General features: G+C 68.4%; 54 protein-coding genes (1 of these 54 only partly in view). 29 read left to right on the top strand and 25 right to left on the bottom strand.

The features are described from left to right. The 3 genes from AC1DK4_RS05035 to AC1DK4_RS05045 form a co-directional block, all read left to right on the top strand. On the top strand, positions 1-172 hold the 3' portion of the coding sequence (locus tag AC1DK4_RS05035) for an LbetaH domain-containing protein (protein WP_441612621.1). The gene continues 389 nt to the left of window position 1, outside the view; 172 of the gene's 561 nt are visible here — the last part of the coding sequence; its start codon lies beyond the left edge, outside the window; its stop codon occupies positions 170-172. Beyond that, entirely contained in the window at positions 159-1,274 is a 1,116-nt protein-coding gene (locus AC1DK4_RS05040; RefSeq protein ID WP_441612622.1) for a glycosyltransferase family 2 protein, read from the top strand. Before AC1DK4_RS05035 ends, AC1DK4_RS05040 begins: the two co-directional genes overlap by 14 nt. 545 nt (positions 1,275-1,819) lie before the next feature. Further along, positions 1,820-2,422, top strand: a complete 603-nt coding sequence (locus AC1DK4_RS05045) for a helix-turn-helix domain-containing protein (RefSeq protein WP_441612623.1) — start codon at positions 1,820-1,822, stop codon at positions 2,420-2,422. 52 nt (positions 2,423-2,474) lie between these two features. Here the strand turns inward: AC1DK4_RS05045 and AC1DK4_RS05050 are convergent, their stop codons facing one another. Together AC1DK4_RS05050 and AC1DK4_RS05055 are read right to left on the bottom strand one after the other, a co-directional pair. Further along, positions 2,475-3,551: an ornithine cyclodeaminase gene (locus AC1DK4_RS05050; RefSeq protein WP_441612624.1), complete on the bottom strand. Its 1,077-nt coding sequence runs from the start codon at positions 3,549-3,551 to the stop codon at positions 2,475-2,477. Positions 3,552-3,612: 61 nt separating this feature from the next. Next, positions 3,613-4,518 carry a dimethylarginine dimethylaminohydrolase family protein gene (locus AC1DK4_RS05055; RefSeq protein WP_441612625.1) on the bottom strand — a complete coding sequence of 302 codons (906 nt, stop codon included), beginning with the start codon at positions 4,516-4,518 and terminating at the stop codon, positions 3,613-3,615. A 192-nt stretch (positions 4,519-4,710) separates the two neighbouring features. Between AC1DK4_RS05055 and AC1DK4_RS05060 the strand changes: the two genes are divergently transcribed. Further along, positions 4,711-5,133 (top strand): Lrp/AsnC family transcriptional regulator, encoded by a 423-nt coding sequence (locus tag AC1DK4_RS05060; RefSeq protein ID WP_441612626.1) that lies wholly within the window; start codon positions 4,711-4,713, stop codon positions 5,131-5,133. A gap of 15 nt (positions 5,134-5,148) precedes the next feature. On the opposite strand, the gene AC1DK4_RS05065 is transcribed toward AC1DK4_RS05060, so the two are convergent. Then, positions 5,149-6,888: a chloride channel protein gene (locus tag AC1DK4_RS05065; protein WP_441612627.1), complete on the bottom strand. Its 1,740-nt coding sequence runs from the start codon at positions 6,886-6,888 to the stop codon at positions 5,149-5,151. 230 nt (positions 6,889-7,118) lie between these two features. Here AC1DK4_RS05065 and AC1DK4_RS05070 point away from each other — a divergent pair, with 230 nt between their 5' ends. The 6 genes from AC1DK4_RS05070 (at position 7,119) to AC1DK4_RS05095 (ending at position 13,341) form a co-directional block, all read left to right on the top strand. Beyond that, on the top strand, positions 7,119-8,279 hold the full coding sequence (locus AC1DK4_RS05070) for an HPP family protein (RefSeq protein ID WP_441612628.1): 1,161 nt from the start codon (positions 7,119-7,121) through the stop codon (positions 8,277-8,279). A gap of 276 nt (positions 8,280-8,555) precedes the next feature. Further along, on the top strand, positions 8,556-9,680 hold the full coding sequence (locus AC1DK4_RS05075) for an AI-2E family transporter (protein WP_441612629.1): 1,125 nt from the start codon (positions 8,556-8,558) through the stop codon (positions 9,678-9,680). Then, positions 9,677-10,348, top strand: coding sequence for a paraquat-inducible protein A (locus AC1DK4_RS05080; protein ID WP_441612630.1), 672 nt, complete (start codon positions 9,677-9,679; stop codon positions 10,346-10,348). The genes AC1DK4_RS05075 and AC1DK4_RS05080 overlap by 4 nt, the downstream gene beginning before the upstream one ends. Beyond that, the gene (locus tag AC1DK4_RS05085) at positions 10,345-11,112 is read left to right on the top strand and encodes a paraquat-inducible protein A (protein WP_441612631.1); all 768 of its coding nucleotides are present in this window, start codon (positions 10,345-10,347) and stop codon (positions 11,110-11,112) included. The genes AC1DK4_RS05080 and AC1DK4_RS05085 overlap by 4 nt, the downstream gene beginning before the upstream one ends. Then, a complete protein-coding gene (locus tag AC1DK4_RS05090; protein WP_441612632.1) occupies positions 11,099-12,739 on the top strand; it encodes a PqiB family protein in 1,641 nt (546 codons plus the stop codon). Before AC1DK4_RS05085 ends, AC1DK4_RS05090 begins: the two co-directional genes overlap by 14 nt. Then, positions 12,736-13,341 carry a PqiC family protein gene (locus tag AC1DK4_RS05095; protein ID WP_441612633.1) on the top strand — a complete coding sequence of 202 codons (606 nt, stop codon included), beginning with the start codon at positions 12,736-12,738 and terminating at the stop codon, positions 13,339-13,341. The genes AC1DK4_RS05090 and AC1DK4_RS05095 overlap by 4 nt, the downstream gene beginning before the upstream one ends. A gap of 25 nt (positions 13,342-13,366) precedes the next feature. Here AC1DK4_RS05095 and AC1DK4_RS05100 read toward each other — a convergent pair whose 3' ends face one another. Next, positions 13,367-13,906, bottom strand: a complete 540-nt coding sequence (locus tag AC1DK4_RS05100; RefSeq protein ID WP_441612634.1) for a nucleoside 2-deoxyribosyltransferase — start codon at positions 13,904-13,906, stop codon at positions 13,367-13,369. A gap of 208 nt (positions 13,907-14,114) precedes the next feature. Between AC1DK4_RS05100 and AC1DK4_RS05105 the strand changes: the two genes are divergently transcribed. From AC1DK4_RS05105 to AC1DK4_RS05120, 4 genes are all read left to right on the top strand, one after another. Continuing rightward, positions 14,115-14,309, top strand: coding sequence for a DUF1059 domain-containing protein (locus tag AC1DK4_RS05105; protein ID WP_441612635.1), 195 nt, complete (start codon positions 14,115-14,117; stop codon positions 14,307-14,309). Between the two features lie 319 nt (positions 14,310-14,628). Continuing rightward, on the top strand, positions 14,629-15,441 hold the full coding sequence (gene modA, locus AC1DK4_RS05110; RefSeq protein WP_441612636.1) for a molybdate ABC transporter substrate-binding protein: 813 nt from the start codon (positions 14,629-14,631) through the stop codon (positions 15,439-15,441). A gap of 88 nt (positions 15,442-15,529) precedes the next feature. Continuing rightward, on the top strand, positions 15,530-16,201 hold the full coding sequence (gene modB / locus AC1DK4_RS05115) for a molybdate ABC transporter permease subunit (RefSeq protein ID WP_441612731.1): 672 nt from the start codon (positions 15,530-15,532) through the stop codon (positions 16,199-16,201). Between the two features lie 7 nt (positions 16,202-16,208). Continuing rightward, positions 16,209-16,928 carry an ATP-binding cassette domain-containing protein gene (locus AC1DK4_RS05120; RefSeq protein WP_441612637.1) on the top strand — a complete coding sequence of 240 codons (720 nt, stop codon included), beginning with the start codon at positions 16,209-16,211 and terminating at the stop codon, positions 16,926-16,928. Between the two features lie 22 nt (positions 16,929-16,950). On the opposite strand, the gene AC1DK4_RS05125 is transcribed toward AC1DK4_RS05120, so the two are convergent. From AC1DK4_RS05125 to AC1DK4_RS05150, 6 genes are all read right to left on the bottom strand, one after another. Further along, positions 16,951-17,463: a class IV adenylate cyclase gene (locus AC1DK4_RS05125; RefSeq protein WP_441612638.1), complete on the bottom strand. Its 513-nt coding sequence runs from the start codon at positions 17,461-17,463 to the stop codon at positions 16,951-16,953. Between the two features lie 62 nt (positions 17,464-17,525). Next, a complete protein-coding gene (locus AC1DK4_RS05130) occupies positions 17,526-18,125 on the bottom strand; it encodes a LysE/ArgO family amino acid transporter (protein ID WP_477131427.1) in 600 nt (199 codons plus the stop codon). A gap of 205 nt (positions 18,126-18,330) precedes the next feature. After that, positions 18,331-19,131, bottom strand: a complete 801-nt coding sequence (locus AC1DK4_RS05135; protein ID WP_441612640.1) for a TOBE domain-containing protein — start codon at positions 19,129-19,131, stop codon at positions 18,331-18,333. 83 nt (positions 19,132-19,214) lie between these two features. Further along, a complete protein-coding gene (locus AC1DK4_RS05140; RefSeq protein WP_441612642.1) occupies positions 19,215-19,457 on the bottom strand; it encodes an RNA recognition motif domain-containing protein in 243 nt (80 codons plus the stop codon). A gap of 92 nt (positions 19,458-19,549) precedes the next feature. Continuing rightward, on the bottom strand, positions 19,550-20,329 hold the full coding sequence (gene fabI / locus AC1DK4_RS05145) for an enoyl-ACP reductase FabI (protein ID WP_441612643.1): 780 nt from the start codon (positions 20,327-20,329) through the stop codon (positions 19,550-19,552). Between the two features lie 16 nt (positions 20,330-20,345). Beyond that, positions 20,346-22,607: a DUF3141 domain-containing protein gene (locus AC1DK4_RS05150; RefSeq protein WP_441612644.1), complete on the bottom strand. Its 2,262-nt coding sequence runs from the start codon at positions 22,605-22,607 to the stop codon at positions 20,346-20,348. A gap of 303 nt (positions 22,608-22,910) precedes the next feature. Between AC1DK4_RS05150 and AC1DK4_RS05155 the strand changes: the two genes are divergently transcribed. After that, on the top strand, positions 22,911-23,852 hold the full coding sequence (locus AC1DK4_RS05155) for a phosphate acetyltransferase (RefSeq protein WP_441612645.1): 942 nt from the start codon (positions 22,911-22,913) through the stop codon (positions 23,850-23,852). Between the two features lie 52 nt (positions 23,853-23,904). Further along, positions 23,905-25,128, top strand: a complete 1,224-nt coding sequence (locus AC1DK4_RS05160) for an acetate/propionate family kinase (RefSeq protein WP_441612646.1) — start codon at positions 23,905-23,907, stop codon at positions 25,126-25,128. Here AC1DK4_RS05160 and AC1DK4_RS05165 read toward each other — a convergent pair. Continuing rightward, on the bottom strand, positions 25,125-25,889 hold the full coding sequence (locus AC1DK4_RS05165) for a tyrosine-protein phosphatase (protein WP_441612647.1): 765 nt from the start codon (positions 25,887-25,889) through the stop codon (positions 25,125-25,127). The genes AC1DK4_RS05160 and AC1DK4_RS05165 overlap by 4 nt on opposite strands. Before the next feature lie 40 nt (positions 25,890-25,929). Next, a complete protein-coding gene (locus AC1DK4_RS05170) occupies positions 25,930-26,184 on the bottom strand; it encodes an RNA-binding protein (RefSeq protein ID WP_441612732.1) in 255 nt (84 codons plus the stop codon). 343 nt (positions 26,185-26,527) lie between these two features. Between AC1DK4_RS05170 and AC1DK4_RS05175 the strand changes: the two genes are divergently transcribed. From AC1DK4_RS05175 to AC1DK4_RS05200, 6 genes are all read left to right on the top strand, one after another. Further along, on the top strand, positions 26,528-27,223 hold the full coding sequence (locus tag AC1DK4_RS05175; RefSeq protein WP_441612648.1) for a transglycosylase domain-containing protein: 696 nt from the start codon (positions 26,528-26,530) through the stop codon (positions 27,221-27,223). A gap of 333 nt (positions 27,224-27,556) precedes the next feature. Further along, on the top strand, positions 27,557-28,501 hold the full coding sequence (locus AC1DK4_RS05180; protein ID WP_441612649.1) for a DUF4123 domain-containing protein: 945 nt from the start codon (positions 27,557-27,559) through the stop codon (positions 28,499-28,501). Continuing rightward, complete coding sequence (locus AC1DK4_RS05185) at positions 28,498-31,362, top strand: toxin VasX (protein ID WP_441612650.1); 2,865 nt, start codon at positions 28,498-28,500, stop codon at positions 31,360-31,362. Before AC1DK4_RS05180 ends, AC1DK4_RS05185 begins: the two co-directional genes overlap by 4 nt. After that, entirely contained in the window at positions 31,359-32,411 is a 1,053-nt protein-coding gene (locus AC1DK4_RS05190; RefSeq protein WP_477131428.1) for a hypothetical protein, read from the top strand. Before AC1DK4_RS05185 ends, AC1DK4_RS05190 begins: the two co-directional genes overlap by 4 nt. Before the next feature lie 17 nt (positions 32,412-32,428). Continuing rightward, positions 32,429-33,478 (top strand): hypothetical protein, encoded by a 1,050-nt coding sequence (locus tag AC1DK4_RS05195; protein WP_441612652.1) that lies wholly within the window; start codon positions 32,429-32,431, stop codon positions 33,476-33,478. A gap of 164 nt (positions 33,479-33,642) precedes the next feature. Further along, positions 33,643-34,116, top strand: coding sequence for an MgtC/SapB family protein (locus AC1DK4_RS05200; RefSeq protein WP_441612653.1), 474 nt, complete (start codon positions 33,643-33,645; stop codon positions 34,114-34,116). On the opposite strand, the gene AC1DK4_RS05205 is transcribed toward AC1DK4_RS05200, so the two are convergent. The 5 genes from AC1DK4_RS05205 to AC1DK4_RS05225 are packed head-to-tail and all read right to left on the bottom strand — an operon-like array spanning position 34,117 to position 40,214. Beyond that, the gene (locus AC1DK4_RS05205; RefSeq protein WP_441612654.1) at positions 34,117-34,380 is read right to left on the bottom strand and encodes a formate dehydrogenase subunit delta; all 264 of its coding nucleotides are present in this window, start codon (positions 34,378-34,380) and stop codon (positions 34,117-34,119) included. Further along, positions 34,377-35,234: a formate dehydrogenase accessory sulfurtransferase FdhD gene (gene fdhD / locus AC1DK4_RS05210; protein ID WP_477131429.1), complete on the bottom strand. Its 858-nt coding sequence runs from the start codon at positions 35,232-35,234 to the stop codon at positions 34,377-34,379. Before fdhD ends, AC1DK4_RS05205 begins: the two co-directional genes overlap by 4 nt. After that, complete coding sequence (fdhF, locus tag AC1DK4_RS05215; RefSeq protein ID WP_441612656.1) at positions 35,231-38,086, bottom strand: formate dehydrogenase subunit alpha; 2,856 nt, start codon at positions 38,084-38,086, stop codon at positions 35,231-35,233. The genes fdhD and fdhF overlap by 4 nt, the downstream gene beginning before the upstream one ends. Positions 38,087-38,133: 47 nt before the next feature. After that, on the bottom strand, positions 38,134-39,711 hold the full coding sequence (locus tag AC1DK4_RS05220; protein ID WP_441612657.1) for a formate dehydrogenase beta subunit: 1,578 nt from the start codon (positions 39,709-39,711) through the stop codon (positions 38,134-38,136). Next, complete coding sequence (locus tag AC1DK4_RS05225) at positions 39,708-40,214, bottom strand: formate dehydrogenase subunit gamma (RefSeq protein ID WP_441612658.1); 507 nt, start codon at positions 40,212-40,214, stop codon at positions 39,708-39,710. The genes AC1DK4_RS05220 and AC1DK4_RS05225 overlap by 4 nt, the downstream gene beginning before the upstream one ends. A gap of 276 nt (positions 40,215-40,490) precedes the next feature. Between AC1DK4_RS05225 and AC1DK4_RS05230 the strand changes: the two genes are divergently transcribed. Next, a complete protein-coding gene (locus tag AC1DK4_RS05230; protein WP_441643354.1) occupies positions 40,491-41,567 on the top strand; it encodes a substrate-binding domain-containing protein in 1,077 nt (358 codons plus the stop codon). Between the two features lie 96 nt (positions 41,568-41,663). On the opposite strand, the gene AC1DK4_RS05235 is transcribed toward AC1DK4_RS05230, so the two are convergent. The 3 genes from AC1DK4_RS05235 to AC1DK4_RS05245 all read right to left on the bottom strand — a co-directional run bounded on the left by AC1DK4_RS05235 (position 41,664) and on the right by AC1DK4_RS05245 (position 45,124). Beyond that, positions 41,664-41,981, bottom strand: a complete 318-nt coding sequence (locus AC1DK4_RS05235; protein ID WP_441612660.1) for a DUF5818 domain-containing protein — start codon at positions 41,979-41,981, stop codon at positions 41,664-41,666. 21 nt (positions 41,982-42,002) lie between these two features. After that, on the bottom strand, positions 42,003-43,682 hold the full coding sequence (locus AC1DK4_RS05240) for a M30 family zinc metallopeptidase (RefSeq protein WP_441612661.1): 1,680 nt from the start codon (positions 43,680-43,682) through the stop codon (positions 42,003-42,005). 128 nt (positions 43,683-43,810) lie between these two features. Continuing rightward, on the bottom strand, positions 43,811-45,124 hold the full coding sequence (locus AC1DK4_RS05245; protein WP_441643355.1) for a cation:proton antiporter: 1,314 nt from the start codon (positions 45,122-45,124) through the stop codon (positions 43,811-43,813). 259 nt (positions 45,125-45,383) lie between these two features. On the opposite strand from AC1DK4_RS05245, the gene AC1DK4_RS05250 reads away from it, so the two are divergent. Together AC1DK4_RS05250 and AC1DK4_RS05255 are read left to right on the top strand one after the other, a co-directional pair. Next, positions 45,384-46,268, top strand: coding sequence for an alpha/beta hydrolase (locus AC1DK4_RS05250; RefSeq protein ID WP_441612663.1), 885 nt, complete (start codon positions 45,384-45,386; stop codon positions 46,266-46,268). After that, positions 46,265-46,453 (top strand): DUF1289 domain-containing protein, encoded by a 189-nt coding sequence (locus AC1DK4_RS05255; protein WP_441612664.1) that lies wholly within the window; start codon positions 46,265-46,267, stop codon positions 46,451-46,453. The genes AC1DK4_RS05250 and AC1DK4_RS05255 overlap by 4 nt, the downstream gene beginning before the upstream one ends. 66 nt (positions 46,454-46,519) lie before the next feature. On the opposite strand, the gene ppk2 is transcribed toward AC1DK4_RS05255, so the two are convergent. The 4 genes from ppk2 to hisN form a co-directional block, all read right to left on the bottom strand. Continuing rightward, positions 46,520-47,437 (bottom strand): polyphosphate kinase 2, encoded by a 918-nt coding sequence (gene ppk2, locus AC1DK4_RS05260; protein ID WP_441612665.1) that lies wholly within the window; start codon positions 47,435-47,437, stop codon positions 46,520-46,522. Positions 47,438-47,523: 86 nt separating this feature from the next. Continuing rightward, entirely contained in the window at positions 47,524-48,543 is a 1,020-nt protein-coding gene (locus tag AC1DK4_RS05265) for a transporter (RefSeq protein ID WP_441612666.1), read from the bottom strand. A gap of 107 nt (positions 48,544-48,650) precedes the next feature. Next, on the bottom strand, positions 48,651-49,904 hold the full coding sequence (locus AC1DK4_RS05270; protein WP_441612667.1) for an Hsp70 family protein: 1,254 nt from the start codon (positions 49,902-49,904) through the stop codon (positions 48,651-48,653). An 89-nt stretch (positions 49,905-49,993) separates the two neighbouring features. Then, positions 49,994-50,785 carry a histidinol-phosphatase gene (hisN, locus tag AC1DK4_RS05275; protein ID WP_441612668.1) on the bottom strand — a complete coding sequence of 264 codons (792 nt, stop codon included), beginning with the start codon at positions 50,783-50,785 and terminating at the stop codon, positions 49,994-49,996. Between the two features lie 436 nt (positions 50,786-51,221). Between hisN and AC1DK4_RS05280 the strand changes: the two genes are divergently transcribed. The 4 genes from AC1DK4_RS05280 (at position 51,222) to AC1DK4_RS05295 (ending at position 54,784) form a co-directional block, all read left to right on the top strand. Then, positions 51,222-51,857 carry a cytochrome b/b6 domain-containing protein gene (locus AC1DK4_RS05280; RefSeq protein ID WP_441612669.1) on the top strand — a complete coding sequence of 212 codons (636 nt, stop codon included), beginning with the start codon at positions 51,222-51,224 and terminating at the stop codon, positions 51,855-51,857. Positions 51,858-51,889: 32 nt separating this feature from the next. After that, positions 51,890-52,663, top strand: coding sequence for a molybdopterin-dependent oxidoreductase (locus tag AC1DK4_RS05285; RefSeq protein ID WP_441612670.1), 774 nt, complete (start codon positions 51,890-51,892; stop codon positions 52,661-52,663). A 73-nt stretch (positions 52,664-52,736) separates the two neighbouring features. Continuing rightward, entirely contained in the window at positions 52,737-53,015 is a 279-nt protein-coding gene (locus tag AC1DK4_RS05290) for a pentapeptide MXKDX repeat protein (protein WP_441612671.1), read from the top strand. A 266-nt stretch (positions 53,016-53,281) separates the two neighbouring features. Beyond that, complete coding sequence (locus tag AC1DK4_RS05295) at positions 53,282-54,784, top strand: tripartite tricarboxylate transporter permease (protein ID WP_441612672.1); 1,503 nt, start codon at positions 53,282-53,284, stop codon at positions 54,782-54,784. Between the two features lie 35 nt (positions 54,785-54,819). Here AC1DK4_RS05295 and AC1DK4_RS05300 read toward each other — a convergent pair whose 3' ends face one another. Then, positions 54,820-55,041 carry a hypothetical protein gene (locus tag AC1DK4_RS05300; RefSeq protein ID WP_441612673.1) on the bottom strand — a complete coding sequence of 74 codons (222 nt, stop codon included), beginning with the start codon at positions 55,039-55,041 and terminating at the stop codon, positions 54,820-54,822. Between the last annotated feature and the right edge of the window lie 14 nt (positions 55,042-55,055).

A 55,055-nucleotide genomic window follows, 5' to 3' on the forward strand; every position in this document is an offset into this window, starting at 1 on the left:
GCATGTGTGGATCTGTGCCGAAGCGTTCGTCTCGCCGGGCGTGTCCGTGGCCGAAGGCGCGGTGGTCGCGCCGCGCTCCGTGGTCACCAGGAGCCTGCGCACGCCGTGGACGGTCTATGCCGGCACGCCGGCCCGGGCCATCGGCACGAGGACGAGACATGGCAAGGCCTAGCAACTTCAGGCAGATGAGCCATCCCGTGCGCATGGGCCGGCCGGGCTCGCCGGCCGCGCCTGGCATCTCGGTGCTGATCCTCACCCGCAACGAAGAGCAGGACCTGCCGGGCTGCCTGCAGAGCGTGGCCTGGTCGGACGACATCCATGTCTACGACTCCATGAGCACCGATGCCACCGTGGAAATCGCCACGCGCTTTGGCGCCCGCGTCACGCAGCGCCCCTTCGACAACTGGGCCAGCCACCAGAACTGGGGCCTGCGCAACATCGCCTTCCGCCATCCCTGGGTGTTCTATATCGACGCCGACGAGCGCATGACACCGGCGCTGGCCGAGCACGCACTGGCCGCCGTGCGCGCCGCGCGCGACGAGGTGGCGTTCCGCGTGCAGCGGCGCGATTTCTTCCTCGGCACCTGGCTGCGCCACGTGCAGACCTCGCCCTTCTACCTGCGCCTGTTCCGGCCGGAGCGCATGCGCTACGAACGGCTGGTCAATCCCGTCTCGATCCCCGACGGCCCGGCCGGCGAGCTGTCCGGCTATCTCGACCACTTTCCCTTCAGCAAGGGCCTGAGCCACTGGATCACGCGCCACAACAGCTACAGCAGCCTGGAAGCGCAGCAGACCATCGACAACCGGCGCGGCAAGGCGGATTTCAGCCTGCGCGAGGCGCTGTTCGCGCCGGACTTCCACCAGCGGCGCGCGCATCAGAAGGAGCTGTTCTACCGCCTGCCGCTACGCCCACTGGCCAAGTTCGTGCTGCTCTACGTCGGCAAGCGCGGCTTCCTCGACGGCCGTGCCGGCCTCACCTACGCCATCCTGCAGTCGATCTACGAATACTTCATCGTGATCAAGACGCACGAACTCAAGACCCGGGGCGCCTCGGCGCCGGCCACGGCGCACGCCGGCATCGCGCGCGTGGATGGCAGCGCGGCAGCGCAGGGCGCCGTTCCATGCAGCGAGCCCGGCGGCCTGCCTGCGGAGGCCGCCAAGGCACCGGCGCCGGGCCTCGCGCAGCCGCCGGCCGCGCTTCCCGGCACGCTTCCCGGTACGATTGGCGGCACGCTTCCCGCCGTCGCGGCAGCCGGCCCCGGCGGGCACGGATAGTTGCCGGCGCCTGCGGATCTGGCCTCGCCGGCGCGGCGATCCGGTGCCAGGAACCCCGCGCGCCGCCGGCGGTCTTCAGTAGCATGCGGCATCGAAACCGCGCGAGTCGGGCATCACCCGGGCATCATCCGGGAGCCGCCTGGATGTCTGCATTGTTTGCAAGAAATCGCGGGCTTCGCGTGTCTGCCAAAACGCGGCAATATGCGTTTAAACACAGAAGTGGGAGCGTTCGAGGCGTTTTCGAAATATTTGCCGGCCCTGGCTGGTGATATATGTTCGATAGCGCATATGATTGGGAACCGGCATTCTTCCGTTGGAAGAAGAAGGCACTTGTGACATAGATCACGCCCTTGCATGGCTGCGGAGCACCTCCGCTTCCGGCGCCCAGGGTAACGGGCAAGTCATGCAAGAGGCTCAGCGGTGCCAGCAAGCCATTGAGTTGTTGCGCTTTTTTTATGCGTGGCCGGGGCCCAAACCAGCGCGGGAGGTACGCGCTGTCACTGCCAGTCTGACCGCAGTGTGATGTTTTCTTAACGGGTGAACGGATGAAACTGGATTCAGAACTGGCTGAGAAGCCTTATTACAGCACGCGTACCGCCGCCAAGTTGCTCAATGTCTCGTTGGGCACCGTACAGAAGATGGTGGAGCGCGGCGAACTCGGGGCCTGGAAGACCAACGGCGGCCACCGCCGTATTCACAAGGAGACCGTGCACCGCCTGCTGGCCACGCGAGTCGGCCAGGAACTGCCGTCGGTGCACGAGCTTGACCTGGTGGTATTCCACCCCAATCACCAGGAAGCCCAGCGCATCCACGCGCAACTGGGCAAATGGGGCCTGCCCCTCAAGAGCGTGGTGGTGGAGGACGTGGTGGATACCATCATTACGTCGGTCAGCTCGCACCCGCGGGTGGTGCTGTACTACGTGGAAGAACTCAGCGACGCCGAATCGGCGACCATCGAGAAGCTGCAGAACTTCTTCACCCGCCAGAATGTCATCTTCGCCGTGATCACCAACCGCCAGGCCTATGACGGCGTGGCCGACGCCCTGCAGCACTGGGGCATCATGGTCTTCCTGAAGACGCCGTCGCTGGAAGAGGTCAAGGGCTTCCTGCGCGCGCAGCTGATGATGACGCGCGGCGCGGCCGGCTGAACCAGCCACCTGGCCGGCCGGCGCGCGCCGGCTTACCGCACGGCGGCCGGCTTCAGGCCAGTTCCGCCACCGCGGCCGGTTCAGGCCGCGGGACCGCCGCCTCCATCATCCAGCCGTAGAGATTGCGCGGGTCCGGTGGCGTGGCCACCAGCTCCACGTGGCTGCCGCGGTGCCGCGCATGGGCCGCGGCATGGATCCAGCGCAGCGCGGCGTAGTCCTCCAGCGCGAAGCCGACCGAATCGAACACCGTCACTTCGTCCGCGCCGCCGCGTCCCGGCGCGCGGCCGCCCAGCACCTCCCACAATTCCGTGACCGGCGCATCCGCCGGCAACTGCTGGATCTCGCCCTCGATGCGGGTCTGCGGTGCGTACTCGACCACGATGCGCGCCGCGCGCAGGATATCCGCGTGCAGTTCGGTCTTGCCCGGGCAATCGCCGCCCACCGCGTTGAGATGCATGCCCGGCGCCACCATGTCGGGCGTGAGGATGGTGGCGCGCGTCTTGTCCGCGGTGACGGTGCTGACGATATCGGCGCCGCGCACCGCGTCGCGTACCGACGCCACCGGCACCACCTTCAATCCCGGCACGGCGGCCAGGTTGCGCGCCAGCCGCGCGCTCGCCGCCGGGTCGATGTCGTAGGCGCGGATCTCGCGGATGCCCAGCATGGCGTGGAAGGCCAGCGCCTGGAACTCCGCCTGCGCGCCGTTGCCGATCAGCGCCATCGTGGCGGAGCCGGGCCGCGCCATGGCCTGCGCGGCCAGCGCCGAGGTGGCGGCGGTGCGCAGCGCGGTGGCCAGCGTCAGATCGCACAGCAGCAGCGGGAAGCCGCTCGCCACCTCGGCCAGCACGCCGAAAGCCATCACCGTGGGCATGCCGACCAGCGCGTTGCGCGGATGGCCATTGACGTACTTGAACGCGTATTGCACGCCGTCGCTCACCGGCATCAACTCGATCACGCCACCGGCCGAATGCGCGGCCAGCCGCGCCGATTTGTCGAACGCATCCCAGCGCATGAAATCCTGGCGGACATGATGCGCGATCTGCGCGATGGCGCTGGCGACGCCCGTCTCGCGCACCAGCGCCGCCACGTCGGCGGCGTCGAGGAAGCGGGTCATGGCGATCTCCTTCATGGTGCTCTCCCTGTCGTGTCTTGTCTTGTTGTCTTGTTGTCGTGTCGTCCTGCCGCCCGGCTCAGGCGGCAACCGCTGCCGCGGCGGTGCGACCGGCACCCGCGGCCTGCCCCGCCGCGCTGGTGCGGTCAAGCCGCAGCGTCATGCAGTAGGCGCCGCCACCGGACAGCATGAACGGCGACAGGTCCACCTCGCGCAGCTGGTAGCCGCGCTGGCCCAGCTCGGCGCGCAGGTGCGGCGTGGTACGTGTCATCACGATCTGGTCGTGCAGGTTGACCGCGTTGACGCTGAAGTGGCGCAGGTCGTCCTCGCTCGCCTCGATGCGCAGGCTGGCCGGCACGCGCTCGCGCAGCGTGCGCAGCGCCTCCTGCGTGAACGCGGGCGGGTAGTAGAGGATCTCGCCGCCGGACAGCGGGCAGAAGCACACGTCGAGGTGATAGCTCTGCTCGGTCGCCAGTTCCAGCGCCACCACCTCGCGGCCGAAACGGCTGCCCATGACATCGGCCGCCGCGCGCGTCGAACGCGGGCCGAAGCCGGCCCAGAAATGACCGCGCACCGCATCCCAGATGCAGTCGCCGGCGCCCTCCTGGTAGCAGCCCTCGGGCAGCACGCTGACCGAATCGATCAGGCCGCGCTCGCGCAGGCCCTCGAAGATCCTGGCGAACGGGACTTCCTCGCCGGCGCGCTCCGGATAGCGAAAGCGCGCCAGCACCGCATGGCCGTCCAGCACCACGGCTGCGTTGGCGGGGAACACCATGTCGGGCAGGCCAGGCGCGCCCGGGGCGGTCTCCACCACGAAGCCGGACGCCTGCAAGGCCGCATGCAGCGCTGCGAAGGAACCCACCGCGTGCTGGTGCATGCCGCGCGGATCACGCGCCCAGAGGCCCGGATCCATCCACGGATTGATGCTGTAGGACACGTCGTAGTGGGTCGGGTCGACAAGCAGGATGGTGGGCTGGTTGGTCACGCTGGCTCCTTGGTGGTTGACGCGCGGTGGACGCGCGGTGACTGGGGATGCCTGCATTCTGGTGCAGTGCGGCGCTAACCAAAAGCCAGCAAACTGCGCAATTCCGCTGCTATGATTTGCAATATGCAAGGTCATATTGGCGAATCGCCAATCGGGGCCGCAAGTGCGCCCCAAGACCCACCAGGAACCGCCATGGACGACACCGACCGCCAGTTGCTAGCCCTGCTGCGCGACAACGCCCGCATGCCCGCCACTGCCCTGGCCAAGGCCCTGCGCGTGTCGCGCGCCACCGTCCAGAACCGCATCGACAAGCTGGAGAGGGAGGGGCTGATCGTCGGCTACACGGTCCGCCTCAAGCCGGAAGCCGAGACCCACCGCATCCGCGCCTGGACGACCATCGCCGTGGAGGGCAACAAGGCTCGCCAGGTGCTCCAGGCCCTGCGCGGCGAGCCCAATGTGCAGACGCTGCACACCACCAACGGGCGCTGGGACATCATTGCCGAACTACGCGCCGACACGCTCGAGGCGTTCGATCGTACGCTCGACCGGATCCGCCTGATCGACGGGATCGGGGCCACCGAGACCAGCATCCTGCTGTCGAGCTACAAGCTCTGAACACCGTTGCGGCGTTCAGCCCGCCGCCACGCCTCGCAGCCGTTCGCGCTGCGTCTCTTCATGCAGGACCTGCCCGCTGGGCCGCAGCAGGTCGCGCAGCGATACCACGCCGACCAGGCGCATCGATTCCAGATCCGCCACCACCGGCAGGCGCCCCACGCTCAGTTCCGCCATGCGCCCGGCCGCGACGCGCGCGGTCTGGGCAGGCAGCAGCACCTGATCCGGGCGCAGCGGCGTCATCAGCTCGCGTCCGCTCATCGATGCGCCTTCGCGCCCGCGCAAGGCATTGCGCTCCAGCATGCCGGCCACGCGCCCGCCGCACAGCACCGGATAAGCGCGATGCGGCGCGTGCTCGCCGAAATACCGCGGCCACAGGGCGCTGACGGGCTGGTCGCCATCCACGCTCACCACCGCGGTGGTCATCAGGTCCGCCACATGCTGGCGCTCAAGCGGGTCGACCCCGTATTCGCGATAGATATGCAGCCCGCGGCGGGCGATCTTCTCGGTCATGATCGACCGCTTCATGGTCAGCACGGTGAAGCCGTGCGCGACGGCGGTGGTCAGCAGCAGCGGCAGCAGCGCGTTGCTGTCATGCGTCAGCCCGAAAGCGAAGACGATGGCGGTCAGCGGCGCGCCGAGCACGCTGCCCAGCACGCCCGCCATGCACACCAGCGCCCAGAGCTCGGGCGAGCCACCGGGCAGGACTGCGCCAAGCGCCACGCCGAGCCCGGCACCGAGCATCAGCAGCGGGGCCAGCACCCCGCCCGAGGTACCGGAGCCGAGCGCGACGACCCAGATCACCGCCTTGACCGCCAGCAGGGCCAGCGCGACCTCCAGCGCCAGGCGGTTATGCAGCAGGTCGGCGATCACGTCATAGCCCACGCCGAGCGCGCGCGGTTCGAAGTAGCCACCGATGCCGACCACCAGGCCGCCGATGGCGGGCCACCACATCCAGTGCAGCTTGAGCCGCGAGAACTGGTCTTCGGTGCGGTACAGGGCCAGCGTCAGCGCCGCGCCGAGCACGCCGCACAGCAGGCCCGCGACCACGCAGGAGCCAAGGGCGGCGGTGGATACCGGCGCCGTCTGCATGGCAAACAGCGGGCCGGACTCGAATACCAGCGGGCGCAGGAAGCCAGCCATCGCGCAGGCCAGCGCCACCGGCAGCAGGCTGCGCGGGCGCAGCTCGAACAGCAGCAGCTCCACCGCCAGCAGCACCGCCGCCACCGGCGTGCCGAAGATCGCCGTCATGCCGGCGCAGGCCCCGGCCACCAGCAGCGTCTTGCGCTCGGCGGCGGTCAGGTGCAGGTATTGCGCGAGCAGCGAGGCGATCGAGCCGCCGGTCATGATGATCGGGCCTTCGGCCCCGAATGGCCCGCCGCTGCCGATCACGATGCCGGAAGACAAGGGCTTGAGCACCGCCACGCGCGGCGACATCTTGCTCTTGCCGAACAGCACCGCCTCGATGGCCTCGGGGATGCCATGGCCGCGGATCTTGTCGCTGCCGTAGCGCGCCATCAGCCCCACCAGCAGGCCTCCGGCCACCGGCACCAGGATCACCCACGCGCCCAGCGCGTGCTGCGCCGGCGAGCGCTCCGCCAGCGACAGCGTCTGGTAGAAGAAAAGGTTGGTGAAGAAGCGAATCAGGTTCAGCAGCAGCACGGCAGCCGCCGTGCTGATGGCGCCGATCACCGGCGCCAGCGCGGCAAGCAGCAGCAGGCGCCGGCTGACGGCGTAGTCGCGTTTTTCAAAGTGCATGATGAGGCTCGCGCGGGGCGTGTAAGAGGCTTATGTGGGGCACGCGGGGCTTGCAGCATCGCAAGCGCCGAGACAGCGCAATGTATCACGTCATGATATATTTGCGGACCGGTTTGCTGCAGCGCAGCCAAGGTGACGACGCGCTACGCATGATGCGTAGCCGCCAGCCGCCTGCCCGCGCCGCCCGCTTTCGTCCCGCCGCTTCCAGAACCGCAGAACCAGGCCCGTCCATGCCACCATCCCAGGCCCCCTCCCTAGCCGAACTCACGCCAGCGCGGGCGCGCGCATGGCTGCGAGCCTTCGTTCCCACGCCCATTGCCGGCAGCAAGCGCGAGCGCTTCAAGAGCTGCCTGGGCGCGCTGCTCGGCCTGCTGGTCACCGAATGGATCAGCCGCCGCTTGCTGGGCGGGGTCAACCCGTGGTTCGTGGCGCCGATGGGGGCCTCGGCGGTGCTGCTGTTCGCGGTGCCGGCCAGCCCGCTGGCGCAGCCGTGGTCCATCATCGGCGGCAACCTGGTGGCGGCCCTGATCGGCGTGGCCTGCGCGCGCTGGATTCCGGACCCTGGCCTGGCCGCCGCCGTGGCGGTGGCGCTGGCCATCGTCATGATGTTCCAGCTGCACTGCGTGCATCCGCCCAGCGGCGCGGTGGCGATCACCGCAGTGTTCGGCGGCCCGGCCGTCGCCAAGCTCGGTTTCGGCTTCGTGGCGTTCCCGGTGCTGCTCAACTCGATGCTGCTCCTGCTGATCGCGCTGCTGTTCAACAACGCGCTGCGCCGGCGCTATCCGCACCGCCCGGCCGACCACGCCAACCCGCACCGCACCGCCGATCCGCTGCCCAGCGAGCGCGTGGGCTTCAATCGCGCCGACCTCGACGAGGTGCTCAAGACGCGCGGCGAATTCCTCGACATCGAAGAAGACGACCTGGAAGAAATCCTGGTGGCGGCGCAGATGCGCGCCTATCGCCGCCGCTTCGGCGACGTGCGCTGCGAGCACATCATGTCGCGCGACGTCGTCACGGTGCAGCCTGGCCACAGCGGCGTGCAGGCCCGCGCCCTGCTCAACCGGCACGGCCTGCGCACGCTGCCGGTGGTGGACGAAGCACACCGCCTGGTCGGCATGCTCAACCTGGTCGACCTGCTCGCCGTGCGCGCCGGCGCCAGCCAGCCACGCGCGGGCAACGCGGGTGACCTGATGCACACCGGCGTGGCCACCGCCCGGCCCGAGCAGCCCATGGTGGAACTGGCGCGCGCCTTCTCCGACGGCGGCCTGCACGAGATGCCGGTGGTGGATGCGCAGCGGCGCCTGCTGGGCATCGTCACCCAGTCGGACCTGATCGCCGCGCTGCTCGAACAGGGACCGCCGGCGCAGGCCGAGGCACCGGCCCCGCGCTGAAGCGTGTAAAGCGGCCCGGCGGGCGGCGCGGAGCGCCGCGGGCGTTACCCGGCGGCCTCCCGCCCTGCCCGGGGGTGCCACGCAGCGGCGGCATCCCCGCACCGATCGGCGCAGGCCCGCGCGCGCCACGCGGAACGCGCGGGCCGCAGTGCGGCATCCGCACTGCAGCATTTTTTCCCGCGCGCGCCGGCGCACGCGTTATCGGCCGGAAGGGTCTATGTTTTCCTATATATTGTCGGCGTTCCCGTCACGCCGGCATGTCCGGACATACGCCCGATGAGCTCCAGCCAACTGATTGAAAAACTCGCCGCCGTGCTTGCGCTGGTCGTCCTGATCGGCGGCTCGCTGCTGGTGCTGGCGCCCTTCACCACCGCCCTGCTGTGGGCCGCCATCCTCGCCTTCAGCTCCTGGTACCCGTATTCGGTGCTGTCGCGCTGGCTGGGCAACCGGCGCAGCCTGGCCGCGGTGATCTGCGTGCTGCTGGCCGCCGTGATCGTGCTGGGCCCCTTCGTCTACGCGGGCGCCAGCTTCTCCGCCCATATCGACGAGTTGTCCGGCCTGGTCGACCGTTTCGTGGACAACGGCCTGCCGGCGCTGCCGGACTGGCTGACCGGCCTGCCCTACGTGGGCAACTACCTGCAGAACAGCTGGGACAAGGTGATCCACGCCGACTCCGACATGGTGGCCAACCTGCGCAAGCTGATCGCGCCGGTGGGCCACGCGGTGCTGGGCGCGGGGCTTTCGATCGGCGCCGGGCTCGGGCAGCTGGCATTGTCCATCGTGCTGGCGTTCTTTTTCTATACCGGCGGCGAATTCGCGGTGGCGTGGCTGCGCGCGGGCATGCGCCGCATCGCCGGCGAGCGCGCCGACCACCTGCTGGCGCTGGCCGGCAATACCGTCAAGGGCGTGGTCTACGGCGTGCTCGGCACCGCCTTCGTGCAGGCGGTGCTGGCCGGCATCGGCTTCTGGATCGCCGGCGTGCCCGGCGCGGCCATCCTTGGCTTCGTCACCTTCTTCCTCTCGGTGATCCCGGTGGGCCCGCCGCTGGTGTGGATCCCGGCCGCGCTGTGGCTGTACCACACCGGCTCGCTGGGCTGGGCCATCTTCATGGTGGTGTGGGGCGTGGGCGTGGTCAGCATGGCCGACAACATCATCAAGCCGCTGCTGATCAGCAAGGGCACCGACATGCCGCTGATCTGGGTCATGCTGGGCGTGTTCGGCGGCGCGCTGGCCTTCGGCTTCCTCGGCGTGTTCATCGGGCCCACGCTGCTGGCGGTGGCCTACGCGCTGCTGCGCGACTGGACCATCGGCTCGCAGCACCCGGCCGATCCGCCGCGCGTGCTCGCACAAGGCAAACCCGTCACCACGGCCGAGGACGTGGCGGGCTCCGGCAAGGCATGAGCGAAGCCGGCCGCGGCGAGACCAGTCCGGGCGCGCCCGGCACGCCAGTCGCGCCGGCGGCGCTGGCGCATCTGGTGGCCTGCGAATACTGCGACGCGGTCTACCAGCGCGAGCGCCTTGGCACCGGCGAGCGGGCGCTGTGCCTGCGCTGCGGTGGCCAGCTCTACCGCGAAAGCTCGCGCGCCTATGCGCGGCTGCTGCCGCTGGTGCTGGCCGCGCTGATCCTGTTCGCGGTGTCCAACGCCTACCCGATCGTCGAGATGGATCTCAAGGGCGTGCGCACCGAGACCACGCTGTGGGGCGCGGTGCTGGCGCTCCATGCCGACAATATGTCGCTGGTGGCGATCCTGGTGTTCGCCACCACCATCCTGTTTCCGCTGACCGAGATGCTGATGATGCTGTACCTGCTGGTGCCGATGGCGCGCCACCGCATGCCGGCCGGCTTCGAGCGCATCGTGCGCGGCATCCGCCAGACCCGTCCCTGGGGCATGATCGAGGTCTTCATGATCGGGGTGCTGGTCACGCTGGTGAAGCTTTCCACCATGGCCCAGGTGCTGCCCGGCGTGGCGCTGTGGTCGTTCGGCGCGCTGGTGGTGGTGCTGGCGGCGATGCTGTCGTTCGACCCGCGCGACTTGTGGCAGTACCTGGACGAGGAGCCGCCGCGATGAGCGCCGCGCCCGACCACACCCCGCCCGGCAGCGACCAGCACGGGGGCAAGCGCGGCAACGGCGCCCTGGCCCGCTCGCGGCGCATAGCCGCCGGCGTGGTGGCGGAACTGACCGACGACGACGAGGCAAAGCCGCTGCCGCAGGTGCCCACCGCCACCTCGATGGGGCTGGTGTCCTGCCACGCCTGCGACGCGCTCAGCCCGCGCGCGCTGGCGGGCGAGCCCTGCCCGCGCTGCGGCGCCACCCTGCACCACCGCAAGCCGCAGAGCCTCACGCGCACCTGGGCCTTCCTGCTGTCGGCCTTCATCCTCTATATCCCCGCCAACCTGCTGCCGGTGATGGTGACCCAGTCCATCCTCGGCACGCAGCGCGACACCATCTTCTCCGGCGTGGTCTACCTGTGGCTGTCGGGATCGAACCTGCTGGCCATCGTGGTGCTGATCGCCAGCATCGTGGTGCCGCTGCTGAAGATGATGATCCTCACGCTGCTGCTGCTGTCCGTGCACTTTCGCTCGCGCTGGCGCATCCGCCAGCAGACCAGGCTGTACGGCCTGGTGGAAGTCATCGGCCGCTGGTCGATGCTCGATATCTTCGTGGTAGCGCTGCTGGCCTCGCTGGTGCGCGCGGGCGCGCTCGCCACCATCATCCCCGGCGCCGGTGCCATGGCCTTCGGCTCCGTGGTGGTGCTGACCATGCTGGCCTCACTCAGTTTCGATCCCCGCCTGCTGTGGGATTCGCTGGATACAAACGATGCCCGACCTTGACAACCCCTCTGCTCCGCCGCCACCTCCGCCGCTGCCGCCCGCGCCCGAGCGCCGCAGGCGCGCACGCTGGCTGCCCTCGCTGGTATGGCTGATTCCGATCGTGGCCGCCGTGGTCGGGCTCTCGCTGCTGATCCACACGCTGGCCGAGCGCGGCCCCGGGATCACGGTCACCTTCCGCACCGCCGAAGGCCTCACGCCTGGCAAGACGCCGGTGCGCTACAAGGACGTGGACATCGGCCTGGTCAAGTCGGTGCGCCTGGCGCCTGACCGCTCGCACGTGATCGCCAAGATCGACCTGACCCAGGACGCGGCCAGCTTTTCCGCCAAGGACACACGCTTCTGGGTGGTGCGCCCGCGCTTCGCCACCAGCGGCATCTCGGGGCTGGAGACGCTGCTGTCGGGTGCCTATATCGGCGTGGACGCCGGCAAGTCCGAGGAGCGCGTGCGCGACTTCACCGGGCTCGAAGTGCCGCCCGCGGTCACCACCGATGCCTCGGGCAAGCAGTTCCTGCTGCGCGCCGCCGATCTCGGCTCGCTCGACATAGGCTCGCCGGTCTACTACCGCCGCGTGCAGGTGGGGCAGGTGGTGGCCTACCAGCTCGAGCCCAACGGGCGCGATCTCTCGCTGCGCGTGTTCATCAACAAGCCCTACGATAACCTGGTCACGGCCGATACCCGCTTCTGGCACGCCAGCGGCGTGGACATCAAGCTCGACGCCGGCGGCTTCAAGCTCAATACGCAGTCGCTGGTGACGGTATTGCTGGGCGGCGTGGCCTTCCAGGCGCCGGACGACAGCAGAGTGACCGCGGCCGCCAACGAGAACACCCAGTTCCTGCTCTCCAGCGACCAGACCGAAGCGATGAAGGAGCCCGAGGAACTGATACCATCGCTCGCCGTGCTGAACTTCGACCAGTCGGTGCGCGGGCTCTCGCCCGGCGCGCCGGTCGACTTCCGCGGCGTGGTGGTGGGCCAGGTGCGCTCGATCGGCATCGAGTACCTGAGCGACAAGAAGGCCTTCCGGCTACCGGTGGTGGTGGAACTCTATCCCTCGCGCATGGGCTTCCGCGCGCGCGACATGGAAGACGTCAATCGTGCCCGCAACATCGTCCAGACCCTGATCAAGCGCGGCATGCGCGCGCAATTGCGCACCGGCAACCTGCTGACCGGGCAGCTCTACGTGGCGCTGGACTTCTTCCCCAAGGCGCCACCGGTCAACGTGGACCTCAACGCCGCGATGCCCGAACTGGCCACCACGCCGGGCACCTTCGACGAACTCCAGGCCAAGCTGGGCGACATCGTCAACAAGATCGACAAGGTGCCGTTCGAGCAGATCGGCCAGGACGTGCGTACCTCCATGGCCTCGCTCAACACCATGCTCGCCGGCGCCGACAAGCTGGTCAGCCAGCTCAACGGCGACGTGGCCCCGCAGGTGGTGGCCGCGCTGCAGGACGCCCGCAAGACGCTCAGCGCCGCCAGCGGCACGCTGGCCTCCGACGCGCCGCTGCAGCAAGACACGCGCCGCATGATGCAGGAGCTCACGCGCACCGCGGCGTCGCTGCGCGCGCTGACCGACTACCTGGAACGCCACCCCGAAGCGCTGGTGCGCGGCAAGCCGGAGAAACAATGATGACCCGCAAGATGATGTCTGCCGTGCTGCTCGCCCTGCCGCTCGCGGCCGCGCTGCTGCCCGGCTGCGCCTCGCCCGATCCGCGCTATTACACGCTGGCGCAGGGCGCCGGCGGCGCCGACGCAGCCGCTCCCGCCGCCGCCGCACAGCCGATGTGGATCGAGGTGGCGCCGGTGCGCGTGCCGGAGCGGTTGAACCGCCCCCAACTGGTGGTACGCGACGGCCAGGACGGCGAGCTCAGGCTGCTCGACCTGTCGCGCTGGTCCGCGCCGCTGCCCGACGAACTTCGCGATGCGCTTTCGCAGCAGCTGCAGGCCCGGCTCGGCGCGGTCGACACCTACCAGCAGGGCCTGTCGGACGTGGCGCCGGTGTACCGCATCACGACCGAAGTGGTGCGCCTGGAGGCCAGCGTCGGCCAGCGCGCCAGCGCCACCATCAACTGGACCGTGCGCCGCCTGCCCGATGGCAAGATCAGCGCCGGCCGCACCCAGGCCGAACTGCCGGCGCCGGGCGCGGTGGACGGCGTGGTGGCCGCCTACCGCCAGATCGTGGCCAACACGGCCGACGACATCGCCGCCGGCATGGACGCATTGCGGCGCTGACCGCAGGGGTAGCCCCCGCCGCTGTTCAGTCTTCGGCCTGCGTACCGTTGCCGCGGCAACTGCGCCGCCGCTCGGCTTCCGCCATCGCCGCCAGGCACTGCGCCGGCCCGCCGTCCACCAGCTTCACGGAGCAGGCCAGCATCAGGTTCTTGCCCAGGCCGAAATCCTCCACCACGAAGCCGCGCGCATCGAGCATCTCGCCCGATGCGGCCTTCGCCACGCCCACCCGCTCGAGCAAGGTGCCGGCGTCGCTGCTGTAGCCCCACACCGGCTTCTGCAATGCCACCGCGAAGCCGACCTCGAACACCGTCCCCGAATCCGGCTCGCCGGGCCCGCGGAAGTCGTCGAGATTGGCCATCACCATATCGGCGCGGCGCAGCAGGTTGATATTGGCCTCGTAGATCCAGCGTGCGGTATCGGGCCCCGGCAGGCCCGCCGGGGCGGCCTTGTCGAGCGGATACAGGCCCGCAAAGCCGTGCTGGGCGCACAGCGCTTTCAGGCGTTCGCCGTAGGCGACGGCGTTGGCACGGAAGACGTCGAAACCGGCTAGGTAGATCGATTTCATCTTGGCTTTGGTGTCGGGGGTTGGGTGTCGGCTGGTGCCATGGACTAAGTGACGCTCGAGGATAGCCGATCTGACGGCGAGGGCGGGTTTTTGCGGCGGCCGCCCTATACTGAACACGCGGCCCGGCGGCACGCAGCGGGACGCTGCCACCGGGACACGGCAGCTGCCCCGGCCGATACACAACCCTCACCCGCGTCAGGAGTCACCCATGGGACGCAAATACATCGATTGCCGCGATTTCCCCAGCGAGTCCAAGTGCACGGTCGCCCTCAGCGCCGACACCGAGGACGAACTGCTCCAGGTCGCCGTGCAGCATGCGGTGCAGGTCCACCAGCACGAGGATGGACCGGAGCTGCGCCAGATGCTCAAGAGCGCCTTCAAGGACATCAACCCGCCGGCATGAGCGCGGGCCCCTCATTCGCAAGGCGTGATGCCGGCCACCCGCCGGCATTTTTTTTGCGTGGCGCCCGGCGCCGGACATTGTCGCGGGCGTCAATGGCAGCAGGGTGACGCACCGGTTACACGGCCGTGACGGCGCAGATGGCATGCATGCGCGCCCCGGTCATCGCGCGCAAGGCATGCCGAAGCTGGCGAATGTGCCATTGACGCCGCGTTATATACCGTCATATATTGCGCATTTGGCAGGCTTGCGGGCCCGTCCTGCCTGCTAAGTCCGCTACTCCAGCTACCCCAGCTACGCCAACCTGCGCACCGCCATGCCCATGCAACCGATCCCCGCTTCGCCCGCCCTGCCCCGTCGATCGCGCGGCACCCGCCGGACCGCTTCGTTCGCGGCCGGCCTGCTGCTGTCCGCCACGCTGGCGCTGTCCGCGCCGGCCGCCTTCGGCGCCGACCTGGTGGTATCGGCCGCAGCCAGCCTGACCAACGCCTTCAAGTCGCTGGCGGAGTCCTATGAGCGCGCGCATCCGCAGACCAAGGTGATCCTGAACTTCGGCGCCTCGGACGTGCTGATGCAGCAGATCGTCAACGGCGCGCCGGCCGACGTGTTCGCCTCCGCCGACCAGGATGCGATGACCAAGGCCGAGGCCGCGCGCGTGGTGAACGCCTCGACGCGCCGCGACTTCGCCGCCAACCAGCTCGCGCTGATCCTGCCGGCCGACAGCAAGCAGGAAGTGGGCAAGCTGCAGGATCTGGCCAAGCCCGAGTTCAAGCGCATTGCCTTCGGCAACCCGGCCTCGGTGCCGGTGGGCCGCTATACCAAGGGCGCGCTGGAAGCCGCGGGCGTGTGGGACGCCGTGTCGGCCAAGGGCGTGATGGCGCAGAACGTGCGCCAGAGCCTGGATTACGTGGCGCGCGGCGAAGTCGAGGCCGGCTTCGTCTTCGCCACCGACGCGGCCATCATGCCGGACAAGGTCAAGGTGGCGCTGCGCGTGCCGACCCGCCAGCCGGTCACCTACCCGATCGCCGTCACCGCCATCGCCAGGCAGCCGGCCGAGGCCTCCGCCTTCGTCAGCTATGTGCTGTCGGCCGAAGGCCAGGCCGTACTGGCCAAGTATGGCTTCCTGAAGCCCTGACCCTCACGCGCGAGCCGGGTGCGGGAACCGGGCCCGGCTCCTCCCGCCGCCGGCCCGCCTGGTCCGGCCGGCCATCCTTATGAATTCCCTGCAATCCGTCTGGGTCCCGCTGGCGCTGTCGCTCAAGGTAGCGGGCTGGGCCACCGTGCTCAACACTGTGCTCGGCGTGGCCGCGGCTTATGCCTTGTCGCGCTGGCGCTCCGGCGCGCGCGACGTGGTCGACGCCATCCTCACGCTGCCGCTGGTGCTGCCGCCCACCGTGATGGGCTATTACCTGCTGGTCATGGTGGGGCGCCGCGGCGTGCTGGGCGAATGGCTGGGCCGCGCCGGCATCGAGCTGGTCTTCACCTGGCAGGGCGCGGTGCTGGCGTCCACCATCGTCGCCTTCCCGCTGGTGCTCAAGTCCGCGCGCGCCGCCTTCGAGGGTGTGAACACCCAGTACGAGGACGCCGCGCGCGTGCTCGGCACGCCGGAGGCCGGCATCTTCTTCCGCGTCACGCTGCCGCTGGCCGCGCGCGGCATCATCGCCGGCGTGCTGCTGGCCTTCGCGCGGGCCCTGGGCGAGTTCGGCGCCACCCTGATGGTGGCCGGCAACCTGCCGGGCCGCACGCAAACCTTGTCGGTCGCCATCTACGAGGCCGTGCAGGCCGGCGACGACAATACCGCCAACCTGCTGGTGCTGGTGACCTCGGTCACCTGCGTGGTGCTGCTGGTGGCGGCAGGCCGGCTGGTGCCATCCAGCCGCAAGGCCTTAGGGTAGATCCGCCATGAGCATGCATGTGACAGTCCGCAAGGATCTCGGCTCCGACGACCGCCGCTTCTCGCTGGACATCGCCTTCGACTCCACGAGCCGCCGCATCGCGCTGTTCGGCCCCTCGGGCGCGGGCAAGAGCCTCACGCTGCGGGCCATCGCCGGCCTGCTGCGGCCCGACAGCGGCCGCATCGTGCTGAACGACCGCACCCTGTTCGACAGCCAGGCCCATGTCAACGTACGCCCGCAGGAGCGCCGCGTGGCCTACCTGTTCCAGGACTACGCGCTGTTTCCCCACCTGACGGTGGCGCAGAACATCGCCTTCGGGCTCGAGCGCGGCTGGCGCAACCCGCGCCGCAAGGCCAGCCACCCCGAAGCACGGCGCTGGATCGATGCCTTTGGCCTGGGCGCGATCACCGGCAACTATCCCGGCGAGATCTCCGGCGGCCAGAAGCAGCGCACGGCGCTGGCGCGCGCGCTGGTTGCACAGCCGGACATCGTGCTGCTCGACGAGCCGTTCTCCGCGCTGGACCCCGCGCTGCGCGTACGCATGCGCACCGAGCTGAAGGCCTTGCAGGCCGATCTCGAGGTGCCGATGCTGGTGATTTCGCATGACCCCGATGATGTGGAAGCGCTCGGGGATCATGTGCTGGAGGTGCGCGACGGGCGCATCCACGGGGGCGGGCCGGTGAAAGGCCATCCGCAGGTCTATGCGCCGGCATCGGCGCGGGTGTAGCCACCCGCGCCCCGCTCCTGCCTTACCCCGCGCGCAGCAGGTCCACGTAGGCGGTTTCCACCAGCTGCTCCTGCGCCACCCCGAGCCTGGCCAGCAAGGCGTGCGCTTCGGCCACGCCCGCCGCGGCCGGCTCGCCTTCGGCCAGCACCACTTCCAGCTCGAGGAAATCTCCCAGCCCTTCCACCCGGTCCAGGTGCACGCGCGTGCGGCCCGCCAGGTAGAGCACGCGCGTCTTGCGCACACGTCCGTCCTCGCCCCAGGCCGCCGCCAGCGCGGCACGCAATGAATCGGGTGCCGCCGTCGGCGAGATGATGTAGTGGCTCTCCCTGGGCCCGGCCTGGTCGGCGCGCGCGTAGAAGATCAGTTGCCCCTCGCCCGAGGCAAACGCGCGCAGCTTCAGCCGGCCGCTGGCGCAGCGGAAGAAGGTATCGTCCTGCTCGATCCGTTCCGGCCCGTGATCGGCCAGCGGGGCCACCAGCGGGACCAGCGCATCGATGCTGGCGATGCGGGCCTTGATTTCCACGTTTCTAGGCATGTCGTGTTTCCGTGTTTCCGTGTTTCCGTGTTTCCGTGCTGGTTGCGCGGTGTCGCGGCATCTCAGTCCAGCAGCAGCCGCGCGGCGATGACCCACATGGTGATGCCGATCACGATCTCCAGCACGCGCCACGCCGTGGGCCTGGCGAACACCGGCCGCAGCAGCGCGSCGCCGTAGCCCAGCGCGAAAAAGAATACGAACGAGGCCACCATCGCCCCGGCCGCGAAAGCGCTCGCGCGTCCGGCGAACTGGGTGGAAACCGAGCCGATCAGCATCACCGTATCGAGGTACACATGCGGGTTGAGCCAGGTCAGCGCCAGGCACACCGCCAGCGTGGCCGCCAGCGGACGCGGCTGCGCATCGCTCGGCGCGAGTACGCCCGAGGTGCGCCACGCGGCCCAGAAACTGCGCGCGCCGTACCACAGCAGGAAGGCCGCGCCGCCGTAGCGCATGGCGTCGCCAAGCCACGGGAGCTTGCGCATCAGCACGGCGAAGCCCGACACGCCCATCAGGATCAGCGCGGCGTCGGACAGCGCGCACACCAGGCAGACCCAGAACACGTGCTCGCGCCGCAGGCCCTGGCGCAGCACGAAGGCATTCTGCGAGCCGATGGCGAGGATCAGCGACAGCCCCAGGCTGAAGCCGGCAATGGCGGCGTCCATGCTCAGCGCCCTCCCGCCGGCAGGCCGGCGCGCGCCGTGCAATGGCCGTGCGGCCAGCAAAAAATGGTCAGGCGGGAGCGATGCCCGGGCGTTTTCTTCATTCGGTTCTTGTTGTTCTGCTCATTGCCGCCGCTGCAGCCGCCACCGCCGCTTCTGCCGCCGCGGCGCGGAGGCCGGATTCTAGCGCGGCCGGGCGCCGCGCCGCTCACAGGGTGCCGAGGATCACGCTCGAAGCCTTGAACACGGCCAGCGCACGGCTGCCTTGCACGAGCCCCAGCGCCGCCACGCTGTCGCTGGTGACGACGGACACCACGGTGCCGCCGCCATCGAGTTCGAGCGCCACTTCGGTGCTGACCGCGCCGGGCAGCACGCGCGCCACGCTGCCGGGCAACTGGTTGCGTGCCGACAGCCGCAGGCCCGAGTCCGGCAGGCCAAGCAGTACCGAGGACGCCTTGACCAGGGCAAAGGCCTCCACGCCCGGCGCCAGGCCCAGCGTCTGCACGCTTTCATGGGTGATCGTGGCGATGACCTGCTGGCCGCCCGCCAGCGCCAGCGCGACCTCGTCGTTGACGGCGCCGGCGCGGATCGCCGCCACCGTGCCGAACAGCTTGTTGCGCGCGCTGGTCCGGACCATGAAGCGGCGGATCAGGTCGAGGTCATCCTGCGCGGGCTCGGCAAGGTTGCCCAGGCTGGCAAGGTGGGCGATGAAGCGCTGGTGTTCCAGCTCGAGCGCGCGATAGGTACGGATCAGGCTCTGGCCGCGCGCGGTCAGCACCGTGCCGCCGCCGCCCTTGCCGCCGGTGGCGCGCACCACCAGGGGCTCGCCAGCGCTGTTGTTCATCGCGTCGATGGCGTCCCAGGCGGCCTTGTAGCTCAGGCCCACGGCCTTGGCCGCGGCGGTGATCGAGCCGTGCTCGCCGATCGCCGCCAGCAGGGCGATGCGCTCGCGGCCGCCCCAGTCCCGGCTGCCGGAGCGAAACCAGATCGCACCGTCGAGTTCTAGCATGCGTGGAGGGGCGCTGCGCCAGGGCAGCGCCGCAAAGTGGCACAGCCAGCTATGGTAATGCCAATCCGGACATGCCGGCGCGCCTAGCCCTGGTGGGCGGGGATATACCAGCGCATCATGCTGCCGGCGAAATACTGGCGGTCGAACTGGCGCAGCAGGCGCCACGCCGTAAACGGGTCGACGGCCAGGTCGACCCAGGCCCACGGGTGCTCCGGGTCACCCTCGCGCACCATTTCCACCGAGATGACAGGCGCGTAGGGCGCCAGCTTTTCGCGCAGCATCGGTTCGGTCACATCGCGGTGCAGGCCCCGGATGAGTACCTTCATGTCGTGCTCCCGATAGGAGGGGCGCGCGTACGCGTGGACGGCACCGGCCCTTGTTGTTTCAACCATTGTAGGCGGCGCGGGCCGGCAAGGCGCTACCCCATGATGTGCACGCCGCCATCCACGTAGACGGTGTTGCCGGAAATGCGGCGCGCGTACGGCGTGGCCAGGTAGGCGGTGGCGAAGCCCACGTCCATGATGTCCACCAGCTCGCCGAGCGGCGCGCGCCCGGCAGCGTCGGCCAGCAGCCGCTCGAAATCCTTCAGGCCGGAGGCGGCACGGGTCTTGAGCGGGCCGGGCGAGATCGCGTGCACGCGGATGCCGCGCGGGCCCAGCTCGTGCGCCAGGTAGCGGCAGGTGGCCTCGAGCGCAGCCTTGACCGGACCCATCAGGTCATAGTTCGGCACCACCCGGACGGCGCCCTCGTAGCTCATCGCGAACAGGCTGCCGCCGTCGCTCATCAGCGGCACCGCGCGCCGCGCCAGGCGCACGAAGGAATGGCAGGACACATCCATGGCGCGCGCGAAGCCGGACGCCGACGAATTGAGCAGGCCACCGTGCAGGTCCTCCCTCGGCGCGAACGCCACCGAGTGGACCAGCGCGTCGAGCTTGCCCCATTGCTGCGCGATGCGCTCGAACAGCGCCTGCTCCTGCGCGGGATCTTCCACGTCGAGCGGCATCAGGATGGTCGCGCCTACCGCCTCGGCCAGCGGCGCCACATGCGGGTAGGCCTTGTCGTTGAGATAGGTCAGCGCGATCTCGGCGCCAAGCTCGCGGAAGGCGCGCGCGCAGCCCCATGCGATGGATTCCGCATTGGCCACGCCGACCACCAGCACGCGAGCGCCCAGCAAGGGGGGATTCGGAACTTGCGTCATGAGAAGCCTCGTTCGTTCAGGAGTTGGATTCGGCCGCATCGGTGGCGCCGGCTGCCGGCACGGGCGCGCCGACCGGCGCCGGCCGTGCCGTGTGATCGGTACCCAGCACGCGCGCAACCTCGCGGTAGCGCGCCAGCCTCGCGCCTTCGAGCGGCGCGCGCACGGTAAGGATGCGGTGGATCGCCACCATCACGCGGTGGCGCTGCGCGCCGTCCGGCAACAGCTGTGGCAACGCGGCCACCGCGCGCGCGGGATCGAGCCCGACGATAAAACTCTGGCGCTTGACCGTGGCCTTGACGGTCGCAATGTCCGGTTGCTGCGCCAGGTGCTCCTTCGCCATCTTGCGCATCAGGTTGAAGGGACGCTCCTCGATCCCCGCGCTCTCGTCGGCGACATAGGCAAGGATTCGCATGAAGGCATCCAGCGGCGTGCCCTGGTCGATCTGCTGCCGCGCATCGTGGATGCGACGGGCGGTCAGCTCCTCGCGCAGCGCCACGCTTTGCGGCGGCGGCCCGCGCCGCTGCGCGCCGGGCGCGAAGCCCACCAGCGCAGACAGCCAGGGCGACTGGTACAGCGCCTCGAACAGCTGCTCGCAGCCAGCGTCGCGCTGGTCGCGCCAGGCATCCAGCATGCGCACGATGCCGTCCGACGCAGCGCGCTCCAGCGCCAGGAAAGGATTGTCCTGCGCCACGGGCTGGCGCGCCTCGCGCACCGCGGGCGCCAGCGCTGCAATCCACGCCATCCACGGATTCGCGTCGGACGCCAGCGAGCGCTCCAGCCGCGCGGGATGCATCTGCCGCATTGCGTAGGCGCCCGCTTCGGAGGTCACGGCCTGCAGCGCCGGCGAGACAAAGGTGTCATACAGGCGCTGATTGACCTGCGCCACGCGCCGCACCACCTCGAAGGCCTGCTCGTCTTCGCGGCCGTCGTCGAGCGCGAGGATATCGGCGATGGTCCGGCGCTCGAAGCGCACCAGGTAGCGGCCGTCGATCAGCTCCAGGTGCGAAGTATCAGGTGCGATGTCCTCGATGCGCGCCTCGTACAGGCCGGGCGGCAGCACGTCGATCAGGTCCAGCGCGGAGATCAGCTCGGTGTGCTCTCGGTTGGCCACGCTGGCCGAGACAAAGATGCCGAGGTGCCCTACTTTCTCGTGCAGGCAGTAGACGATGACCTGTTCGTTGGCGACGATCTCGTCGACGCTGGCGTAGAGATCGGGGATCCAGTCCAGCGCCTGCTGCGGCGGCGTGATGTTGTCGCCCCAGGAAGCAAAGACCACGATCGGCGAGCGCACGTTGCGCAGGTCCACCGTGACGTTGCCGTCGGCGCTGCGCACCTCGCCGGCCGTGAGATGGTTGCCGACGAACAGGTTCTGCACGATCCAGTCGATCTCGGCGCGGTTGAGCAGGAAGTGGCCGCCCCACCAGCGCTCGAACGCGAGGAAACGCTCGCGCTCGGTGTCGGCGTTCGCGTACACGTCGTAGAGCTTCTTCCACAAGGTGTTGGCGGGATTGAGCTGCTCGAAGTTCTGCACCAGCCAGGCGCCGTCGAAGCGGCCGTTGCCGAGATCGGCCGCGAGCGACGCCAGCCAAGAGCCGCCCAGCAGGCCACCGCTGTAGCGCATCGGATTGCGCCCGCGCACGCCGGCCCAGTACGACAGCGGCGAGCCAGCGAGCAGGAGCGGCCCGGGCAGATCGGGCGCGGCCGCGGCCAGCATCATCAGCGCCCAGCCACCCTGGCAATTGCCGATCACGAAGGGCTTGCCCTGCGCATGCGGGTGCCGCTCGACCACGGCCTGGAGGAACACGGCTTCGGCGCGCGCCACGCTCTCGATGGTCTGCCCCGGGCACGGCACGGGGAAGAAGGTGACGAAGTAGCAGGGATGGCCGCGCCGCAGCGCGATGCCGATCTCGCTGTCGATCTTGAAGCCGCCGATGCCGGGGCCGTGCCCGGCGCGCGGATCGATGACCACGAAGGGCCGACTGGTGTCGTCGCTGTCTTCGCAGCCCGGCGGCGGCAGCACGCGCAGCAGCGCATAGTTGGCGGGCTGCGCGAGCGTGCGGCCGTCGACCACGATCTCGTGGCTGAACGCCAGCACCGGCGGCATGCCTTCGCGCTCGTGCTCCAAGGTCTGGTTGCCGCGCTCGCGCAGGATGTCCAGCAACAGGATGCCGCGCTGCCAGGCATCGATGGCGTAGGACCACGCGGGGGGCATCGGCAGCCCGGATCCCCGGCCCCCGTATTCGCTGCCAGACTGGATGACGGGTACACGTGCGTTCACTCGGCTTCCTCCTGCATGTGGCGTTGGAGGCAGGGGCAGGCACCGGGTCGTTGCCGGATTGTTGCCCTGCAGCACAGCAAATCTACCAGCGGTCCCGACGCTTGACAAGCGCCCTCCGGCGCCGCGCGGGCGCCACTCGGCCACGGACGCGCCAAGCCATGCCGCGCTTGCGCGGTGTCATCTTGGCGCCCGCAACATGACCTATACTTGGCTTTGCTTTTTTTGCGCGACGCAGCACGCCCCCGCGCGCCGACGCTGGATCGACTCACCCGGATCGACTCACCCGGACGCACTGGAAAGCCGATGACCCAGAATCTCGACAAGTATTCCGTCCTGCTCGCGCGCTGCGCCGACCTGCCCGCCATTCCGACCGCCGTGGCGCACCCCTGCGATGCATCCTCGCTCGGCGGCGCGCTGCAGGCGGCCAGCCTCGGCCTGATCGTGCCGCTGCTGATCGGGCCCGCCGCGCGCATCCGCCAGGTCGCCGAGGCCAATGCGCTGGCGCTGGGCGACGCCGTACTGATCGACGTGCCACACAGCCACGCCGCCGCCGCGCGCGCGGTGGCGGCGATACGCGCCGGCGAGGCCGAGTTGCTGATGAAGGGCAGCCTGCACACCGACGAGCTGATGCACGAGGTCACCGCCTCCGCGACCGGCCTGCGCACCGCGCGCCGCCTCTCGCACGTGTTCGCCATGGACGTGCCCAGCTATCACAAGCCGCTGTTCATCACCGATGCCGCGGTCAACATCTTCCCCACCCTCAACGACAAGGCCGATATCTGCCGCAACGCGATCGACCTGCTGCGCGTGCTCGGCATCGCAAGCCCCAAGGTGGCCATCCTCTCGGCGGTGGAGACGGTCACCGACAAGATCCCCTCCACCATCGACGCCGCGGCGCTGTGCATGATGAGCCGGCGCGGGCAGATCGAAGGCGGCATCCTCGACGGCCCGCTGGCATTCGACAACGCCATCAGCCGCGAGGCCGCCGTCACCAAGGGCATCGTCTCCGAGGTGGCGGGCGACCCCGACATCCTGCTGGTGCCGGACCTCGAATCCGGCAATATGCTGGCCAAGCAACTCACCTTCCTGGCCGGCGCCGAAGCCGCCGGCATCGTGCTGGGCGCACGCGTGCCCATCATCCTCACCAGCCGCGCCGACAGCGTGCGCGCGCGCATCGGCAGCTGCGCCATCACCGTGCTGCTGGCGCATGCGCGGCGCACCGCCCAGGCGAGCGCCGCGGTCTGAATCGCCGCATCCGGTCGTTCCCATCGATGTTGTTGCAAGGAGGCATGCCAGCGTGAGCGCCACCCATCCCACCATTCTCGTCGTCAATGCCGGCTCGTCCAGCGTCAAGGTCTCGGTCTACACCGTACCCGAGGCCGCGCACGCCAGCCCCGACATCAACCCGGTGCTCAGCGCGCACGGCCAGATCGAGGGCATCGGCGTGGCGCCGCGCCTGACCGCGAGCATGGCCGACGGCCGCGTGGTCGCCGACGAACGCTTCCCGGTGGCACAGGTGGCCGATCACGACGCCGCCTTCCGACTGATCCGCCTGGTGCTCAGCATCGGCCTGCGCGATGCGCCGCCGGTGGCGATCGGCCATCGCGTGGTGCATGGCGGCGCCGATTTTTCCGCGGCGGTGAAGATCGACGACGAGGTGATCGCCAGGCTCGAGGCACTGGTGCCGCTGGCGCCGCTGCACCAGCCGCACAACCTCACCGCGATCCGCGCGGTGCGCACGGCGGCGCCGGCGCTGCTGCAGGTGGCCTGTTTCGATACCGCCTTCCACGCCGGGCACGACGAGATGGCGCAGCTGCTGGCGCTGCCCTACGAATACTTCGAGCGCGGYATCCGCCGCTACGGCTTCCACGGCCTGTCCTACGAGTACATCGCGCGCCGGCTGCAGCAGGTGGCGCCCGATCTCTCCGCCGGCCGCGTCATCGTGGCGCACCTCGGCAACGGCGCCAGCCTGTGCGCCATGCGCGAGGGCCGCAGCATCGAATCCACCATGGGCCTCACCGCGCTCGACGGCCTGCCGATGGGCACGCGCTGCGGCGCCATCGACGCCGGCGCCGTCCTGTGGCTGTCGCAGCAAGGCATGAGCACCAAAGACATCGAGACCATGCTGTACCAGGAATCGGGGCTCAAGGGCTTGTCCGGCGTGAGCAGCGACATGCGCGCCCTGCTGGCCAGCGACGCGCCGCGCGCGCGCCTGGCGATCGATTTCTACGCCTACCGCGCCGCGCAGGAAATCGGCAAGCTGGCCACCACGCTGGGCGGGCTCGACGCGCTGGTGTTCACGGCCGGCATCGGCGCCAATTCGCCGCCCGTGCGCGAGCGGATCTGCGCGCGCCTGGCCGACCTGTTCGGCATCAGCCTGGACGCCGCCGCCAACGGCGAGAACCGCCAGCGCATCAGCCGCAACGGCAGCCGCGTGCCAGTGCTGGTGCTGCCCACGGACGAGGAGGGCATGATCGCGCTGAATACCGCGCGCATCATGCTGGCGGAGAAAGCGGCCTAGGACGCCAGATAGGCCTGCCGCAGGCGCCGCACATCCACCGCGAGCACCTCGCCGAGGTAAGCCGCCATGCCGCCGTAGTCCCGCTCGATGGCCTGCATCGACGCCTCCAGGTAGGACGCCCGCACTTCCAGCAGCGGCCGCATCACTTCGGGATCGACGCCGCCCTGCGCGGCCCGCGCGCTCATCTGCGCGTTGAAGCCCTGGTTCCAGTGATTGGACTCCAGGTAGTTGGCCATGATGGCTTCCCGGCCGACACCCAGGCCGGCGAGCAGCAACAACGACGCGAATCCGGTGCGGTCCTTGCCTGCGGTGCAGTGGTACAGCAGGTTGCCGCCCGCTTCCGCGGTCTTGAGGAAGCCGCCGAAGGCAGCCTGGTACTTGCGCGGAAAATCGCCGTAGACCTCCAGCATGAAGGCCTCCATCTGCGCGGGGCTGCCGTCACGCATGCGCGGCATCAGCTCCGCCATCGACATGCTGCCTTCGAGCACCGGCGTGGCGACCCAGCGGAAGGCCTGGCCGAACGCACCCTCTTCGGGCGATTTCTCGCCGGAAGAGCGGAAGTCGATCACCATGTCGAGTTGCAGCGCGCGCAGGCGCGCCATGTCGGCCACGCTGGCGAAGGCCGGATTGCCGCTGCGGAACAGCTTGCCGCTGCGCACGCGGCGACCGTCCTGCGTGCCGAGGCCGCCGAGGTCGCGCAGATTGACCACGTTGTCCAGCATCAGCGCCGTGGCTTGCGCTTCGTTCTCTCCAGCATGCATTGCTTGCCTCGGTCCTTATCCTGAATATGATCCGCGCGCATCAGCGCGCGCGGTGCGCGGGCACATGCCAGCGCGTATGGCAGCCAGCAATATAACGGTGATCGAGCCTTGCCACCAGTTTCCACACACTCATGGGATCGACATCGTCGAGATCCAGGTCGACCCAGGCCCACGGATGGGCGCGATCGCCGTCGCAGATCAGCTCCACATCCCTGACGCGCACATGGGCAGCCAGGGCTTCGCGCAGCCGGCCCGCGTCAACGCCAGCACGCAGGCCCATCACTAAAATCTTCATCATGCGCTCCAATATCTTCAGATCGCCGCGTGCGGTGTGCCGCGGCATGCATTGCGGCGCGCGACGCACTGGCCCGCGGCATGTGACGCCCGCCAGCCCATTGCCGCGCAATGGTCACAAGTTGTGACACCGAAATGCACGCGGGAAATCCACGCGCGAACCGACTCTTTGACCAGCGTCATGGACGCATCGGACCGGCCTCGACAGGCGGCGCCGGGCAGCGGGATAATTCCCAAGGCCATCCTCGCGCTGCCGCTGCCGGACGACCTGGCTCACGCGGCCGACACGGCCGATGGACCGCGCGCACGGCTGCAATGCGCCGCGTGCTGGCACAATACGGCCCATGAATCGTCTCTGGTCAAACTTCATCAAGCTGGTGCTGCTGCTGGTGCTCGGCGCAGCCCTGCTGGGCACGCTGGCGGTACTGGTGGCCCAGCGCCAGCTTCCCACGCTGGATGCGCTTGCCGCGTTCCGGCAGTCGCCCGGCTACGTCCCCATCGGCCAGTTGCCGCCCGCGCTGACGCAGGCGGTGGTCGCCATCGAGGACGAGCGCTTCTACCTGCACGACGGCATCGACTATGTCGGCGTGATCCGCGCCGGCGTGGCTAACCTGTCCGACGAGCTCTCGCAAGGCGCCTCCACCATCACCATGCAGGTGGCGCGCAACTTTTTCCTGTCGCGCCAGAAGACCTATACCCGCAAGCTATACGAGGTGCTGCTGTCCTACCGCATCGAACATGCGATGCGCAAGGACGAGATCCTCGAGCTGTACATGAACAAGATCTACCTCGGCCAGGGCGCCTATGGCTTCGCCGAGGCGGCCGAGGTGTATTTCGGCAAGCCTGTGGGGCAACTGACGCTGGCCGAGTGCGCGATGCTGGCGGGGCTGCCGAAGGCGCCCTCGGCCAACAACCCGGTGGTCAACCCGCGGCGCGCGCGGCAGCGGCAGGCTTATATCCTGCTGCGGATGTTCGAACTCGGCCGCATCGATCGCGGGCAGTACGACGCGGCGCTGCTGGAGCCGTTGAGGTTGAAGTAGGACCGCCGGCGCCGCGGCCTTGGGGCATGCCGCGGCCTGCGCACCGAGGCAAGAGCCGCCTTGCGGCATGTCACATCGGCACCGGGAAACATCCCCATCGATAAGCGGATTCGTCTGACACCCAGGCAAAGAGATCTCCACCAACATGCAATGTCGCCGCATTGCACGGAGGTCTCCCATGCCACGCCAATCCGATCCGCGCTTCGCTGTCGCCGCTGGCGACGAAGCTGACTTCGCATTCACCGCGCCCGCGCCTCGCAGCCTGCCCTGCCGCATGCTGCACCGCCGGGGACACGGCCACGGCGACATCCGGCCACGGAACGAGGAGCGGGCGTGACCGCCGGCGGCCAAACGCTGGCGGGCTGGCCGCGCCAGCGAGTACGGGGCGTGCAGGAACCCGCCTGGCACGACATGCCGGACATGCCGCGCCGCTGGCTATGGCTCGACGGCGCGGAGAATGCGGACCTGGAAGCCGAAGTCCGCGCCATCACCGGACGCTTCGATCATCAATGGATATGGCGCGAGACGGAACGCGAATACCAGCCACCCGGCTATCGTCACGGGCCCCTGCTGGTACCGCTGGACAAAGCGCTACTGGAACACTTTCTGGCGCACTGGGCACCCCGCCAGGCAGGCTTGCTGCTATTCAGCCGGGACGATGACGCCGGCTTGCTCGGCCACCTGCAGCAACTGCATCAGCTGATCGCTGCCGATGGCCTGCCTCTCTTCTACAGCCTCGGCGCCCCGCGCGCGCTGGAAGAACTCTGCGAGGGCCTGCCGGCCCCGCGCCTGGCCGAGACACTGGGCCCGATCCAGACCCTCGTGTGGCGCACGCCAGAGGAACAAGGCGGCCAATGGCTGTGCGCCGACAACCCCGACGCGCACGCCCCCGCACTGTCGCCCCGCCACCACGTCGCGCTGACATCCGAAGACGAGGCCGCGCTCGGYCACGCCAGCCACGCCTGGTTCATGCGCGACAACGTGCGCCATTTCACCCGGCTCCACGCCGCCTTCGCCGATCCCGCAAACCAACAGGAATTGTGTCGCCAGCTCACGGCGTTCGCCACGGAAGCGGAAAAACTCGCGCTGACCCTGGAGCGCGACGTGCGCCACTACATGGCGCTGCGCCTGGCCTATCCGCAAGCGCCCTTCGCGACCGACGCCGAACTGCGCGCCGGCCTGACACAGCGACACATGGCAGGCCTGCAGCGCCTGCATGCCCTGGAAGACCGCCTGCGCCGGATCTCACCCATCCCGGAAAAGGGACCATCGACATGACCGCCGCCACCGCGCGATGCCCCAGGGCATTGCAGCCTCCCCACGCCAGCGCCAAGCGCGTAGGCAAGGCTATCTCGCCGCCATCGTGCGAGCACGGTATCCCGCTCTACCCGCTGCGTTACGGCGTAGCCGGCAAGGTCCTCGACCCCGCCGGGAAGGAAACCCCGTTCATCGGAGAAGGCCTCGCCACGCTCAGCCTGGCCGGCTATCCCGCGCTGGTGGGCGGCAAAGGCTACGGCCTGCGCGTCCTGCGTCCGCGCAGCTACGTCTACCTGTGCTTCTTCCGGGACGGGCGCATGTGGACCCGGCACTACCAGGTCACCGACGACATCCGTTTCGCGCACATCTGGTGGACCCAGGCCGACTACGACGGCGATGCCCCCGGCCGCGCCGCACGGCCCGACGAATCGGGCGCCGTGCGCTACCTGCTGGCGCCGCACGACGCCAGGGACGGCACGGCCTTTGTGCTGGTCAGCGACACCATCCTCACCCATGCCGCCCTGTGGCGGATCGAGAAGGACGAGGGCGGGCTGCGCTCGATGCTGGCCACCGGCATCAAGGCCGCGCAGGGCGCAGGCCAGCGGCATGCCTTCGATGCCGCCTGGCTGACCCAGGTGCACGAATTGCAACCCCGCCTGCAAGGCAAGCCCAGCGTCTTCGCCTGGAGCGAGACCCGGCCCGATGCCGGCGAATGCCAGTCCATCCTCAATGCCATGTACGTGGCACGCATGCCGCGCACGGACATCGTGCCGCTGGCGGTGGTCGTGCACGACCTCGCCGGCATGCTCAGCGAACTGAACTTCCTCGTCAACGCGCGGCTGGACGAACTCAACGCCTACTCGGCCGAAGCCGGGCGCAAGCTGCGCGTGTCCAGCCTGGTCGACCAACTGGGCGCGCAGGCCGCCCGACAGGCCGAACTGAAGGCACTGCGGGACGACCCCGTCGGCAGCGCCATGCCGCCCGGCAGCGGCGGCGGCGCGGCCAATGCCGCGCGCGATCGCGCCTACCAGGCCGGCCTGGCCGCCAGGGCCGGGCGGCTCGCGTTTGCCAGGGAAGACGAACGCCTGCGTTTCGCTAAGGACCATCCCGGGCAGCGCGACCAGTTCGTCAGGCAGGTCACGGTTGCCGCAACGGACCTGTGGTCGGTGTACCAGGCGCAGAAGGCCCGCTTCGACCTGATCGTGGCAACGCACGATGCCGGCGACGACACCGCCGCGCTGGACCTGCGCTGCCTGGTCGGGCAAATCCTGCCCGGCCTGATCCAGTGCAAGCCCGGCAATGACCATCTCGCCGCGCAAGTCACCCCGGACGGTCCCGCCGGCCTGCTCAAGTACGCCATCATGGGCCACCCCGACATGGCCAAGTACGTGGGCAAGGCGGCGGGACAGGTGCGCCGCCTCGCCATCGACCCGATGCTCAAACCGTTGCAGGAACTGCTGGGCAGGCTGCCGCCCGATGGCGCCTCCCAGCAACTCAGCCTGATGATCGGCGCGCTCGTCTCCGCCGGCAGGCTGAAATCCCCGCATGCCTACTGGACCAGTGTCTACCGCCCCATCATGGAAGTACTCGATGGCGAAGTGGCCCGGCTCCACGAGATACCGCTGGACGGCATCGGCGAATGGTTGCGCAAGCAGACCGGACAGCACGGCATCAACGGCTTCCGGCCCCAGACAGCGGCGCAGGCCGCGCATGCGCTCATCGACGTCTATGACACACAGGGCGTGGCGGCGCAACAGCACGCCATCGGAAAACTTGGCGGGCGCCTGCGCTTCTGGCACAACGCCAGGATCGGGCTGAGCGGCGTGGCGCTGTTTGCTTCCGCCTATAGCGCAGGCGCTGCATTCAAGGCCTTGGGCAAGGAAGACGGCCTCACTTTTGCCCATGCGCTCGATGCCGGCGGCAAGCTGCTGGGCATCGGCGCCGGGCAAGCCGGCCTGAGCCGCGCGTATTACGAAAAGCTGCGCGATCAGGCACGGTTGCGTGGGGATACCAGGGCGGCCGAAGCGTTGGATGCTATTGCCAGGGGATTCGAGCGGTGGGCGATCGGGATTGCGGCGGGGGCGGCGGCAGTGATGGCGATCAAGGATGGGGTCGTTGGTGCAGCTGCCACCGAGCAAGGGGATGCCGCAGCAATTAGCGCTGCCACAGGTATTTTGCAGGCGGTTATCGCCGGTGTTGGTGGCCTGCAACTACTGGGCAAGTTAGATCTGATGGTAGATACGCTTGTGTACATGCAGGCCTCTCGCTTTGCTACCGTGCGAGGCCCGGTCGCTGTTGCTCGCGCCGGAAGCGGCCCCATCGGCTGGTTCCTGCTCGCAGCGGAAGCCATCTATATGGTCGGCCGCTCCTGGCACGATCACGTGGCCGACGAAGCCAAGATCACCGCGTGGATCGCCCGCAGTACCTGGGGCAACCGCAAGAACAACGCGTATTTCAGCACCACGCCCGCTCCGCCCTTCGCCGACGACGTGGAAGAACTGCGCGAGTACTACCGCCTGTTCCTGCAACCGCATATCGAAACCGACATCGCCGTGCTCAAGGTACTTGGCGCCGCCACGCCGATAGGGCAGATCATCCACGGCCCCGGGCTGCCCGCCGATGCGCGCACCATCACCGTCGCCCTGCCGGGCTGGCGCCCGCAGATCAGCCACTACAAGGTCACGCAGCAGCACGCTGCCGACTTGCAGCACCCCGCCGGCCGCATGGTCACGCACGAAGACCCGGGACAGATCAAGCTGGTCGACGGCGTGGGCTACCTGACCATCACCTCGGACACCGTGCTAGGCAAGACGGCCGTGGAATACCGGCCGAACGGCTTTACCGATCCCGACTTCATCCTGGCGGAGAGCAACTGGCTGTGAACAACCACGAAACGCCGGAAATCACGTTTCCCCCTGCCGACCCCAAGGCGGATTTCGAGCGGCAATGCGCCCTGCTCGACGAGCGCAGCGATTTCAGCCGGCTGCCGGATATCCGCTACGCAATGTATCCCGGCGATCTCTGGTTCAGCGATGACCTGTCCGACGGCGCCCTCTTCAACGAGCGCTATCTGGAGCCCGACATGCGGGGAGAAGTCAATTTCTACATGTACCTGGCGACGGGAATATTCAACTTTGCTCTGTTCACAGTGCTGGTAATGCTTCCGCTTTCGGGGGAAATAGAGAGTGGCCTGGAGTTATTGTTCGCACTCCTGAACTGCATCCCGTTCGGCCTGTTCACGTGGGGATTTCTGTGGATGGGGAGTGGCCCTGGTACGAGAGTGAGATTCAATCGCCAAGCCCAATTGGTTCATGTTACGACTTACGACAAAGGCGTCGTGTCTCTACGATGGCGTGATGTCAGACCTTATGTTCTGTTTGGCAATGACTATCGACTTCGCCTATGTTTCCCCGTCCCCTATGGCCAACTGTCACATTGGACACCCATTACCTTCAGACGCCTATTTCTGAAATGGCCTCAGATGATCGGCGGCCATTTCGATGATTCCGATGCAGCCAGCTTCGGCAGTTGCATCGAACGCCTCGAATTCATCCGCCGCTACATGGAGCATGGCTTCGACGCGGTGCAACCGCATCCCGAGGCCGTCGCGTCGGGGCTGGCGCGCAAGCCAAGCGGCTTCCCGCCCGAGCGCAATAGGCTCCTGCCCAAATGGCTCTCCCCGAGCCGATGGGCTTACTGGTTCGCCGCCGGCCCGCTGGTGGACCGCTGGCTAGCCCGCGAGGCCCGCCAGTTCCAGTGGCCCGAGGAGGTAGAACAGCTCTGCGCACCCGGTGCAGACCTGTYCGACTACGACACCACGCCGGTCAAGTCACGCACCACGGTCTACTACCGTTATGCCGGCATGGGCAAAGGCATCGTCTTCGTCGACCGCAATGGCAAGGAGATCCGTCTCGCCGGGCGGTCATCATGATGGAGGAGTCATTGCCCGTGAGCCAGACTCAGAACACGTCTTTTCCGCCGGGCGATCCCAAAGCCGATTTCGAGCGGCGATGCGGAGTGCTTGACGAGCGCAACGATTTCAGCCGGCTGCCGGATATCCGCTACGCCATGTACCCCGGCGATCTCTGGTTCAGCGATGATCTGTCGGACAGCGAGTTGTTCAATGCGCGCTATCTGGAACCGGATATGGAAGGCGAAATCAACTTCGTCGTGTACTTGCCAATGGGCGGGTTCACCTTCGCGCTGTTTTCCGTCCTCGTGCTTGCCCCTTTGTTCGGCGAAGTCAAGAGCGCGACGGACTTGCTGCTGGGACTTCTGGCCTGCATCCCTTTCGGGCTGATCGCATGGTTCTTCCTTTGGGCTGGCGGCGTCAGCGCTAACAGCAGGCAGCGATTCAATCACCAAGCACAATTGGTCCACGTCGTAACACATGACCATCGCGTCGTGCATTTGCCTTGGCGCGAGGTAGCTCCCTTCGTCGAACTCGGCACCGACTACCGACTTCGCCTCTGCTTCCCTGTGCCCTACGACCAACTGACGCACTGGGACCCCATCACCTTCCAGCGCGCGCTACGGGATCGGCCTTACACGGTCGGTGGCGCTTTCGATGTCGTGGACTCCGCCACCTTCGGCCGTTGCCTGGAACGCCTCGAATTCATACGCCGCTACATGGAGCTTGGCTTTGACGCCGTCCAGCCGCACCCCGAAGCCATCGCCGCAGGGCAAGTGCGCAAGCCGAGTGGCTTCATGCCCGACCGTAAAGGGCCGTTGGCCAAATGGTTCTCCCCCAGCCGATGGGCTTACTGGTTCGCGGCCGGCCCGCTGGTCGACCGCTGGATCGCCCACAAGGCCCGCCAGTTCCAGTGGCCCGAGGAGGTCGAACGGCTCTGCGCACCTGGTGCAGACCTGTCCGGCTACGACACCACGCCGGTCAAGTCACGCACCACGGTCTACTACCGTTATGCCGGCATGGGCAAGGGCATCGTCTTCGTCGACTGCAAGGGCAAGGAGATCCCCATGGGCAGGCAGTCGTCGTGATGGCATGCGCCGCGCGGGCCATGCAGCTCGACCGCGCGAGTCCGTGCTTACGCTGCAGCACCCCGCCCGCCCCCTCCGAGCCGCGATGTCAGCCAAACTCCGATCCCGCCCGCCCGCGGCGCCTGCTACGCTGGAATGACTCCCGGCCCGCCAGGCAGCAGAAAATGGAATCCCTCTGGACCGACATCTACGGCACCTTCCGCGCGGAATTCGCCGACGTGCCCGACATCAAGGAAGCCACGCGGATCCTGATCCGGCTCTCGGTGGCGGTGATCCTCGGCGGCCTGATCGGCTACGAGCGGGAGACGTCCGGCAAGGCCGCAGGCCTGCGCACGCATATGCTGGTGTCGCTCGGTTCGGCGCTGTTCGTGCTGGTGCCGCTGCAGGCGGGCGTGCCACTGGCCGACATGAGCCGGGTGCTCCAGGGCCTGGCCTCGGGCATCGGCTTCCTGGGCGCGGGCGCCATCATCAAGCTCAATGACGAGGGCAGCATCAAGGGCCTGACTACGGCGGCCAGCATCTGGATGGTGGCCGCCATCGGCGTGGCGGCGGGGCTGGGGCGCGACGCCACGGCCGTATTCGCCACCTTGTTCACGCTGGCGATCCTGGAAATCCTGCAGCGCTGGAAGCGCGGCTGATCACTGGTGCTCGGCCTGCTGCTCCGACTTCCGCAGCGTCACCGCAAGCAAGGCGCGGTGGCGCGTCACGGCCTGCACGACAATGTCGTCCAGGCCGGTGGCGCCGCCGCCATCCAGCAGCTCCAGCAGCGCACGCCGCATGCGCGGCTCCCAGAAACGCTTGATATGCGAGGCGATGTCCGCGAGCGCTTCTTCCCGGTCYGGCATGGCTTCGAAGAAGCTGCCGATCTGGTTCGCCATCTTGACGAGGTTGTCCGTGTTCATGCCTGTTCCGTCCTGTCCTGCAGGCGTTGGGGATGGGTATAGACCACGTGGCGGCCGTCGCGCACGAAGCCTGCCAGGGTGACGCCGGCTTCCTGCGCCAGGCGCACCGCGAGCGCGGTGGGGCCGGACACCGCGGCGAGCAGGCCGACGCCGGCGCTGGCGGTCTTGAGCACCATTTCATAGCTGGCGCGGCTGGTCACGAGCACGGCGCCGCGCGCGATGTCCTCGCCGCCGCGCGCCAGCGCGCCGATCAGCTTGTCCAGCGCGTTGTGGCGGCCCACGTCTTCGCGCACCAGGCCGACCTGCCCGTCGGGGCGCAGCCAGGCGGCGGCGTGGGTGGAGCCGGTGTGGCGCAGCAGTTCCTGGCGCGTCTGCAGCTGCGCGAAGGCGGCATACAACGCGGCGCCGCTGAAGCTGGCGCTGCTGCTGACCGGCGCCGGCGCGCGCATGACTTCCTGCAGCGATTCGGTGCCGCACAGGCCGCAGCCGGTACGGCCGGTCATGGCGCGGCGCCGCTCCCTGAAGGCCGCGAACGCTTCGGCGGCGATGCGCAGGCGCACGGTGATGCCGTCGCAGCCCACCTCGGTGTCGATCTCGTAGATGTCGCGCGGGCTGGCCACCAGGCCTTCGCTCAGGCTGAAGCCAAGCGCGAAGTCATCCAGGTCGGCCGGGGACGCCAGCATCACCGCGTGCGAGATACCGTTGTACTCGAGCRCGACCGGCACTTCCTCGGCCAGTTCGTCGGCCTCCAGCGCAACCAGGCCCAGGCGGCTGCGCCCGACCTCGAAGGTGCTATGGGTGGGCGGCTCGGCATCGCCGGGCGCCCATCCCGCGCCGGAGCGGATCGCGGTCATGCCGGGCCAGCCTCCGCGCTGGCCGCCTGCAGCAGGCGCAACTGCTGCGCGTTGAAATCCTGGTACTGGCGCTGCCATTCGGACGGCTGCGCCACCGGCATCACCTGCACCGCCGTGACCTTGTACTCGGGGCAGTTGGTGGCCCAGTCCGAGTTGTCGGTGGTGATCACGTTGGCGCCCGACTCGGGAAAGTGGAAGGTGGTGTAGACCACGCCCGGCTGCATGCGCTCGCTGACGATGGCGCGCAGCACGGTCTCGCCAGCGCGGCTTTGCACGCCGACCCAGTCACCGTCCTTGATGCCGCGCTCCTCGGCATCGTGCGGATGGATCTCCAGGCGGTCCTCGTCGTGCCACATCACGTTCTCGGTGCGGCGCGTCTGCGCGCCCACGTTGTATTGCGAGAGGATGCGCCCGGTGGTGAGGATCAGCGGGAAGGCGCGGTTGACGCGCTCGGTGGTGGGCACGTAGCGCGTGATGATGAACTTGCCCTTGCCGCGCACGAAGCTGCCGATGTGCATGGTGGGCGTGCCGTCTGGCGCGGCCTCGTTGCACGGCCACTGGATGCTGCCGAGCTCGTCCAGGCGCGCATAGCTGACGCCATGGAAGGACGGCGTGAGCCGCGCGATCTCGTCCATGATCTGCGACGGGTGGGTGTACTCCATCGGGTAGCCCAGCGCATTGGACAGCAGCACGGTGGCTTCCCAGTCGGCGTAGCGCGCCTTGGGCGGCATCACCTTGCGCACGCGCGAGATGCGGCGCTCGGCGTTGGTGAAGGTGCCGTCCTTCTCGAGGAAGGACGAGCCCGGCAGGAACACGTGCGCGTACTTGGCGGTCTCGTTGAGGAAGATGTCCTGCACCACGATGCATTCCATCGCCGACAGCGCCGCCGCCACGTGCTGCGTGTTCGGGTCGGACTGCACGATGTCCTCGCCCTGGCAGTACAGGCCCTTGAAGCTGCCCGACAGCGCGGCCTCGAACATATTGGGGATGCGCAGGCCCGGCTCCGGATTGATCTCCACGTTCCAGGCCGCCTCGAACTGGCCGCGCGTGGTCGAGTCCGACACATGGCGGTAGCCCGGCAGCTCGTGCGGGAAGGAGCCGATGTCGCACGAGCCCTGCACGTTGTTCTGCCCGCGCAGGGGATTCACGCCCACGCCTTCGCGGCCGATGTTGCCGGTGCACATGGCCAGGTTGGCGATGCCCATCACGGTGGTGGAGCCCTGCGCATGCTCGGTCACGCCCAGGCCGTAGTAGATCGCGGCGTTGCCGCCGGTGGCGTACAGGCGCGCGGCGCCGCGCAGTTGCCCGGCCGGGATGCCGGTGACCTCCGCCATGGCTTCGGGCGAGTTCTCCGGCAGGCTGACGAAGTCGCGCCATTGCTGGAACGCTCGGTCCTCGCAACGCTCGGCGATAAAGGCGTCGTCCGCCAGCCCTTCGGTGATGATCACGTGGGCCAGCGCGGTGACCACGGCGACGTTGGTGCCCGGGCGCAGCTGCAGGTGGTAGTCGGCGCGCACGTGCGGCGAATCGACCAGGTCGATGCGGCGCGGGTCGATCACGATCAATTTCGCGCCGGCGCGCAGGCGCTTCTTCATGCGCGAGGCGAACACCGGGTGGCCGTCGGTCGGGTTGGCGCCCATCACCAGGATGACGTCGGACTTCTCGACCGAACGGAAGGTCTGCGTGCCGGCCGATTCGCCGAGCGTCTGCTTGAGGCCGTAGCCGGTGGGCGAGTGGCAGACCCGCGCGCAGGTATCGACGTTGTTGTTGCCGAAGGCGGCGCGCACCAGCTTCTGCACCAGGTAGCCTTCTTCATTGGTGCAGCGCGACGAGACGATGCCGCCGATGGAGTCGCGGCCATGCTCGGCCTGGATGCGCTTGAACTGCGAAGCGGCGTAGGCGATGGCCTCTTCCCACGAGACTTCGCGCCACGGGTCGGTGATCTTCGCGCGGATCATCGGGTTGAGGATGCGGTCCTTGTGGGTGGCGTAGCCCCAGGCGAAACGCCCCTTCACGCACGAGTGGCCTTCGTTGGCCTGGCCGTCCTTGTACGGCACCATGCGCACCACTTCATTGCCCTTCATCTCGGCCTTGAAGGCGCAGCCCACGCCGCAGTACGCGCAAGTGGTGACCACGCTGTGCTCGGGCTGGCCCATGCGGATGATGGAGGTCTCGGCCAGCGTGGCGGTGGGGCAGGCCTGCACGCAGGCCCCGCACGACACGCAGTCCGACTCCATGAAGCTGCCGCCCTGCCCCGCCGTCACGCGCGAGTCGAAGCCGCGCCCGCTGATGGTGAGCGCGAAGGTGCCCTGCGTTTCCTCGCAGGCGCGCACGCAGCGGTTGCACACGATGCACTTGGAAGGATCGTAGGTGAAATACGGGTTGGATTCGTCCTTGGCCTCGGCGCGGTGGTTGGCGCCGTCGTAGCCATAGCGCACTTCGCGCAGGCCCACTACGCCGGCCATGTCCTGCAACTCGCAGTTGCCGTTGGTGGGACAGGTCAGGCAGTCCAGCGGGTGGTCGGAGATGTACAGCTCCATCACGCCGCGGCGCAGGTCGGCCAGCTTGTCGCTCTGCGTGCGCACCTTCATGCCGGCTTCGGCCGGCGTGGTGCATGAGGCCGGATAGCCGCGCCGGCCTTCGATCTCGACCAGGCACAGGCGGCACGAGCCGAAGGACTCGAGGCTGTCGGTGGCGCACAGCTTGGGCACGTTGACGCCGGCCTGCACGGCGGCGCGCATCAGCGAGGTGCCGGCCGGCACCGTGATGTCGACCCCGTCGATCTGCAGCGTGACCTGCTCCTGCGCCTCGCTGGGGGGCGTACCAAAGTCGATTTCGTTGCGTGTGTTCAAGGCGGGCTCCCGCATTTCTTCGCTGGTATCTTGCTGGTTCAGTGGCATCAGGCAGCCTTGGCGGGCACGGCCACGCCAAAGTCTTCCGGGAAGGCGTCGAGCGCCGACAGCACGGGGTACGGCGTCATGCCGCCCATGGCGCAGAGCGAGCCGCCCAGCATGGTGTCGCACAGGTCGCGCACCAGCTTCACATGCTTGACCGGCTGGTCGCCGGCGATGATCTTGTCGATCACCTCCACGCCGCGCGTGGAGCCGATCCGGCACGGCGTGCACTTGCCGCAGGATTCGATGGCGCAGAATTCCATCGCATAGCGCGCCTGCTTCGCCATGTCCACGGTGTCGTCGAACACCACGATGCCGCCGTGCCCGAGCACCGCGCCGAAGGCGGCGAACGCCTCATAGTCCATCGGCGTGTCCAGGCGCGACACCGGCAGGTAGGCGCCGAGCGGCCCGCCCACCTGCACCGCGCGGATGGCACGGCCGCTGCGCGTGCCCTGGCCGTAGTCTTCCAGCAGCTCGCGCAGGGTCACGCCGAAGGCCTTCTCCACCAGGCCGCCCTGGCGCACGTTCCCGGCCAGCTGGAACGGCAGCGTGCCGCGCGAGCGCCCCATGCCGTAGTCGCGGTAGAACTGCGCGCCGCGCGCCAGGATCAGCGGCACGGTGGCCAGCGAGATCACGTTGTTGATGATGGTGGGCTGGCCGAACAGGCCTTCGAGCGCCGGCAGCGGCGGCTTGGCGCGCACCACGCCGCGCTTGCCCTCGAGGCTTTCCAGCAGCGCGGTTTCTTCGCCGCACACGTAGGCGCCGGCGCCCTTGCGCACTTCCAGGCAGAAGCGCCGCCCGCTGCCGCGGATATCTTCGCCGAGCCAGCGGGCCGCCTGCGCGATGTCGATGGCGGCCTCCAGCATGGCGATGGCGTGCGGATACTCCGAACGCACGTAGATATAGCCGTGCTCTGCCCCGACCGCCAGGCCGGCGATGGTCATGCCTTCGATCAGCATGAAGGGATCGCCTTCCATCACCATGCGGTCCGAGAAGGTGCCGGAATCGCCCTCGTCGGCGTTGCAGACCACATACTTGACGGGCGAGTTCGCGTTCAGCACGGTCTGCCACTTGATGCCGGTGGGGAAGGCTGCGCCGCCGCGCCCGCGCAGGCCGGAATCGGTGACCTCGCGCACGATCTGCGCGCCGTCCAGCGCCAGCGCGCGTGTCAGGCCGGCAAAGCCATCGTGTGCGAGGTAGTCGGCCAGGGAGAGCGGATCGGTGATGCCCACGCGGGCGAAAGTCAGGCGCTCCTGCTTCTTGAGGAAGGCAATCTCGTCGGTGAGCCCGAGCGCCAGCGCATGCGCGCCGCCGGCGAGCAAGCCCGCGTCGAACAGCGCCGGCACGTCTTCCGGCGTAACCGGGCCATAGGCCACGCGGCCCGCCGCGGTCTGCACCTCCACCAGCGGCTCCAGCCAGAACATGCCGCGCGAGCCGTTGCGCACCAGCGTCACGGCGGCGCCGCGCGCCGCGGCCTCGCGCGCGATGGCGTTCGCGACTTCGTCGGCGCCCATGGCGAGCGCGCTGGAATCGCAGGGGACGAATACGGTAGTGGTAGTCGTAGCGGTCGCGGTGGCGCTCATGCTGGCACCTCCGCGCTGCGCTCGCAAGCGGCGAGCAGCGCGTCGAAGCGCTGCGGCGTGACGCGCCCGGCCAGCTTGCCGTCGATCATCACGGCCGGGCCGCAGGCGCACTGCCCCAGGCAATAGACCGCCTCGAGCGTGAATTCGCCATTGGCGGTGGTCTCGTGGAACGCGCAGCCGACGGCGCGCTCGGCGTGCGCGGCCAGCGCCTCGCCGCCCACCGACTGGCACGCCTCGGCGCGGCATACGCGCACCACGTGGCGGCCGGCCTTGCGCTCGCGGAAGTCGTGATAGTAGGTGACCACGCCGTGGACTTCGGCACGCGACAGGTTCAGCGCGCGCGCGATCTCGGGCAGGACCTCGGACGGCACATAGCCAACCGCGTCCTGGATCTCGTGGAGGATGGGCAGCAAGGCGCCTGGCATGTCGCGGCGCGCCGCGATGATGCCGGCGATCTGCGCGCGAGCCGGCTCGCGCAAGGCGTCAGCGGCGGGTAGGGACATCGGATCTCCTGGTGAAGCAGCACGGGCCGGCGCGTTAGGGCCGGCGGCAGACGGTGCGGCGCATTGGCTTGCGCGTCTTGCCAGGATCTGCTGCGGGGTGCGGCGACCGTCGTGCAGCCACCGCTTTATATGCTATTTTTTTCATATCTGGAGGCCGTCCGGCGGGCTTCAGCCATGCTGCACTGCCACTTCGAGCGACATCCTCCCGCTTTCAGTGCCTCTTTGAGCGGACTATAGGCAGTTGGATGCATTCGAGCAATATGCTATTTTTCACATATGATCCGCATTTCCATAGAGCCCCACCTGCAGGTCCGCGACGACGATTCCGGCGCCGGCCCGGCGCTGGACGTTTCGCGCCTGGTGACCTTGCTTGGCCTGATCGAAAGCACCGGCAGCATCAGCCAGTCGGCGCAGGCCGCCGGCCTGTCCTACCGCTATGCCTGGGGCATCCTGCGCGACGCGGAAGCCCTGTTCGGCGGCGCGCTGATCGCCAAGAGCCGCGGCCGCGGCACTGCGCTGTCGCCGCTGGCGCAGCAACTGGTGTGGGCCAGCAAGCGCATTGCGGCGCGGCTCTCGCCCACGCTGGAAAGCCTGGCATCGGAGCTGGAGATCGAGCTCAAGAAGCTGGTGAACCGCGCCGAGCCTGCGTTGCGCCTGCACGCCAGCCATGGCTTCGCCGTAGCCGCCCTGCATGATTTCCTCGATGCGCACCAGGTGCGCCACGACCTGAAATATTGCGGCAGCCTCGAGGCGGTGGCCGCGCTCGCCCAGGGTGGCTGCGACATCGCCGGCTTCCATGTGCCGATCGGCGAGTTCGAGCAAAGAACACTGGCCCGCTTCGCCACCTGGATCCGGCCCGAGACGCATCTGCTGATCCATCTGGCGGTGCGCTCGCAGGGCATCTTCGTGCGGCCAGGCAATCCGCAGCGGATCACCAGCCTGGGCGACCTGTGCCGGCCCGACGTGCGCTTCGTGAATCGCCAGACCGGCTCGGGCACGCGGCTGCTGCTGGACCTGATCCTGGAGGCGCGCGGCATCGACAGCAGCCGCATCGAGGGCTACAGCAACGGCGAATTCACCCATGCGGCGGTGGCGGCCTATATCGGCAGCGGCATGGCGGATGCGGGTTTCGGCGTGGAGACCGCCGCGCGGCGATTCGGCCTGGATTTCGTGCCGGTGCTCAAGGAGCGCTATTTCTTCGCCATCGAGCGCGAGCGGCTGCAAAGCCCGGCGCTGGCCGGCGCCGTGGCGGCACTGCGCAGCGGCAGCTTCCGCCAGGTGGTGGATGCCCTGCCCGGCTACGACGCTACCCTCACGGGTACGGTGCTGACGCTGGAAGAGGCGTTCCCCTGAGGCGGTGCAAGGCGCTCGCCGGCGACCGCCGCCGGGCGGCTATCGGGCGACCACCGGACTGCCGCCGCGCCACCATTGGGGGCCGCTTCTGCCCTGCTAGCGCAAAGCCCCGGAAGTGTCTTCCAGGCGCTCGACACGGATGGCCGGCGCCCAGGTGCCCGGCTGGTTTGGGCGCACTACCACGCCGGTGACCGTCACCTCGCGGCTGCCCAGCGCCCGGGCCTGCTCCACGGGAAGCGCGTCCAGCACCCAGACCGCGCCGTCTGCCGTGACCAGCATCGGCTGCTGGAACAGGGCGCTTCCCTTGACCATTACCTTACCGGTGAGCGCGATCACGCCCCCGGCCGGCACCGCGTGCACGCAGGCCGCCAGTACGGCGCAGAGCGCGGCGATCAGGATCAGGATGCGGTGCATGGCGTGGTCGGTGCGGGCCTGTCAGTACACCACCACCGACAACGTCGCGCCGGCCGGAATGCGCACGGTCTCGCTGAACGTGGCGCCGGTGTTGGTGCGCACCACCGGGAAGCTGCCGTAGGGCTGCAGCGTGGGGGCTACCGAGCCTGGCAGCTTGCGCGTGGCGCGGTACTTGTCCGGATCGATCAGCGGCAAGGTGAAGCCGCCTTCGACGCGGGCCGGGTAGCCAAAGCGCGCCGGCGAGGACGCCGCCGGCATCAGCGAATTGCTGGTCACGCTCCAGCGCAGCAGTTCCTGCTCGAAGCCGGAATCCGCGCGCGCAGTCTTGATGGACTGGTCGAGCACGGTCTTCGAATCGGTGCTGCTGGTGCGCGAGAGCAGGTCCTTGTAGAAGGCCAGGCCGAGCTGCCGGTCGAGGAAGCCGCCGAAGCTGCCCGATACCGAGTAGCTCTCGCAGGTTGCGCCGAAGCCGGTGAAGCTCATCAGATTGCAATTGAAATTGCCGTTGCCGTAGCTCACGTAGTCGCGAAAGCGCACGTCGCGGATCGCGTTGAAGGTGGCGTCGACGGTATAGCTGGCGAAGTCCTCCATCATCATCGCCGACATCTCCTCCAGCCAGGTATCGAACGCGTACTGCGGGCCGGCCTTGACGCCGCGGCGATAGAAATTCTGCATGTGCATGCCTTCATGCGCCATGGTCATCTTCATCGACTTCAGGCCCTCGGCGCCGCCCAGGTAGAGCGTCTCGGAATCGAGGTAGAGCGACAGCGATTCGTTGCTGCGCGCATCTGATGTGTTCTTCAGGTTGTGCAGGCCCCAGAAGTAGCCCACCGTGCCGTACGGCGTGTTGTTGTTGTCGAAGTTGAGGATGACGATATCGACCGGCTGGCCGGTGCCGGAAATCAGGTTGCTGTAGCTGTGCGGCCCCCACATCGGACCGCCCACCGAGGTCAGCATGTCATAGATGCCGCCGGCGCCGGCGAAGCCCGACGCAAGCGAATCGACGATGGTGTTGCTGATCTTGCTGCCGGTCGGGGTCCATTCCGTGGTCTCCACCCAGAAGTTGACGATGGTGCCGTCCTGGCCGGGAACGCTGCGTTCGAGCGTGGCCGAATGCCGCGTGCCGTCCGTGTGGTACCAGCTCTTCACGTCACCGATCACGGAGGCCTGCGGCGGCGGCGGCGCCATCCCGGAGAAGCTGGCGGTGTGCTTGGTACCCGCCAGCGCGGCCCAGCCCGAACGGTTGAACTCGGATATGTCGCGCAGGGTCTGCTCGTCTTGCGACGAACCCGTGGCCTGCGCGGATTGAATCGAGAGGTTGCCCACCACCGGCTGGATCACCGACAGCGACAACGCCGGCATGGGCTGGGCCGTGGCGCCATTGGTGTAGAGCAGCGTGACAGCCTTGCCGTTCACTCCGCCGATGGCCACCGACAGGTCGGCCGCGGTGCCGGCGGTGTTGGACGCCTCCCAGATTCCCGTGCCGCTGCCCGCGTAGTTGCTGCCGTCGACCGCGCCACAGCCGCTGCACGCAGGGGCCAATGCCGGCGCCGGCACCGAGGGAACCGGGACGACGGGCGGGCTGGCCGTCGCCTGGGTAGCTGGCGCATCGCCCCCGCCACCTCCACAAGCCGCCAGCATCGCGGCGGCCAGGAGTGATGCGATCACGCTGGCGCGCGCGCGGATTCCGGTGTCCGACATTCTCTTCTTGCTCCGTTTCTGGGATGGCAGCGCAGCCTCGGCGTGCGCATTGACAACGCCAATATCGGCATCCGCCGATCGGAGCTTTAGTACCGGATGTGCCTCATGTGGCGCTGGGCGCCGGCGTGTCAGCCGCCGCCGCCACCGCGCCAGCGCCGGTACATGGCCATGAGCGGCGTGGCCGAGGAGCCGTGCAGCGCCACCGAGAGCACCACCACGCACAGCGTGGCGTCGGCCAGCAGCAGGGCATGGCGTGGATCGGCACCATGCGCGAGGGCGTATGCCAGGTAATAGACCGAGCCGATGCCCCGCACGCCGAACCATGCCACCAGGCGGCGCTGGGCGGGCTGCAGCGCCGCCCCGGCGGTGCTGAGATACACGGCCAGCGGGCGTACCAGCAGGATCAGCGCCAGCCCCAGGCCGAGGTATTCCCAGCGCAGCAGCCGCGCCGACAGCAGCGCGCCCACCAGCACCATCACGCTCAGTTCGGCAAGCCGCTCGAGATCCAGCGAGAACTCGCCGACGATATGCGCCAGGTAGGCCGCAGCCTTGTCGTGCTGCACCGCCGTGCTTTCCTGGCCGACCAGCGCGGCCGACTCCAGCACTTCGCTGGGCTCTGTGTCCACGTTCTCGGCATGCTCCACATGCCGCATCGCCAGGCCGGCGGCGAACACGGCAAGGAAGCCATAGCTGTGTGCAGCCAGCGCCGCACCGTAGGCCGTCCCGATCAGGCCGATGGTGAAGAAGCTCTCCATGCCGAGCGCGCCACCGTGACGCTTGCGCAAGGCCAGCACCGCGCGGCTGCACAGCCAGCCCATGCCCCAGCCCAGCGCCAGGCCGGCCAGCGTGGCCCACAGCAGCTCGGCCCACAACCAGTGCTGCCAGGTGCCGCCCGCCCCGCGCGCGCCCATCAGCCCGAGCGCGAGCATGACGAAGGGAAAGGCGGCGCCATCGTTCAGCCCGCCCTCCCCGCTCAGGCTGAAGCGCATGCGATCGCGGTCCTGCGGGTCAGCCACCTGCACATCGGAGGCCAGCACCGGATCGGTCGGCGCCAGGATGGCGGCCAGCAGCAGCGCCACGCCGGCCGGCAGCCCCATGAGCAGCGTGCCGATCGCATACAGCATGGCAATGGTCAGCAGCATGCCCAGCGTGGCCAGCCGCAGGGGAATGCGCCAGATCCGCTCGCGCGGATGCACGCGCAGCCGCAGCCCCACCGCGAACAGCGAGACCAGCAGCGCGATCTCGGTGATCGTTTCCAGCACCACGGCATGCCCGCGGTCGGCCAGGTCGGCCCGGATCAGGCCCATCCCCGACGGCCCGAGCGCGATACCGGACACGAGGTACAGCGCGGAAGCCGAGACCGGCAGGCGCTTCATCATCGAGCCGATCAGCCCCATGGTGATCAGCAGCGCGCCGATGACCCATGCCCAGGTGCCAAGCAAGCGGGTACCTCCGGAGGCTTCTGCGGGATCGCCAGGATTCAGGATCCGCAGGATTGGTCGGACGGATGCGCGTTGCCGGCTCGCGGGCGGGCATCCAGCGGGCATCCATATTGCGGCGCACCGCGCAGACCAATACGCAAGCGCGCCATTGCACGCGGCCATGGCCGCGCCGCAGCATGCCAGGCAATGCACGGCGCCCGCCGTCATGCAAGAATGGCCGGCGGCATTTGAAAAAATTACCGGCGCAAAGGGCAGGCCCATGTCACCAACACGTTTTCTTGCACCGATGCTCGCGCTGCCGCTGGCCGGTCTGGGCGCGTGCTCCACCGCGGATGTGCTCAATGGATTAACCCAAAGCAAGGCGTATGCCCTGAGCGCCGGCGTCCCCTTTGCCAGCGGCGCACGGGGCAAGCTCGACGTCTACGCGCCGCGCGAGCCGGCATGCGGCGGCAAGGCGCCGGTGGTGGTGTTCTTCTACGGCGGCACCTGGAGCAGTGGCGAGAAGGCCGACTATGCCTACGTCGCCGCCGCGCTGGCCGCGCGGGGCATCCTTACCGTGATTCCCGACTACCGCCTCTATCCCGAGGTCGGCTACCCCGATTTCCTGGCCGACAACGCGCGCGCGGTCGCCTGGACGCGGCGCGAGATCGCCAGCTATGGCGGCGACCCGCAGCGCCTGTTCGTGATGGGCCATAGTGCCGGCGCCTACAACGCCGCCATGCTGGCGCTCGATCCGCGCTGGCTGGAAGGCGTCGACATGAGCCCGGCACAATTGCGCGGCTGGATCGGCCTGGCCGGGCCCTACGATTTCCTGCCCATCGAGAACCCGCAGGCCAGGCCCGTGTTCCACCATCCCGACTACCCCGCCGGCTCGCAGCCGATCGACTATGCGCGGGCGGGCACGCCCGCCGCCTTCATCGGCGTGGATGAAGGCGACCGCCTGGTCAACCCGCAGCGCAACTCGGCGCAGATGGCGGCCAGGCTGGAACAGCGCGGCGTGCCCACGCAGTACCGCAGCTACGCGCGGCTCTCGCACACCTTGCTGATCGGCGCCTTCTCCGATCCCCTGCACTGGCTGTCGCCGGTGCGCGACGATGTGGCCGATTTCGTGCTGCGCCGTGCCGAATGCGGGAGCGCGCCATGAGCGTGCCGTCGCCCTGCATCAAGATCTGCAAGTTCGACGAGGCCACCGGCTACTGCAAGGGGTGCCTGCGCACGCGCAAGGAATGCAAGGCGTGGAAGGAACTGAAAAAGAAGAAGCGCAGGAAGATCATCGCCGCGAGGCCGGAGCGCGAGGTGGCGCTGCGCGATGCCAGGAAGAAGGGCTGAGGCAGGGAAAGCGCGGCGCCACGGACGTGGTGGCGCCGGTCGGCACCGCCGCGGCCGTGGCGGCGATCAGTAGATCTCCGGCACCACCATGGCCTGTGGCACCGGCTGCCGCGTGTAGTCCTCGTGCCGCTCGCGCTGCGGCAGCACCACCGGCGGCTGCACGCGCTCGACGTAGGGCATCTGCTGCAGCAGGTGATGGATGCAGTTCAGGCGCGCCTTCTTCTTGTCGACCGCCTGCACCACCCACCACGGCGCCTCGGCGATATGGGTGCGCTCCAGCATGATCTCCTTGGCGCGCGTGTAGTCCTCCCAGCGGCGGCGCGACTCGAGATCCATCGGGCTGAGCTTCCACTGCTTGAGCGGGTCATGGATGCGGCTGAGGAAGCGCAGGTTCTGTTCGTCGTCGGAGATCGAGAACCAGTACTTGATGACCTGGATGCCCGAGCGCACCAGCATGCGCTCGAACTCCGGCACGGAGCGGAAGAACTCCTCGTACTGGTCGTCGGTGCAGAAACCCATCACGCGCTCGACCCCGGCGCGGTTGTACCAGCTGCGGTCGAACAGCACGATCTCGCCGGCGGCCGGCAGGTGCGAGACATAGCGCTGGAAATACCATTGCGTGCGCTCGCGGTCGTTGGGCGCGGGCAGCGCCGCCACGCGGGCCACGCGCGGATTGAGCCGCTGCGTGATGCGCTTGATCACGCCGCCCTTGCCGGCGGCGTCGCGCCCTTCAAACAGGATCACGACCTTGTGGCCGCTCTCCACCACCCAGCTCTGCAGCTTGACCAGCTCGCCCTGCAGGCGGAACAGCTCGCGGAAATACTCGCGGCGCGCAGCGCGCTCCTCTTCGTCCAGGCCGCCGCCGCCTTCGCCGAACAGCGTGTCGACGTGGTGGTCTTCCAGCTCCAGTTCGAGTTCTTCGTCATAGTGATCGGCCACCTCGCGGTGGATACGCCGGATCAGCTCGCTCTCGTCTGGTCTCATCGCACACTCCTCTTCGCATCAGCACGCCAGCCTAGCAGCAGCATGTGACGGCGGTATGAACGGGCGCCACTGCCGTCCGGTGGCGTTCAGTAGTCTTCCTGCTTGCGGAACGCCCAGCGCCCGGCCAGCACGGTGAAGCTGGCCACCAGCACCACCAGCACCCAGAAGCCGTGCGGGTGGTCCGCCAGCGGAATGCCGCCCACGTTCATGCCGAAGAAGCCGGCCACGATATTGATGGGCAGCGCCAGCACCGTCACCAGGGTCAGTGTAAACAGCGTGCGGTTGGTCTGCTCGTTTAGCTTGGCGGCGATTTCTTCCTGCAGCAGCTTGATGCGCTCGACCAGCGCCGCCAGGTCGCTGAGCACCAGCGAGAACTCTTCGGTGGATTCGCGCAGGTCCTGGCTGTCCTCCTCGCGCAGCCAGTCCGGCGGCCGGTTCAGCAGCCGGAACAGCGCGCCGGGCTCGGGCGCCAGCAGCCGCTGCAGCCGCACCAGCCCGCGCCGCATCGAGCCCAGCTCCACACGGTTGCCCTGCAGCCGCTGCGACAGCAGGCGGTCTTCGATCAGGTCCACGTTGGCACTGGTTTCGCGCACGATGCGTACCAGCACGTCGGCCTGGTCGCGCAGCAAGTGCACCAGCAGCGACAGCGGCGAACTGAACAGCTCGCCCTGCTTGACCGAGGCGCGCAACTGGTCCACCGAGCGCAGCGGCTTGAGGCGGGCCGTCACCAGCAGGCGGCGGTCGGCGCAGGCCCACAGCGTGGAGATATCGGTGGAAGTGACGCCGAAGTTATAAATGACGTCGTTGACCACGGCCAGCAGCGCCGCGTCGAGGCGTTCGATACGCGTGGAACGGGAGCCCTCGCGCAGCGCCTCGAAAAACCCTTCAGGCAGGTCCATCTGCCCTTTGAGCCAGCGCTCGCAGGCGCTATGGGCGAGGTTGAAGTGCAGCCAGATGAATTCGTCGCCAGGCGGCGGCGCCTTGAGCCAGGCGGATGCGCTGGCCGAGTCGATGGGCTGGCCCGGCTTTCCCGGCGGGAAGCGGAAGCCGCTTACCAGGCCGACCGGATCGGAGCCGTAGCCGGCTTCGACGATAGCCGCTTGCATGTATTGCCTCTTCGATTGCGCGAAAACGGCACATTAGCATGACGGCATGACACGGGGCAGAGGTCTGCCGGGCGGCGCCGGAGACCGGCGCACGCGGCCCCGTGGGTTCAGCCGAACTTGCGCCGCGCGTCCAGCGCCAGGCCCGAGCCGATGCCGCCGAACAGGTCGCCCTCGATGCGCTGCGCGCCCGGGATCAGTTCGGAAAGCCGCTCGCGCAGCAGCGGCACGCTGCTGGAGCCGCCTGTGAACAGCACGGTATCGATGCCATCGGCCTGCACGCCGGCGTCGCGCAGCAGGGCCTGCACGGTCTGCTCGGTCTTGCCGACCAGCTTGCCGATCGACTGGTCGAAGTCGGCGCGGCTGATGGCCATGGTCTCGCCCGGCGCGATGCGGCCCAGGTCGAGCTCGGTCTGCGGCTCGGCGGACAGCGCGATCTTGGCCGCTTCCACCTGGATCGCCAGCCAGTGGCCGGCACGCTGCTTGATCAGGCTGATCAGGCGGTCGAGCTTGACCTTGTCGGCGGCGTCGCGATAGTTGTCCATCACGTGCGACCACGCCTTGCGCGTGTACACCAGGTTGATGGTGTGCCAGCTCGCCAGGTCGAAGTACTGCCCCGACGGCATCGCCTTGCCGTTGCGCAGCTCGCTGCCCAGGCCGAGGAAGGGCATCACGCTGGCCAGGCTCAGGCTCTTGTCGAAATCCGTGCCGCCGATATGCACGCCGCCGTTGGCGAGGATGTCGCCGCGCCGGTCGGTCTTGCCGGCGCGCTCGGGCGACAGGCGCACCAGCGAGAAGTCCGAGGTACCGCCGCCGATGTCCGCCACCAGCACCAGTTCCTCGCGGGAAATCGTCGCTTCGTAGTCGAAGGCCGCGGCGATCGGCTCGTACTGGAACTCGATGTCCCTGAAGCCGGCGTCGGCGGCGATTTCGCGCAGGGTCTGCTCGGCAAGCTGGTCGGCCTTCTGGTCTTCGTCGATGAAGAACACCGGGCGGCCCAGCACGACCTGCTCGAAGCGCGCGCCCGCGACGCTCTCGGCACGCTGCTTGAGTTCACCGATGAAATGCGCGAGCAGCTTGCGGAACGGCATGGCCTGGCCCATCACCTCGGTGCTGTCCTCCATCATCGAGGTGCCCAGCAGGCTCTTGAGCGAGCGCATCAGCCGCCCCTCGTAGCCGGCCAGGTAATCGCCGAGCGCGGCGCGGCCGTAGCTCACCAGCGGGTCTTCGGCATGGAAAAAGATCACCGAGGGCAGCGTCAGCTTGCCGTCTTCGAGCGGCAACAGCGTGGCCTGGCCCGGACGGACCCAGCCCACCGTGGAATTGGAGGTGCCGAAATCGAGGCCGCATGCGTTTGACGTCATGTTTCTTGTTTCTTTCCTGCTGCAAAAATGAAGCCCTGAATCATAGCGCGTTCCTGGCAAGCGAACGGTCCGGCCGGCCCCGGGGATGGTCAGGCCGGCGCGTTGAGCAGGGCGAGTATCTGCTGGTGCAGGCGCGCATCGCCGCAGGCGACCACGGTGCCGCCGTGCTGCGCATCGCCACCGCTCCAGCTGGTCATCACGCCGCCGGCACCCTGCACGATCGGGATCAGCGCCTGCACGTCGTATGGCTTCAGGCCCGCCTCGACGACCGCGTCCACGTGGCCGGCGGCAACCATGCAATAGGCGTAGCAGTCGCCCCCGTAGCGCTGCATCCGGGCGGCATCCGCGACGCGGCGAAAGGCCGCGAACTGGGCCTCGTCCTCGAACATCTCCGGCGTGGTGCACATCACCTTGGCCTGCGCGAGGTCCGCGCAAGGGCGCGTGCGCAGCGGCTGGCCATTGAGCCAGGCGCCGCGCCCGTCGCCGCTGAAGCGCTCGCGCGTGAAGGGCTGGTCCATCACGCCGAGCACCGGCCGCTGGCCGTCGTTGAGTGCGATCAGCGTACCCCACAGCGGCAGCCCGGTGATAAAAGCCCGGGTGCCGTCGATCGGATCCAGCACCCAGGTCAGCGGCGAACTGCCGGCCACGCGCTCCTCCTCCTCGCCCAGGATGCCGTGCTCGGGGTAGCGTGCCCGGATCAGGGCGCGCATGGCATGCTCGGCAGCCTTGTCGGCCTCGGTGACCGGGTCGAAACGCCGGCCGCCCTTGTCCTGCACCGCGGGCGCGCTGCGGAAGTACGGCAGGCTGGCGGCGCCGGCCGCTTGCGCGAGCTGGCCCGCGAAGTCCATGTATTCGGTCAGTTGCTCGGCGGTGAAAGGCATCTCGGGGTCCTGGTGCGGTACGGCGGGGGCTGTCCCCGGGCGGGGAATGGCGCAGCGCGTCCGGGAAGCCAGCATTGTAGCGGCACGCACCGTGCAGGCCCTGCCCCGGCCGGGCGGCGCGGAGCCTGGCGCCGATTGTCTTTGGCGCCGTGCCCGCCCGATGCTAATGTCAAGCGTGCGGGTAGCCGTTTCCTGCCTCGCCCAACAGCCCGTTCCCCTTGCGCCGCGCGCCTGCCGCGCCCCCTCCGAGCTTGCTGAGTGACCCCGGGCATACCCCTTGCCGACGCGTCCGCGCTCCGTAAAAAAATTTCGGCGCGCGTGTAAGTTCGTGGCCTGACCGTCGACAAAAGCACATAGAACGCTGCAGCGCCACGCCCTCATCCCATCCGGACCCCGGCGCGCGTTGCGCAATATCGCCCGCTCCTGGAGAACGACGGTGGAGACAAATCAGCCATCGCGGCCCGTACCCGGCCGCCGCGGACATACGTCCGCCATCATCCAGCCTGGCTGGGTGCGCCTGACCCACTGGCTCAACGCCATCGCCGTCGTCATCATGGTCCTCAGCGGCTGGCGCATCTACAACGCCTCGCCGCTGTTCGGCCTGCGCTTTCCGAATGACATCACGCTCGGCGGCTGGCTGGGCGGCGCGCTGCAGTGGCACTTCGCCGCGATGTGGCTGCTGGTGGCCAACGGGCTGTTCTACCTGTCGATGAACGTGCTGACCGGCCGCTTGCGCCGCCGCTTCCTGCCGCTGTCGCTGCGCGGCGCGCTGCGCGACATCGGTGCCGCGCTGCGCGGCCGCCTGGCGCATGCGGACCTGGCGCAATACAACGCGGCGCAGAAGGCGATGTACTGCGGCGTGGTGCTGATACTGGTGCTGACCGTGTTGTCCGGCCTCGCGGTGTGGAAATCGGTGCAATTCCCGTTGCTGCGCACGCTGATGGGCGGCTACGACGCGGCGCGCTGGGTCCATTTCGTCTGCATGAGCGCCATCGTGCTGTTTGTGGTCGTGCATGTGGCGATGGTGGCGCTGGTGCCGCGCACGCTGCTGATCATGCTGCGCGGCCGCTGAGTACCCGCTTCCCCCCACGCAAGAGAGCTCCCATGACCAAGCCCAAGACCATCGCCGTGCCGGACCGGGAACTGATCCTGCGCGATGCTGCGCGCGCACTCGACATGCCCTCGCGCCGCCTGTTCGGCAAGCGTGCCATCACGCTCGGCGGCTTGTCGCTGCTGACCGGTTGCAGCATCAGCGACGACGCCTCCGTCGAGCGCTTCCTCGCCGCGGTGTCGCGCTTCAACGACCGAGTGCAGGGCTGGCTGTTCGATCCCGACCGGCTGGCGCCGACCTACGATGAATCCCGGCTGACGCGACCGTTCCCGTTCAACGCCTTCTACGGCGAGGATGAAGTGCCGCAGGTGCAGGCCGATGGCTTTCGCCTCGAAGTGAGCGGCCTGGTCGCGCGCAAGACCCCGTGGACACTCGAGCAGCTCTACGCGCTGCCGCAGACCTCGCAGGTCACGCGGCATATTTGCGTGGAGGGCTGGAGTGCCATCGGCAAATGGGGCGGCACGCCGTTCTCGACGTTCCTGCAGCGGGTGGGCGCGGACACCAGCGCCCGCTACGTCGGCTTCCGCTGCGCCGACGACTACTACACCAGCATCGACATGCCGACCGCGCTGCATCCGCAGACCTTGCTGACCTTTACCTACGACGGGGAAAGACTGCCTCCCAAATACGGCTTTCCCATGAAGCTGCGCATGCCGACCAAGCTTGGCTACAAGAACCCCAAGCACATCATGGCGCTGTACGTCACCAACACGTATCCCGGCGGTTACTGGGAAGACCAGGGATACAACTGGTTCGGCGGATCCTGACCCGCATGGATCCGCGCGAAGAATCGGCCGGCATGGTGCCGGCCTGCACACTGACCACCCCAAGGAGTATTCCATGAACAAACTGTTCGCAGCCCTGCTCTCGGCCACCATGCTGCTCGGCGGCCACGCTTTCGCGCAGGACGCCATGAAGAAGGATGCCGCTCCCATGAGCAAGGACAGCAGCATGGCCAAGGACACCATGGGCAAGGACGCCATGGGCAAGGATGCAATGAGCAAGGATGCGATGAGCAAGGACAAGATGAAGAAGGGGCACGACGCCATGGGCAAGGACACGATGGGGAAGGACGCCATGGGCAAGGATGCGATGAGCAAGGACGCCACGAAGCAGTAGGGACATCGCCATCGCGCTCCCGCCTGCCGCGCAAGCGGCAGCCGTGCCGAAACGCCCCGCCCGAGCGCGGGGCGGCTGCTTTGTGCCTCAGGCATCTCCGGCGTCACGCTCCGCCCATCGGTACATACCCGCAGCGTGCCGCACTGAAAGGCGGATGAAAGCACCCGCGCCTACCGTGAATGGATAAGCCATCGGGGCCGCAGCCTGCGCGCGCCTGCTGTCGAGGATATCTCGTGGCACAACGATGCAGGCGGGGAGGCGGCGTCATGGATTTGATCGAGCATCTGGGCCTTGGGTTCTCCACGGCCCTGACCCTGCAGAACATAGGCTACTGCTTCCTCGGCTGCGTGCTGGGCACGCTGATCGGCGTGCTGCCGGGCATCGGCCCGCTGGCCACCATCGCCATGCTGCTGCCGGTGACCTACACGCTGCCCCCGGTGGCCGCGCTGATCATGCTGGCCGGCATCTACTACGGCGCGCAGTACGGTGGCTCGACCACCGCCATCCTGGTCAACCTGCCTGGTGAATCGTCGTCGGTGGTGACCACCATCGATGGCTACCAGATGGCCAGGCGAGGGCGAGCGGGGGTGGCGCTGGCCACCGCCGGCCTGGGCTCGTTCTTCGCCGGCTGCGTGGCGACCCTGATCCTGGCTGCGTTCGCCACGCCGCTGTCGGAACTGGCATTCAAGTTCGGCCCGGCCGAGTACTTCTCGCTGATGGTGCTGGGCCTGATCGGCGCCGTAGTGCTGGCGTCGGGCTCACTGGCGAAAGCCGTGGCGATGATCGTGCTGGGCCTGCTGCTGGGCCTGGTCGGCACCGACGTGAACTCGGGCGCCGCGCGCTTCTCCTTCGATGTGCCTGAACTCACCGATGGCGTCGACTTCGTCGCGCTGGCCATGGGCATGTTCGGCTTCGCGGAAATCATCGCGAACCTGGAGCAGAAGGAAAACCGCGAGACCTTCACCGACCATGTCACCAACCTGTGGCCGAGCAAGGCCGATTTCAAGCGCATGATCCCTGCCGTGCTGCGTGGCACGCTGCTGGGCTCAGCACTGGGCATCCTGCCGGGCGGCGGCGCGGCGCTGGCCTCGTTCGCGGCCTACTCGCTGGAAAAGAAGACCTCGAAGTACTCGCATGAGTTCGGCAAGGGCGCCATCGAAGGCGTGGCGGGTCCGGAATCGGCCAACAACGCCGCGGCGCAGACCTCCTTCATCCCGCTGCTGACGCTGGGCATTCCGCCCAACGCGGTGATGGCGCTGATGGTGGGCGCGATGACCATCCACAATATCCAGCCGGGCCCGCAGGTCATGACCAGCAACCCCGCGCTGTTCTGGGGGCTGATCGCCTCGATGTGGATCGGCAACCTGATGCTGATCATCCTGAACCTGCCGCTGATCGGCATCTGGGTCAAGCTGCTGCAGGTGCCCTACCGCTACCTGTTCCCGGCCATCCTGACGTTCTGCTGCATCGGCGTGTACTCGGTCAACAACCAGACCTTCGACGTCTTCACGGCGGCCGCCTTCGGCGTGGTCGGCTATCTCTTCATCAAGCTCAAGTGCGAACCGGCGCCGCTGCTGCTGGGCTTCGTGCTGGGACCGATGATGGAGGAGAATTTCCGCCGCGCGCTGCTGCTCTCGCGTGGAGCGTTCACGGTGTTCGTGACGCGGCCGCTGTCGCTGGGCCTGCTGATCGCCGCCGCCGTGCTGGTGGCCATCGTGGCGCTGCCTTCGATCAAGGCCAAGCGCGAAGAGGCCTTCCAGGAAGAGTGAGGCGCGCCTTGATGCGCGCCCGCGCGCACGCTCTGCTAGCCCGCGCTGCGCGCTTCGGCTCGGTCGTGCCCGGTCCACGTCAGGCGCCAGCCGGACGTGGCGGTCTTCGCCACCAGCCCCGCATCCTGCAGCAGCAGCAGATGGTGGCTGAGCTTGGCCGCCTCGACATTGCCGAGTGCCTTGGCAAGCTGGAGGTCGCTCATCATTGCCTGGCTATCGGAACGCAATGCCGTCAGCACCCGGTCCGCGAAAGACATGTCTCGCCGCATCT

This window comes from Cupriavidus sp. 05N38, from assembly GCF_056397345.1.

What these genes read in the sequence shown, in the direction of transcription:
- AC1DK4_RS05040 (WP_441612622.1), top strand. Translation starts at nt 159, where the DNA reads ATGGCAAGGCCTAGCAACTTCAGGCAGATGAGCCATCCCGTGCGCATG.
- AC1DK4_RS05045 (WP_441612623.1), top strand. Translation starts at nt 1,820, where the DNA reads ATGAAACTGGATTCAGAACTGGCTGAGAAGCCTTATTACAGCACGCGT.
- AC1DK4_RS05050 (WP_441612624.1), bottom strand. Translation starts at nt 3,551, where the DNA reads ATGAAGGAGATCGCCATGACCCGCTTCCTCGACGCCGCCGACGTGGCG.
- AC1DK4_RS05060 (WP_441612626.1), top strand. Translation starts at nt 4,711, where the DNA reads ATGGACGACACCGACCGCCAGTTGCTAGCCCTGCTGCGCGACAACGCC.
- AC1DK4_RS05065 (WP_441612627.1), bottom strand. Translation starts at nt 6,888, where the DNA reads ATGCACTTTGAAAAACGCGACTACGCCGTCAGCCGGCGCCTGCTGCTG.
- AC1DK4_RS05070 (WP_441612628.1), top strand. Translation starts at nt 7,119, where the DNA reads ATGCCACCATCCCAGGCCCCCTCCCTAGCCGAACTCACGCCAGCGCGG.
- AC1DK4_RS05075 (WP_441612629.1), top strand. Translation starts at nt 8,556, where the DNA reads ATGAGCTCCAGCCAACTGATTGAAAAACTCGCCGCCGTGCTTGCGCTG.
- AC1DK4_RS05080 (WP_441612630.1), top strand. Translation starts at nt 9,677, where the DNA reads ATGAGCGAAGCCGGCCGCGGCGAGACCAGTCCGGGCGCGCCCGGCACG.
- AC1DK4_RS05085 (WP_441612631.1), top strand. Translation starts at nt 10,345, where the DNA reads ATGAGCGCCGCGCCCGACCACACCCCGCCCGGCAGCGACCAGCACGGG.
- AC1DK4_RS05090 (WP_441612632.1), top strand. Translation starts at nt 11,099, where the DNA reads ATGCCCGACCTTGACAACCCCTCTGCTCCGCCGCCACCTCCGCCGCTG.
- AC1DK4_RS05095 (WP_441612633.1), top strand. Translation starts at nt 12,736, where the DNA reads ATGATGACCCGCAAGATGATGTCTGCCGTGCTGCTCGCCCTGCCGCTC.
- AC1DK4_RS05100 (WP_441612634.1), bottom strand. Translation starts at nt 13,906, where the DNA reads ATGAAATCGATCTACCTAGCCGGTTTCGACGTCTTCCGTGCCAACGCC.
- AC1DK4_RS05105 (WP_441612635.1), top strand. Translation starts at nt 14,115, where the DNA reads ATGGGACGCAAATACATCGATTGCCGCGATTTCCCCAGCGAGTCCAAG.
- modA (WP_441612636.1), top strand. Translation starts at nt 14,629, where the DNA reads ATGCAACCGATCCCCGCTTCGCCCGCCCTGCCCCGTCGATCGCGCGGC.
- AC1DK4_RS05120 (WP_441612637.1), top strand. Translation starts at nt 16,209, where the DNA reads ATGAGCATGCATGTGACAGTCCGCAAGGATCTCGGCTCCGACGACCGC.
- AC1DK4_RS05125 (WP_441612638.1), bottom strand. Translation starts at nt 17,463, where the DNA reads ATGCCTAGAAACGTGGAAATCAAGGCCCGCATCGCCAGCATCGATGCG.
- AC1DK4_RS05135 (WP_441612640.1), bottom strand. Translation starts at nt 19,131, where the DNA reads ATGCTAGAACTCGACGGTGCGATCTGGTTTCGCTCCGGCAGCCGGGAC.
- AC1DK4_RS05140 (WP_441612642.1), bottom strand. Translation starts at nt 19,457, where the DNA reads ATGAAGGTACTCATCCGGGGCCTGCACCGCGATGTGACCGAACCGATG.
- fabI (WP_441612643.1), bottom strand. Translation starts at nt 20,329, where the DNA reads ATGACGCAAGTTCCGAATCCCCCCTTGCTGGGCGCTCGCGTGCTGGTG.
- AC1DK4_RS05155 (WP_441612645.1), top strand. Translation starts at nt 22,911, where the DNA reads ATGACCCAGAATCTCGACAAGTATTCCGTCCTGCTCGCGCGCTGCGCC.
- AC1DK4_RS05165 (WP_441612647.1), bottom strand. Translation starts at nt 25,889, where the DNA reads ATGCATGCTGGAGAGAACGAAGCGCAAGCCACGGCGCTGATGCTGGAC.
- AC1DK4_RS05170 (WP_441612732.1), bottom strand. Translation starts at nt 26,184, where the DNA reads ATGAAGATTTTAGTGATGGGCCTGCGTGCTGGCGTTGACGCGGGCCGG.
- AC1DK4_RS05175 (WP_441612648.1), top strand. Translation starts at nt 26,528, where the DNA reads ATGAATCGTCTCTGGTCAAACTTCATCAAGCTGGTGCTGCTGCTGGTG.
- AC1DK4_RS05185 (WP_441612650.1), top strand. Translation starts at nt 28,498, where the DNA reads ATGACCGCCGCCACCGCGCGATGCCCCAGGGCATTGCAGCCTCCCCAC.
- AC1DK4_RS05200 (WP_441612653.1), top strand. Translation starts at nt 33,643, where the DNA reads ATGGAATCCCTCTGGACCGACATCTACGGCACCTTCCGCGCGGAATTC.
- AC1DK4_RS05220 (WP_441612657.1), bottom strand. Translation starts at nt 39,711, where the DNA reads ATGAGCGCCACCGCGACCGCTACGACTACCACTACCGTATTCGTCCCC.
- AC1DK4_RS05225 (WP_441612658.1), bottom strand. Translation starts at nt 40,214, where the DNA reads ATGTCCCTACCCGCCGCTGACGCCTTGCGCGAGCCGGCTCGCGCGCAG.
- AC1DK4_RS05230 (WP_441643354.1), top strand. Translation starts at nt 40,491, where the DNA reads ATGATCCGCATTTCCATAGAGCCCCACCTGCAGGTCCGCGACGACGAT.
- AC1DK4_RS05235 (WP_441612660.1), bottom strand. Translation starts at nt 41,981, where the DNA reads ATGCACCGCATCCTGATCCTGATCGCCGCGCTCTGCGCCGTACTGGCG.
- AC1DK4_RS05240 (WP_441612661.1), bottom strand. Translation starts at nt 43,682, where the DNA reads ATGTCGGACACCGGAATCCGCGCGCGCGCCAGCGTGATCGCATCACTC.
- AC1DK4_RS05250 (WP_441612663.1), top strand. Translation starts at nt 45,384, where the DNA reads ATGTCACCAACACGTTTTCTTGCACCGATGCTCGCGCTGCCGCTGGCC.
- AC1DK4_RS05255 (WP_441612664.1), top strand. Translation starts at nt 46,265, where the DNA reads ATGAGCGTGCCGTCGCCCTGCATCAAGATCTGCAAGTTCGACGAGGCC.
- ppk2 (WP_441612665.1), bottom strand. Translation starts at nt 47,437, where the DNA reads ATGAGACCAGACGAGAGCGAGCTGATCCGGCGTATCCACCGCGAGGTG.
- AC1DK4_RS05265 (WP_441612666.1), bottom strand. Translation starts at nt 48,543, where the DNA reads ATGCAAGCGGCTATCGTCGAAGCCGGCTACGGCTCCGATCCGGTCGGC.
- AC1DK4_RS05270 (WP_441612667.1), bottom strand. Translation starts at nt 49,904, where the DNA reads ATGACGTCAAACGCATGCGGCCTCGATTTCGGCACCTCCAATTCCACG.
- hisN (WP_441612668.1), bottom strand. Translation starts at nt 50,785, where the DNA reads ATGCCTTTCACCGCCGAGCAACTGACCGAATACATGGACTTCGCGGGC.
- AC1DK4_RS05285 (WP_441612670.1), top strand. Translation starts at nt 51,890, where the DNA reads ATGACCAAGCCCAAGACCATCGCCGTGCCGGACCGGGAACTGATCCTG.
- AC1DK4_RS05290 (WP_441612671.1), top strand. Translation starts at nt 52,737, where the DNA reads ATGAACAAACTGTTCGCAGCCCTGCTCTCGGCCACCATGCTGCTCGGC.
- AC1DK4_RS05295 (WP_441612672.1), top strand. Translation starts at nt 53,282, where the DNA reads ATGGATTTGATCGAGCATCTGGGCCTTGGGTTCTCCACGGCCCTGACC.
- AC1DK4_RS05300 (WP_441612673.1), bottom strand. Translation starts at nt 55,041, where the DNA reads ATGTCTTTCGCGGACCGGGTGCTGACGGCATTGCGTTCCGATAGCCAG.